Raw genomic sequence first — 57671 nt, 5'->3', positions numbered from 1 at the left:
TTTGCCAATAATCCCGTCTCTGATCTTTTCCCATAATTCTTCGTTGATATCATGATAAACAGAATGAAATTCTTCAAAGTCAATATGATACTTCGAATTGATTTCCTGTTTTTCAAAAAGGTCTTTGATGGTAAGATAGGCATTTTGCGATGATCCCAGAGCGTATTGTCCAGGTCAAAAAAAACGTGCTGCATTTTCATACAGCACAAAGTTAGTAATTTTAATTTTTCGAGACAGGGTAATTCTTGCTCTTGCTTTTGACAATTTCAAGGCTTTTAGAAAAGTTGAGCAAAAAATCGATTGTTTGTTTCTTAGGTTTCAAAGTTTTCACTTTTAAAGAATCATTTTTTTCATAGGCGAAGTATGTTTTTCTTTAAAACGTGAATTTATTTGAAATATTATTCTACCTGGTCAATATTATATTATTTTCATCCATGATTTTTCTCAGGTTTATCAAAGCATATCTTACTCTGCCTAAAGTTGTATTAATGCTCATCTCCGTATGGTCTGCAATTTCTTTGAAACTCAAACCATCAAAAAACCTCAGTTTGATTACCTCCTGCTGGTTTTGGGGCAGAAACTGTAACATCTTCAGAAGGTCCTCCTGAATCTGGTTGGTCACAAGCTGATCTTCAATATTCTCTGAAGGTTCTCTGATTAAATCAAAGATAGAATACTCATCTGTTTCAAAAGTAGTTTCTGAAACTTTGATATTCTTGGCTTTTGACCTGAAATGATCGATGATTAAATTGTGGGAAATTCTTTTCGCCCAAAGAATAAATTTACCTTCTTCGTTATAGCGCCCTTCTTTTAGCATCACAATAATCTTCATGAATGTATCCTGAAAGATATCGTTGGCTAAATCTTCATCATTAATTTTGTAAAAAATGAATGTAAACAGCTCTCTCTGATGTCGGTGAATGAGGGTTGATAATGCGCCCTCGTCTCCTTTTTGGTAAAGGGAAATTAGTAAACTATCCGATTTTGATTTCATAACTCTTCTCAATATAAATAATTCGCAGACAGGCATTCCTCCAGATATTTCATCTGGCCTTTGCTGTATCAACAAAACAGTTCTAGAGTAGAGTCTATTCTATAGGCGGTACAAATTATTATGATGTAAATATAATAATTTTTTAATAACTGTTAACCTATTATTAAATTTTATAGAGAAAAATCTAAAAAAAATCATTTAAACATGTCATGAATAAACACGGTAGGGATATTTAATGTAAAATTAATATTAAGCCCTTTCATCTCTTTCCCATTCAATCGGGTATCTCCGATAGGAAAAGCATATCCGCCTGTAAGGTCAAGCATCCCAAATAATGTAACTCCGATCTTGGGAGCAATGTATTTACTGGTTCCTTCAACTCCTGCTAAAAAGTAATATGAGTGATAGAAATCTACATTTTTTTCAAAATTAAGCAGGACATCAGCCTGCAGTTTCGGCATGATGGCAAATTTGGAATCCACAGATCCCATCAATGCAGAACCTCCCAATCTGTATATCACATCATCATTTTTAAGAAAAAGCAATTTACCTCCTACTTCACCAAAACTCTGATTCTGGTAGGTATATCCCACACTGATCATTTTATGCATGGTATATTGAGCTTTAACAGCCGTACTCAGTAAAAACAAAGACAGGATGGCAACTACAGTTCTAAAATTCATCATCTTTTTATATTATAAGGTGTAAAATTAAAAAAAACTGCCTTATCCAAAGATAAAGCAGTTCATTTATTATTGTTTAAAGAGAAATTAAATTCCAAAAGCGGCTTTAATCTCCTCTACTTTGTCAAGTTTCTCCCAGGTGAAGAATTCAAGATCTTTCAATGTAAGCTCGTTTTTATGTCCTTTATTGAACGTTTTATCTGCTACATAATGCTCTTTACCCATATGCCCGTAAGAAGCTGTTTCCTGATAAATAGGATTTCTTAATTTTAAGTTCTGCTCAATAGCATAAGGTCTTAAATCAAAAATAGCAGAAACTTTTTTCGCGATATCTCCATCATGCAGATCTACTTTTGCCGTTCCATAAGTATTGATGTATAAACCACAAGGTTCAGCTACTCCAATGGCATAAGAAACCTGTACCAAAACTTCGTCTGCAACTCCTGCTGCCACTAAGTTTTTAGCAATATGTCTTGTTGCATACGCAGCACTTCTGTCTACTTTAGAAGGGTCTTTTCCAGAGAAGGCACCACCACCGTGAGCTCCTTTACCTCCGTAAGTATCCACGATGATTTTTCTTCCGGTAAGACCGGTATCTCCGTGAGGTCCTCCGATTACAAATTTCCCTGTAGGATTGATATGATATTTGATCTGATCGTTAAATAAAGCTTTGATTTCTTCAGTTTGCTGTGCAACAACTCTTGGAACTAAAATATTTTTGATATCCTCACGGATCTTGTTCAGCATTTCTTCTTCAGTTCCAAAGTCATCATGCTGGGTAGAAACTACGATAGAATCAATTCTGATAGGTTTGTGGTCATCAGAATATTCAATAGTAACCTGGCTTTTCGCATCAGGACGAAGATAAGTGATCTCTTTATTTTCTCTTCTGATGGCAGAAAGTTCTTTCAGGATCGTGTGGGCAAGATCCAGTGCTAGAGGCATATAGTTTGCCGTTTCATTAGTTGCATATCCGAACATCATTCCCTGGTCTCCGGCACCCTGAGCATTTGCTTTAGCTTCGAAAGACTCATCATTTACAGCTCTGTCAACTCCTGGTTGATATCAGGCGACTGTTCATGGATGGCAGAGATCACTCCGCACGAATCTCCATTGAACATATATTCTCCTTTTGTATAACCGATTCCGTTGATTACTTCTCTGGCAATGGTCTGTACATCAAGGTAAGCATCTGATTTTACTTCTCCTGCCAATACCACCTGTCCGGTAGTTACAAGAGTTTCACATGCTACTTTTGAATCTTTATCATATGCTAAGAAATGGTCGATTAATGCATCGGAAATTTGATCGGCAATTTTATCCGGATGTCCTTCTGAAACTGATTCAGATGTAAATAAATAAGACATATAATTCTTTTGTTTTTAAAGATTTAAAATAGTGTTTGCGAAAAATATGAATGAAATTGCCCAGAAAAAAGAATACTGTTTTAGCATTTTTTTATAGAGGTTGCAATCAGGTCAAATTTTTCCTCGTAATAAACGTCAGCAAATTTAAGTACTATTTTCCTAATACTCAAAAATTTTGTTTATTAATTACACTTTTATTTAAATTGATGATTTCTATCACTTTAAGGCATTTCCTGTTACTGAGGCTTAATGCTTACAAATTCTTTCGGACTTTCGTGATAATTCAGTTTAAGTTCCAAAGAACTCTTGATAGAATGTGATAATTCATCAATGATTTTTTGCTTGAAAGTAGGCTTATAATAAATAATACTGATCTCGCGATATGGGAAAGGTTTTTTGAATCTGAAAACATTTTTCTTCTGCTCTTCGGAAAGCTGGCTTAGTGCAAGCTCCGGCAGAATACTGATCCCTCCTACTTTATCCACCATATGCACCAAAGTCTGAATATTGGAAGCTAAAAAGTCTAAATTCTTAGGCTTTAATGTATTTTCTTTCAGGTGGCAGATATTTTCAAACTGATTTCTCAGACAGTTTCCTTCCTCCAGCAGCCATACTTTTTCTACATTCAGATCTTCCGGAATGATGTATGAATTTTTCTTATTGGCTTCTGTGTTGGAACTGTAGATCATCAGCTCTTCGTTGAACAGGAAATCCTGATAAAACTCATCAGCAGTATCATAAGGAGTAGAGATAATTCCCGCATCCAGTTCTCCTGCTTTCAAAGCTTTAATAATATTATCAGTGGTCATTTCTTTTACATTCATCTGGATCTTTGGATTATCCTCCAGGAATTTGAAAATTTCCGTTGGCAGAATGAAAGAAGAAACAGTAGGGATGATCCCCAGATTAATGGTTCCTCCCAGAATATTATTCAAAAGGTTTGCTTTATTCTTCAGCTCATTCACAGACTCGATAATTACTTTTGCCTGATCGATAATCTGAAGGCCAACATCCGTAGTACGAATCGGATGAGTTGTCCTGTCGAAAACCTTCACATCCAGTTCATCCTCAAATTTCTGTATCATGGCACTTAACGTAGGTTGGGTAATAAAACACGCCTGAGCGGCTTTACCAAAATGTTTATACTTATCAACAGCGATAAGATACTCCAGTTGCTGAATGTTCATTTGATTAATATTATCTATTACAAAGATATAACGTTTTTGCTATTAGCAATTAAAAATTCAAGTAAATTTGATATTCACTACCTTTACACTTGGATTTAGAAAAAGAAAAACAATTATTCAAATCATCAATTATATGGATTCTAAAAAATTAACGTTAAGTAACGGAGCGCCTTATTATGAGCATCAGGATTCCCAGACGGTAGGACCAAGAGGCCCGGTATTGCTGCAGGACTTTATTCTCCAGGAAAATCTTGCACACTTCGTTAGGGAAAGAATTCCTGAAAGGATTGTGCATGCCAAAGGAAGCGGAGCTTATGGAACTTTCACTGTAACACACGATATCAGCCAGTATACAAAAGCAAAACTGTTTTCAAAAGTAGGAAACTCTTGCAGAATGTTTGCCAGATTTTCTACAGTAGGGGGCGAAAAAGGAAGTGCAGATACAGCAAGAGATCCAAGAGGTTTTGCTTTAAAATTTTACACTGAAGACGGAAACTGGGACCTTGTTGGAAACAACACGCCTGTTTTCTTTATTAAAGATGCTAAAAAATTCCCTGATTTTATTCATACCCAGAAAAGAGTTCCGAAAACCAATTTAAAAAGTGCCACCATGATGTGGGATTTCTGGAGTTTAAACCCTGAATCTCTTCACCAGGTCCTCATATTAATGTCAGACAGAGGAACTCCTTATGGATACAGGCATATGCATGGTTTCGGGTCTCATACCTTTTCTATGATCAATGACAAAAATGAGAGAGTATGGGTAAAATTCCATTTCAAAACAAAGCAGGGCGTAAAAAATTTCACAGATGAAGAAGCTGTAAAAATGGCCGGTGAAAACCCGGATTTTGCACAGGAAGATCTTTGCAATGCTATTGAAAACGGTAATTTCCCGAAATGGACGATGTACATTCAGGTGATGACAGAAGAACAGGCAAAAGATTTCAGATGGAATCCGTTTGATGTAACAAAAGTGTGGTTCCATGATGATTTTCCTCTGATTGAGGTAGGAGAAATGGAACTTAATGAAATTCCTGTCAATTATTTTGCCCATGTGGAACAATCTACTTTTTCACCAAGCAGCCTGATCAACGGAATCAGTTTTTCCCCGGACAAAATGCTGCAGGGAAGATTATTCTCTTATCCTGATGCGCACCGTTACAGAGTGGGCGTAAACGCTCACCAGCTGGAAGTAAACAGATGCCCTTTCGCTGTTAATAATTATCAGAGGGATGGTTATATGGCGGACTCAAGCCACTATCAGGACAAACCGAATTATCACCCGAACAGCTTTGATGATATTAAGCCTGACCCTTCTTATAAAAACTACGAATATGAGTTAGACAGTGCTCATGTTGCCAGCTACAACAGAAATGATAATGACAGTGACCACTATACCCAACCGGGACTTTTGTACTCAAAAGCAATGAATGCGGAGGACAGAGATCATCTGATCAAAAACATCGTGGGTAGTATGAACGGTATCAGCGGGCCTAAAAGAGACGAGATTATCAACCGTCAGCTATGTCACTTTTTCCGTGCCAACATTGAGCTTGGCATGAAAGTAGCTTCTCAGCTAAATGTCAATATAGATGCAAATATGATGAATCATTCCAAATAATCATATTGAATAATAAATTAAAAAAAGGAAAAAAATAATATTTTTTCCTTTTTTTTGTAAAAAATTCATAATTTGCAAAGGATGATATTTTAAAGTGGAAAAATGAGTTACGAGAATATATTATTAAAAAAGAAGATAAATTATCTATTATTACCATAAACAGACCTGAGAGTTTAAATGCTTTAAATGCAAAAACCATTCAGGAAATCAGTACCGCACTGGATGAGCTTAATGCTGATACTTCCTGCAGGGTAATTATCCTTACCGGAAGTGGAGAAAAATCTTTTGTAGCGGGAGCTGACATCAAGGAATTCAGCGAATTCGGACAGGAAAGAGCGGAAGAACTTGCAAGAAACGGACAAAATACATTGTTCAACAAAATTGAAAATATGTCCAAGCCTGTGATTGCTGCCGTTAACGGTTTTGCATTAGGAGGAGGTTTGGAGCTTGCCATGGCATGCCACATCAGATATGCATCTGAAAACGCCAGATTAGGGCTTCCTGAAGTAACTCTCGGTTTAATCCCGGGTTATGGAGGAACTCAAAGGCTTCCTAAGCTTGTAGGAAAAGGTATTGCCAACGAAATGATCTTCTCGGCCAAAATGATCCCTGCCCAAAAAGCAAAAGAGATCGGACTGGTGAATGAAGTATACCCTATTGGAGAATTATTAACCAAAACAAAAGAATTAGCAAACACTATTGCCTACAATTCACCAATGGCAATATCAAAGGCAATAAATGCCGTGAATCTGTCTGACACGGAGAAAGGTTTTGAAACTGAAATTAAATATTTCGGAGAACTTTTTGAAATGGAAGATAAGAAAGAAGGAGTTACTGCGTTTCTAGAGAAGAGAAAGCCGAACTTCTAATCTTTCTAAAAGACTTTAATCCAAATTATTTCGAAAAAAACAATGCTGCGGTATGAATAAGTTTGATAAAGCTTATCTAAAAATGGCTCAGGAATGGGCAAAACTCTCCTACTGTAAGAGAAAACAGGTGGGAGCTCTTATCGTAAAAGATAGGATGATTATTTCAGATGGTTACAACGGAACTCCTTCGGGATTCGAAAACTGCTGTGAAGATGAAGAAGGGAAGACACACTGGTATGTATTGCATGCTGAAGCCAACGCTATATTAAAGCTGGCCGCTTCTACTCAATCTGCAAAAGGGGCAACGTTATATCTGACGCTGTCTCCCTGTAAAGAATGCAGCAAGCTGATCTTACAGGCAGGAATTACAAGACTGGTGTATATTAATGAGTATTCGGATGACGATGGAATATCGTTCCTGAGAAACCATAACATTGAAATAGAACAAATATCGGACTGTGAACTAAAAAAATAAGCACAAATGACTTGGGATGAAAAGATCAAAGATTTTGAAATATTTCTTCGTTTCGAAAGAAATTTTTCAGAAAACACGCTCGACGCCTACGTTCGGGACATTAAAAAATTAAAAGATTACGCAGAAGAGGATCTGGAAAACGTCGGTCCGGACTCTATCGCCTACGAAAACCTGCAGGAATACATTTTCAATCTTTCCAAACAGAAATTCAGTGAGAGATCACAGGCAAGATGGATATCCTCTATCAAGGCCTTTTTCAAATTTCTGCTTGAGGATGAATACCGCGAAGATAACCCTGCGGCGCTGCTTGAAGGCCCTAAACTGGGATTATATCTGCCTGATACTTTAAGCCTTCCTGATATCAACAAAATTATTGCTGCTATTGAGGTCAATACAGATCTCGGAAAAAGAAACCAATGCATCATAGAGGTATTATATGGCTGCGGGCTTCGTGTTTCTGAACTGATTGATCTGAAGATCTCCAATATCAACTTCAAAGAGCAGTACATCAAGGTACACGGAAAGGGAAACAAAACCCGTTTTGTTCCTTTAGCCGACTATACTGCGGATCTGCTTGACAGTTATATCAAAGAAGTACGTTCTAAAGGTAAAATCAATAAGAAATATGAAGACACCCTGTTTTTAAACAGCCGTGGAACATCCATGTCCAGAGTGATTGTATTTCTTATTATTAAAGAACTTACAGATAAAGCAGGGGTTAACAAAAAAATATCTCCACATACTTTCAGACATTCATTTGCAACCCATTTATTACAGAATGGGGCAGATTTGCGTTATATCCAGGAAATGCTGGGACATTCCAGCATTACGACAACGGAGATCTATACGCATCTGAAAACTGAAGAATTGAGGGATGTTATTTTGAGTTATCACCCGAGAAACATTAATATTACTCAATGAAAATATTGAAATATTGCCCGAGCTGCGGCAAGGAGTCCTTACACTGGGATGGCGAAAAAAATGGAGCTGCCCGGAATGCGGTTTTACTTTGTACAATAATGTGGCAGGCGCTGTAGCCGTTGTCATCAGATGTGGAGACGAAATATACCTTACCCGAAGAAACAGGGATCCCAAAAAAGGAAAACTCGATCTTGCAGGAGGATTCGTAGACCCTAAAGAAAGTGCAGAGGAAACCTGTAAAAGGGAACTTTTTGAAGAACTTCAGCTTGATATCGATATTTCCAACCTGAAATACCTTACCAGCCTTCCTAATGTATATCAATACAAAGAAATTGATTATAATACGATTGATCTCTTTTATGAATACAATGTTTCGGAAAAGTTTGAGGTAAGCCTTGAACTCTCCGAGATCTCGGAAGCCATCTGGGTTCCTGTACAGGATCTTGATCTTGAAGATATCGCTTTTGATTCTCAGAAGAGATTTTTCAAGAGCTATTTAAAAATAATTTTTGTAAAAATCCTCCCGCAGATTTTACAGATCAGGCAGAATATAATATGCTTAGTTTGTAAAATCTGCGGGAGTTCTTTATTGCAGAGCCTAATAAGTTTTGATTTTCAGCATTTCTTCAAAATACTGAGTCAGTAATGCTCTTTCCGCTTCTGAAAGAACGGCTTCTTTATGATAGACTATGTAACCAGGCATTGGCATCGTCCTGTTGCGGATTGTCTGGATAGATTGGGTAAGCATATTCTCTTTCAAATCTTTGTTATATGTTCCCCAGACAGAAAAATTAAGATGTTCCCTGCCTTCATTCACGTGACTTTTCACAGACCATGAAACGGGAGCTATAAAAGCATATTTCGGATAAACCGTCTCATTGGAATGACAGTCATAACAGGCATTTTTAAGCAGTGTCCTGACCTTTTCCGGAGTTTTCCTTGCATCAACAAAGTTAACAGCAGCATCAACAGGTTTATTGGTCCTGTCAATAGGAAAAAACTGAATCAGTGCAAATGCAACCAATGTCCAGAATAGTATTTTCTTAGCGGTCTTCATTGCTTACTTAGCTGGAGTTAAAACGGCATTACCTGATTTAAATTCTTTTTCAATACGGGTTTGGCTGCCTTAGATTCAGCAGGTACCGTGGTTTCCGGCACGGAAGCTGGAGCAGGTGTTGGAGCTGGTGTTGCAGGCGTTGGTACTGATGTAGATGATTTCGGGCTATCAAGTGTTCTCGTATCTTTCAGATCCCAATCTTCTCTTGTTTCCCATAATCCTCTTACGATCACTTTTTTATAGAAGATATAAGCATCTTCAGCAAAAATGTCATTGGCGAAATCTGCTTCATCCCAATATTTATTTCCGTTATTATCTACAAGAATTCTTACGATATATTCTCCGGGTCTCAGAATATCAAACTTTATCCTATCTCCTTTTGTGTATTTCTGATAGGCTACCTTATCAGAAGAATCGATCAGTTGTATCCAATAGTTGGCTTCAGGAGCATTCGAAATGGAAAATTCAACACTTCCGAACTGGTCTACTTTGGCAACATCAAAATCGAAACGTTTTGACTGGGAATTTTTTGCAAAGAATGAAGATACAGTTTCTTTAGGGACAGTAAGCTCATAGCTTTTCCCCATTACAAAATCGGATTGAACTAAGATCTGGTAAGGATTTGTTTCTGAGATTTTAGCATTAAACGGTATTGTTGTCAAACTGTCTCCTTTAGCTCTTAAAGTCCATTTTGAAGGGTCAATTTTATCAATAATATAGTTAGATGCAATTTTTAAATCTGCCTTTGGAGCAATTGAAGTACCATCGTTATCACTGAAGACATCCATGGCGTTTTTCTTATTATATCTGTAAAACAAAGAAACGCTATAGGCACTGTCTTTTTCGGACCTTTGTTGTGGGTGAAAATCAGTTTTTCATTAGCATCCTGCCCTACATTATCTTTTACGGCATCAAACCATATTCTGACAGAATCGGATTTCGGATGATGTGTTATTTTGACATCTTTCAGTTTTTCGTTCAGTGACTGTACTTTCACTTCATCAGGATTACCTTCGAACGTCATTAAAACTCCTCCGGCAATTTCTTTCATTTCTACATATTTCACCGGTTTTCTGGAAGGATAAACTTTTAGATTTAACCCTGAAATTGATTTCTCAACATTGACAGGATCTTTCTGGAAGCCTACTTTTTCTTTGCCCGGATCATACATGGAATTACCGTTCTCATCTTCAAAGGCTATAATTTTATATTTCCCGGGAGTCAGATAGTTTAATTCATAATATCCGTCTTCATCTACCTTTGTAATATAGTAAGGCTTTTTCTTGTAATCCATTGTATCTTTTACCTGATACAATCCAACTACCAGTTTATTTTCAGTAGTTGTACCGGCTTTCTTTTTGGTATCCAACGCGTCTTTTACTTCACCACTGATGTAAAGATCATCCAGTTTATCCCCTGTAGAAAAGGCAAAATTGAAATATCTCAGAACATTAGACTCATTATTATCAACAATTGAGTTCCCGAAATTGAAATTGTAGGTAGTGTTGGCCTGGAGGGTATCCGTCCACTGAATCAGCACAAATTTGTTGGCTATATTCGAAGGAAGGATTCTCGTTATTCCCTTAATCGGGGGTGAAATAATCAGATTTTTATTGATATCCTTCAATGTCACATATTCGTCAAAATCCAGACGGAGTTCACGGATATCTCTTTTGACATTAATTCTTGTGGTATCAATGTTCGAGCTTAAAAACTTCGGTGCCAGAGTATCTTTAGGCCCACCAACAGGTGATCCTACTCTTGCACATGAGTGTACAAGAAAACAGATAACAAATAATAAAAGAAACCTTTTCATGAAAATGTTTAAGCAAAAGTAAACATTATTCTCCAAAAACTTCCTGTCCGGAATTCAAAGAATCTTTATTATCATTCATCACTGTATGAAGCTTATCTTTCTGCAAAGGGAAATCTTCGAATAATCCTGATAAAGCAAGGGCTGTATACACTTTGTTTGAATATTTGTTTCCAATGGCCACAATGGTCACTTTAGATTTTAAAAGATGGGCAAATACAGAGTTTGTACCGTGCCACCATCCATTGTGATAAGTCAGTTTTTCACCATTGTCAAATATTTTCATTCTGAATCCTAATCCATAGTTATTCATTCCTGCTTTTTCATTGCTGTAAGGGGTGAATACCATCTGCATCAGTTCCGGCTTCAGGAAGTTCTTTGAAAACATTGCTTTTGAGAAGTTGTACAAATCTCTTGGTGTTGTGTACACATTTTTATCTCCGTAGATAAGATCCAGCCTGTCTAAAGGATAAAGTTTATTTCCTCCGTAATAGAAAGACTGTGAAGCGGTAGGAATATCTTTTTCCTGGAAAATGTAAGTATTATTCATTTTCAATGGTGTGAAGACCATTTCTTTCATTGCCTGGGGAAAAGGAGTTTTGGTCACTTTTTCAATTAACAGGGCTAATAAAGCAAAGTTTGTATTACAGTACATAAATCCTGTATCCGTATCTCTTGCCAGATCAGGTTTGTATTTGATAATCATATTCAATACATCCTGATTGGTAATGAACGGTTTGGAAAGCTCTGCCGGGGCCGGCTGTATTTTGGTGATAAAGTACTCATATTTCGGAAGGCCGCTTCTTTGATCCAGTAAAGTTTGTACAGTAACATTCGGGTATGGAAATCCCGGGAAAAACCCGGTAAGGTGATCCGTAAGTTTTATCTTTCCGGCCTCTATCAGCTTCATCATCGCCATTGCTGTCAGGGTCTTTGAAACGGAAGCTACATGCAGAGGGGTATTTTTATCAATCGGCATCTGGTTTCCTTCTCTTCCGAATCCTCTGTAATTTTCATATAAAATTTCATCACCCTTGGCAACAAGAATTCCTCCACTCAGATCTGCTCCTTCCCATACTTTTTTGTAATACTGATCTATATAATTTACCGTGGCCTGTCTGTTCAGAAGCTGTCCGTCACCCTTCGTGAAAACATTTCCAAGATCTACATTTCCGTAATTAGGGAGATTGGTGGTATTTTCTGCTGAAACTTCTTTAGCTTCAGACTTTTTTTTACAGGAAAATAGAGATAATAAAACAGTTAAGATAAGTACTAAATTACGCGTCGTCATGAGATTCAAAAATGAGCGGCAATTTAATAAAACTCAAAATAAATAATAAACATGAGCCGGATATTATGAATTATTTAACATACATGAATGGAGAGTTGCAAAAATAAAAAAGACGAATTCACTCTTTTGCAAATTCGCCTTTTACCTTTTATTGCTTCACAATACTTGTCTAGCAATGCGAAGCTACAATTTTATCTACAATAAACTGAGCCAGTTTTTCTTTACTCTGGTGTGTCCAGCCGGCAATGTGCGGTGTTACAATGGCTTTTTCAGATTCGAGAAGATACTTTAAATCTTCATTTTCCGCTTCCAGATGTTCGAAAGAAGACTTTTCATATTCCAATACATCCAGACATGCACCTTTTACTTTTCCGCTTTTCAACGCTTCTACTAAATCTTTAGTTTTCACGTTTTTTCCTCTTGCTGTATTGACAAAGTAAAAGTCGTTTTTCATTTCTGCAATGAAGGTTTCATCAATAAGGTAATGCGTTTCCGAAGTCAGAGGAATATGTAAGCTTACAACTTCCGCAGACTGTTTCAGCTCATCCAGTGAAACCTGTGTTGCAAATTCATCTGAAAGTCCCGGAAGGATATCGTGGAAAATCACTTTACATCCGAATCCGGAAAGCCTTTTGGCAGTTGCTTTACCCATATTTCCATATCCGATCAGCCCGACTGTTTTTCCTAACAATTCATCACCTCTGTTTTCTTCACGCTTCCAGATCCCGCTTTTCACTTCCTGAGAGGCGATAAAAAGCCTGTTCATGATAACAAGCAACATCCCCACCACGTGTTCGGCTACCGAATCTCTGTTTCCTTCCGGAGAATTGATCAGTTGAATTCCCAGCCTTTCAGCGACAGGAATATCTATATTTTCCATTCCGGCTCCTACTCTGGCGATAAACTTCAGGTTCTTCCCTTTTTCCAGAAAGTTCTGGTCTAATGGAATACGGCTTCTGATGATAATTCCGTCATAGTTTTCAATTTTATTACAAACCTCATCGTAGGATGATGTAAAATCCTCTTCCAGTATGAAATTTTTAGCAAGCAGCTGTTCTGTGATAAGAGGATGGTTTTTATCTAAAAGAAGTATTTTCATTTTGTATAAATGATTTTAGAGATAGGAACAGATTCCTAAATGATTACAATTTTATTATACCGCTAAGTTCGAAATTTCTGAAAAAACAAATGCTTTTAAGCTCGCAAAGGCGTTAGCACTCAGCAAAGTTTAAAAGCATTTCTATTGATAAAGTATATAAGTTTTTACTTTTTATCTTTCTTAGACTCCTGCGGCTCTTGGAATAACTTTTTAAGTTCTACAGATTCCAAAGGTTTCATTCTTCCGGAAAGGATCAGTGAAAGTTCTTTTCTACGGAATGCAGCAGCAAATCTTTCTTTTTCCTCATCTGTTTCAGGAATCATTTCAGGAATAGGAATCGGACGGTTGAACTCATCCACCGCAACGAAAGTATAAATCCCTGCATTGGTGTGTACTTTCTTCTGATTGATCGGGTCATCCAACCATACATCCACATATACTTCCATCGAAGTAGAGAATGCTCTGGAAACTTTAGACTCCAAAACCACTACACCCCCTCCGGAATCGGATGATTAAAGGATACGTGATTTACGGAAGCTGTTACTACTCTTCGCTCACAGTGTCTTGCTGCAGAAATAGACGCACAACGGTCCATTTTTGCCAGAAGCTCACCACCGAAAAGGTTTCTTAAAGAATTGGTTTCGTTCGGAAGAACGATATTGGTCATAATAGTCAGGGATTCTGACGCTTTTTTTATTTTTGCCATCTAGTCTTAGTGTTGTTTTGGACAGCCGGAGCAGATTGTTTTACTTTTCCAGCGGGTTTTACTAATGAATCTTTTTTCAAAGAATCTGAAACGGGTGTTTCCGGGGTATGTGCCATCACTTTCACCGTATCTTTTACAATTCTGTGGGTAGAGGTCTGTACGGAAACATTATTGAAAGATTTTTTCCAAAAGAAGTTCCTGCTGGGTAAATGCCAGGTATAAAATTCCCAGAACCGGAATAATCAGAAGGAAAATCCAGAGAATTGTTTTTTGAATTTAAAATCTTTCTCGCGGTTAACTGTAGTATTTACTTTTTCCCCGTTATTGATATCTGAAAACCGGATCTCTTCCAGTCCGTAAAAATCCGGCCGGCCGGATTCTATTCTTTTCCTTTGAAATGAGTATGCCCTTCTTCAATGAAAACGGTTCCAAGGTTTTGAATTTCAAGAACCTGCTCAGCCTGAAGTTTTTTCTTCCAGAAATCAGTCTGGATTTTAAGATCACTCCTTGAAGCTTCCAGGGACATCTGTTTCTGTTCTGCGATAAAAGCAGTAAGATCTTCGGCCTGTAATTCATAGTCTATGGTAAATTCTATCTGACTGGCCGGAGGTAAGATGCTCCCGTTTTCGGAATTGATAATTGCCTTAGAATTTTTCAGTGAAAACACCCCAAAGCCTGGAACTGTGGCAGTTCCAAATTGTTTTAAGTATTCTAAAATGTATGCTGAAATATTCATTTGGCAGCAAATTTATAACTTTTTCATGACTTTTTGTAATATTTAACGGATATAAAAAAGACTGCCGAAACAGTCCTTTGATTATTCTGTATTAAAACAGATATACGGTTATTTAAACTTCTTTTTTTAAACTTAAAAAGGGTAAATCTGCTAAAAGACAAAAAGGCCGATTGTAAATTTAAATATCTTTATATCCGGTCTTTGCAATTTTACCAGTTACTGAATTTTCCAGCTCACCCCAAACATGAAATTCGTTCCTGCCTGTGAAAAATAATAAGGCTGTCCTTCATAAACTGATCCGTTGTTGACATATTTTTTGTTGAACAGGTTATTCACCAGAAGTTTTAAGGCAATTTCATTATTGGCAATTTTAAACTGGTACTGCGCATTGAAATCTGTCAGGAAATAATCTTTAAGCTGAAGATTTGAATCTTCCGTATTGTCAAGATATTGCTTTCCCACATACTGATTCATTAAGGCAAACTGGAAGTTCTTTGCAGGGCTGAATTTTAAGCCTAAATTGGCTATCACATTCGGTGAGAAAGAAATCTGGGTATTCCCGAGACTTTTAGGCACATCTCCATTCTGAATATTAAAATCCTGGTTTCTGTTCTGGCTCAATGTGACGTTACCGGAAACTTCCCATTGCCTGGATAGTTTTGCCAAAGCACCAACCTCAATACCTCTTCTGTAGCTCTTCCCTGAGTTTGTTCTGATAAATGCTCCTACATTATTCAATTCTCCATTCAAAACCAACTGATTAACATAATACATGTAATAGACATTCGCACTCAATGATACTATTCCGAACTGTTTTTCAAAACCGGCTTCAACATCGTGGAGCTTTTCTGCTTTCACATCATTATTGGCCATCAGATCATCTCTGTTCGGCTCACGGTGAGCATGAGCGTATGAAAGGAATATTTTACCGCCGTCAATTCTGTAATTCACTCCGGCTTTTGGATTAAAGAACAGCCAGTTTTTGCTTAAATCTGCTCCTTCATCATCACCTGCTGTCAGGATTTTGGTATTGTAGTTGATTTTCCTAAGCTGTAAATCACCAAAAAATTCGAAATTATCCAGTCTGAATAATGCCTTTGCAAAGCCTGAAACCTCATTTTTCACAGAACGGTTTCTGTAGTATTCACTTTCATCAATCTGAGGAAAGAAAACACCGGTAACATTTCCATAATGCCTTCCATAATATTGATTGGCTACAGCACCAAAGTTCAGGTCCAGATTTTCGAACTTCCCGTACAATGTGGAAACAATTCCGTAAAAATCGTTATTCAGCCATTTTTTTCTGATGAAATCTGAATATTTTACTGTTTCTCCCCTTCAGTAATGTCCGGCAGATTGTATCTTGAGAAAGGATCTCCCTGTTTGTAATTTTCGTAATATCCTTTTCCTTTTGTATAATGAAATGTGGTTTCAAGATTCCAACGGTCATTGAATTTCTGTTCCCAAAGTAACTGATAATGGTTTTGTCTGTAATTATCGGTTTCGTTGTCGTAGAAGCCTACAATATTTTCCCAGCTGGCATCATATATTGCTCCCGAAATATTGAATTTCGGATCGGTTTCCCACGTTTTACGGTCAATCCCGTTCCATGCCTGATAGGTTTTCTCTTTTCCTCCGAAGGCCATTAGGCGCAGTTTTGTATTTCCTTCTTCAAATAAAGCCGTAAAATTATAGGAATGTAAATTGGAAGAAGCCCTGTCAATATAGCCGTCAGAATGAATATGCGTATATCTTCCCATTACGGAAAGACGGTTTTTCCAGAATTTCCCGGAACCTATTTCTGCTGAATATTTGTAAGTATTAAATGAACCGTAGCTGTCATCTGTTTTAAAGTAAAACTTCTCTTCAGGGTCTTTAGAAAGCACATTAATACTAGCCCCGAAGGCAGAAACACCATTATTGGAAGTTCCGACCCCTCTCTGAATCACAATTTGTGAAGCAGAACTGGTTAAATCCGGAACGTTGACAAAAAAGGTTCCCTGGCTTTCTGAATCATTGTATGGAACACCATTCATCATTACATTGATTGCACTTCCCGAGACACCACGGATTCTGAACCCGGTATATCCTACTCCGTTCCCTGCATCTGAAGTAGAAATAATGGAAGTTTGATTTTTCAAAAGAATAGGGAGATCCTGTCCCAGGTTTTTCCCGTCCAGATCTTTCTGCACGTTGATGATTTCCTTCGCTACCGGCAGTCTTTTGGTAAAGTTGACCGCTTCAATTTCCCTTATTTTCAGGGAATCTTTATCCTGAGCCTGGATAAATGCTACAGAGCCTATACTAAGCCCTAAAAAAATAATCCTTTCATTCTATAAATCTTGACATTTAATGAATAAAAGGGGCGGATTAAATAATGCAGCAATTTTATTAATTTAACAGTCTAGCAATGAGAATGGGTACATTGTTATCCTGTTCATTGGTACATTTTCAAAATTCCTAAACAGCATTACCTGTTCCAGGTTCATTGGGTATAATCTCAGCCTGTTAAAGCACCCCTTTATTTCAGGTGCAAAATTACAAAAAATATATGAGATCGAGGTGCGCGGTGCGGGATATTGGGCTGCGGGATAAAAATACCATGAAAAAACAGGAATTATCAGATGTATCAATTATCATTTATATTTCCTAGTACGTTTTATTATTGGCATCAATATAATAGTAATTCTGTCCGTCTTTTGTCACTTCAAACATCTTGCCCAGTTTCCAGCTGAAATTTCTTTTAATATTGGCATATTCAAATGGAATGATGATTTTATTGTTAACATCAATAACCCCGAATTTATCATTATGGGAAGCTACAATCATAGGATTAGTAACATCATCTCCTTCCAGGATAAAGAGATACTGATATTGAGGATAGATCTGATATTGCCTGTAATCCGCTGCATTCACGAATTTTGATTTTTCTATAATTCCGTAAAAACCATTGAGAATATAGGCCTGGAATAACTGCTGCTTATATTCTTCGAATTTACATTTTCCAAAGTCTGCTTCTTTAAATTGATACACTCTCTTTCCTGACTGGTCTATCCTGTAAGAAACCATATCTTTTTCTACGGTTGCATAATTTTTTGTCCCGAATTTTCTCACTTTTTCGTTGGGTGAATTCAGAAGGTTGCAGTCTTCATAAAAAAATACAGCAATATGATATTCCGGCTGAATGATGAATTTTCCGTTTTGGTTTACATACCCAAACTGGTCGCCTTTCTTTTTAGGGATCAAAACCGGGAGATCCTTATTAATGATCACCAGATCGGGATTCGGTTTATTGGCTGCACCGGCTTTTTTAGCCGTAGTTTTTGTACTTTTTTCACACCCGTTTTCTTCACAGATTTTGTCTGCGAGAAAACGAAAAACGAAATAAAAACACACAAAACATTCAGGAAATTTTTCATATTCTCCATTTGTTAACAAAAATACGGCCAAAAATAGATATTATAAAATTCATATTTATAAAGAATCTAAATAATTTCACTCTTATAAAATACTAAAATTTCGTAATTTTGGGAACATTTTGAAATGTTTGATAATTTTAAAAAACTTTTAAAAAAAGTGTAGATTATGCTGACTTTATTCGGTTAATGTTGCGTCAAATGCGAGAACTCAAAATGTCATTAAACTGTATTTATACAGACCGGTAAAGAAAAGGCAGGCTACCTTTAATTTTGAAAGACCTTCTATTATGAGTATTTATAAGGATTACATCAAAGAAATTGAAGAAAGAAAAACCCAGGGGCTGCATCCAAAGCCTATTGATGGTGCTGAATTACTAAGCGAAATCATTACACAAATTAAAGACTCAGGTAATCCTGACCGACCGGATTCTCTTAAATTTTTTATTTATAACACACTACCCGGAACAACAAGTGCAGCGGGAGTAAAAGCTAAATTTTTAAAAGAAATTATTCTGGGGGAATCCGTAGTAGAAGAAATTTCTCCGGCATTTGCTTTTGAATTATTATCCCATATGAAAGGCGGGCCTTCTATTGAAGTGCTTCTGGACCTTGCTTTGGGTAATGATCCTGCTATTGCTAAAGAAGCAGCTAATGTTCTTAAAACACAGGTTTTCCTTTATGAAGCAGATACAAACCGTCTGAAAGAAGCCTTCAACAGCGGTAACGAAATTGCAAAAGAAATCATCGAAAGCTATGCAAAAGCTGAATTCTTCACTCAACTTCCTGAAGTTGCCGAAGAAATCAAAGTAGTAACCTATATCGCTGGTGAAGGAGATATCTCTACAGATTTACTTTCTCCGGGTAACCAGGCTCACTCAAGATCAGACCGTGAACTTCATGGTAAATGCATGATCACTCCTCAGGCTCAGGAGGAAATTAAAGCTTTACAGGCAAAACATCCTGATGCAAGCGTTATGCTTATTGCTGAAAAAGGCACAATGGGTGTAGGCTCATCAAGAATGTCAGGAGTAAATAACGTTGCTCTCTGGACAGGAAAACAAGCCAGCCCTTATGTACCTTTCGTAAACATCGCTCCAATCGTAGGAGGGACAAACGGTATTTCTCCAATCTTCCTTACCACAGTAGACGTTACCGGAGGTATTGGGATCGACCTTAAAAACTGGATAAAGAAAGTAGATGAGAACGGAAACCCTGTTCTTAACGAAAACGGTGAACCCATTCTTGAAGAAGCTTATTCTGTAGCAACAGGAACAGTTTTAACAATCAATACAAAAGAAAAAAATTATACAACGGAGATAAGGAACTTATCGACCTTACAAAGTCTTTCACTCCGCAGAAGATGGAATTCATCAGAGCGGGTGGTTCTTATGCCATTGTATTCGGTAAGAAACTACAGACATTTGCAGCTCAGCTTTTAGGAATTGAAGCGCCTGCTGTTTTTGCTCCATCAAAAGAAATTTCTCACGAAGGACAAGGGCTTACTGCTGTAGAAAAGATCTTCAACAGAAACGCTGTTGGAGTAACTCCAGGAAAAGTATTACACGCAGGTTCAGATGTTCGTGTAAAAGTGAATATCGTAGGCTCACAGGATACCACGGGTCTTATGACTGCTCAGGAACTTGAATCTATGGCCGCAACCGTAATCTCCCCTACTGTAGATGGTGCTTACCAGTCCGGATGCCACACGGCTTCTGTTTGGGACAAAAAAGCACAGGCAAATATTCCGAAGCTGATGAAATTCATGAACGAGTTCGGTCTGATTACAGCCCGTGACCCGAAAGGTGAATACCATGCCATGACTGACGTTATCCACAAAGTTCTTAACGATATCACTGTAGACGAGTGGGCTATCATTATTGGTGGTGACTCTCACACAAGAATGTCAAAAGGAGTCGCTTTCGGAGCTGACTCAGGAACTGTTGCCCTTGCATTAGCTACCGGTGAAGCATCTATGCCGATCCCTGAATCTGTAAAAGTAACCTTCAAAGGTACTATGAAAGAACACATGGATTTCCGTGATGTGGTTCATGCAACGCAGGCTCAGATGCTGAAGCAGTTTGGAGGAGAGAACGTATTCCAGGGAAGAATCATTGAGGTTCACATCGGGACACTTCCTGCTGACCAGGCATTTACATTTACAGACTGGACTGCTGAGATGAAGGCAAAAGCTTCTATCAACATTTCTGAAGATAATACATTAATCGAATCACTGGAAATCGCCAAAAACAGAATCCAGATCATGATCGATAAGGGTATGGATAACCACAATAAAGTTCTTCAGGGATTAATTGATAAAGCCAACAAGAGAATTGCAGAGATCAGATCAGGAGAAAAACCTGCCCTGACTCCGGATGCAAACGCTAAATATTATGCTGAAGTAGTTGTAGATCTTGATGCTATCGTTGAACCAATGATTGCTGACCCGGATGTAAACAATGAAGATGTTTCCAAAAGATATACCCACGATACCATCAGAGATCTTTCTTACTATGGAGGTGAGAAAAAGTAGACCTTGGCTTCGTTGGATCCTGCATGGTTCACAAAGGAGACCTTAAGATCGTTTCCCAAATGCTTAGAAACCTTGAAAAACAACAGGGAAAAGTAGAATTTAATGCTCCGCTTGTGGTGGCAGCTCCTACCTATAATATCATTGATGAATTAAAAGCAGAAGGAGACTGGGAATTATTAGAAAAATATTCCGGATTTGAATTTGACGACAATGCTCCAAAAGGAGAAGCGCGTACAGAATATAAAAATGTAATGTACCTTGAGCGCCCGGGATGTAACCTTTGTATGGGTAACCAGGAAAAAGCAGCTAAAGGAGATACCGTTTTAGCAACTTCTACCCGTCTTTTCCAGGGAAGAGTTGTTGAAGATTCTGAACGTAAGAAAGGAGAATCCCTGCTTGCATCTACTCCGGTTGTGGTATTATCTGCAATTATCGGTAGGATTCCTAGCATCGATGAGTATAAAGCAGCCGTTGAAGGCATTGATCTTACAACGTTTGTACCTTCTATTAAAGAACTGACAAGTACAAGCGCTCACTAAGAAAATTAACAAATAAGTCGCAAGACTTTTGAAAACTATACAATTGAAAGATTTTAGTCCTTTGGGATTTAAGATCTTTCAATTTTTTGTTTAGAATGTTTCTATTTTAAGTTAAATACGATTTTTTTTCAATACAACCTGAAAACGAAATCTATTTTTTCTTAAATTGAAAGTTATAAAATCTCTTGATTTTATAGTCAAAATCATTCCTATTAATGGACAATAGGAACGCTTTTTGATGTGTAAAGAAATAGTTTTTTCTTTTTCACCATCAGAGAAAGAAGCTTTAACAGACAAGAACAAAATTAAATACGATATGACTTTTGATATTGATATGATCAAAAAGGTGTATGAGCGTTATCCCGAAAGAATTGCAGCAGCAAGACAAATCGTGGGAAAACCTCTTACCCTTTCAGAAAAAATCCTTTACACCCACCTTTGGGAAGGAAATGCTACACAGGCACATGAAAGAGGTAACTCTTATGTAGACTTCGCGCCAGACAGAGTAGCGATGCAGGACGCCACAGCACAGATGGCACTTTTACAATTCATGCAGGCAGGAAAGGCTAAAGTAGCTGTTCCTTCTACTGCGCACGCAGATCACCTTATCCAGGCAAAAGTAGGTGCTGATAAAGACTTACAGGAAGGGATCAACAAAAACTCCGAGGTATTTAATTTCTTAAGCTCTGTATGTGATAAATACGGAATCGGGTTCTGGAAACCGGGTGCAGGGATCATTCACCAGGTAGTATTGGAAAATTATGCTTTCCCCGGAGGTATGATGATCGGTACAGACTCTCACACAGTAAATGCGGGAGGACTTGGAATGGTAGCCATTGGTGTAGGAGGTGCTGATGCTGTAGACGTAATGGCAGGAATGCCGTGGGAGCTTAAAATGCCTAAACTTATCGGAGTAAAATTGACCGGTAAAATGAACGGATGGACTTCTGCAAAAGATGTCATCTTAAAAGTAGCAGGGATCCTTACGGTAAAAGGAGGTACAGGATGTATCGTAGAATATTTCGGGGAAGGAGCAGAATCTCTTTCAGCAACCGGTAAAGGGACTATCTGTAATATGGGTGCTGAAATCGGGGCTACAACTTCTACTTTCGGGTATGATGATTCTATGAGAAGATATCTTGCCGCTACCGGAAGACAGGATGTAGTAGATGCAGCGGATAAAATTGCTGAACATTTAACAGGTGATGCTGAAGTATATGCTAACCCTGAACAATATTTCGATCAGTTAATAGAAATCAACCTTTCTGAACTGACTCCTCACTTAAACGGGCCTTTCACTCCGGACTTAGCGACTCCTGTTGCCGAATTCAGAGCTAAAGCCGAAGCTAACGGATGGCCTTTGGAAGTTGAATGGGCTCTTATCGGTTCTTGTACCAACTCTTCTTATGAAGACTTATCAAGAGCGGCTTCAATTGTTGAGGATGCTGTTTCAAAAGGAGTTAAACCTAAAGCTATCCTGGGAATCAACCCTGGTTCTGAGCAGGTGAAATTTACTGCAGAAAGAGATGGTTTCTTAGATTCTTTCAGAAAATTTGAAAACGCAAGAATCTTTACCAATGCTTGTGGGCCATGTATCGGACAGTGGGACAGAGAAGGCGCTGAAAAAGGTGAGAAAAACTCTATTATCCACTCTTTCAACAGAAACTTTGCCAAAAGAGCTGACGGTAACCCGAATACCCATGCCTTTGTAGCTTCTCCGGAAATGGTTGCTGCAGTTGCGATATCAGGCAGACTTGACTTTAACCCAATTACAGATACTTTAACTAACGAAGCTGGTGAGCAGGTAAAGCTTGATGAGCCTAAAGGTTATGAGCTTCCTTCAAAAGGATTTGCAGTAGATGACAACGGATATCAGGCTCCATCAGAAGACGGATCTAAAGTTGTTGTTAATGTAAGCCCAACTTCAGACAGACTTCAGTTATTGGAAGAGTTCCCGGCCTGGGACGGTAAAAACATTACAGGGGCAAGAGTACTGATCAAAGCTTTCGGAAAATGTACTACCGACCACATTTCTATGGCTGGACCATGGCTGAAATACAGAGGTCACTTAGATAATATCTCAAACAACATGTTGATTGGAGCTGTGAATGCTTACAACATGGAAACCAATAAAGTTAAAAATGAATTAACCGGTGAATACGGTGAAGTTCCGGCTGTACAAAGAGCTTATAAAGCTGCCGGGATCCCAACAATCGTTGTAGGAGACCAGAACTATGGTGAAGGTTCTTCAAGAGAACATGCTGCGATGGAACCGAGACACCTTGGCGTGAAAGCGGTACTGGTAAAATCATTTGCGAGAATCCACGAAACCAACCTTAAGAAACAAGGGATGCTTGGAATCACTTTCGCAAACGAAGCAGATTACGACAAAATCCAGGAAGACGATATCGTTAATTTCTTAGATCTTGATCAGTTTGCTCCGGGAAAACAGCTGACTTTAGAATTTATCCATACAGACGGAACTAAAGACATTATCATGGCTAACCATACTTACAACGATCAGCAAATTGATTGGTTTAAGGCCGGTTCTGCCCTGAACCTGATCAAACAACAGGAAAAATAAGATTAATTGTTAGATTAATTAATATAAAGGCGGCTTCAATTGAAGTCGTCTTTTTTATTTAATTTTAAATTTCCTTTGCTGAACTTTAGTAAATATTCCAAAACCTTACAGGTTTAGAAACCTGTAAAGTTGAGCTCTCATATGAACATTATGATATTCTATCCAGAAGACCCGCCCTGTAGCTTTCTCCGATAGGAATTTCATAATCAGGAAGAATAATTTTTTGCCCCGATGCTTTTGATTTTATCCAGATTGATAATAAAAGATTTATGTACCCGTACAAATTTTTCAGAAAGCTGGCTTTCCATAGATTTAAGCGTATCCAGAACAATATATTCATCATTTTCCGTACGGATATTGACATAGTCTTTGATGCTTTCGATATACAGGATTTCATTGAAACCTATGCGATGTCTCTGCCCTGAGGACTTTACAAAAAAATGGGTATTTTCTTCCTGTGGAAAAGAAAACCGTTCCCGGGCTTTTAATACACTTTTCTGAAACCTGTCGAAAGAAATAGGTTTCAGAAGATAATCAACAACATTATGCTCATATCCTTCCAGTGCATACTCCGAATAAGCTGTTGTTACAATATATTTTTGATCTGCCCCTACAATCTTCATAAAATTGATCCCTGTAAGTTCCGGCATCTGGATATCCAGAAAGATAAGATCAGAATCATTTTTCTGCAGATATTCCAAAGCCTGAATCGGATTCTCTGTAGAGAAAACCAGTTCCAGGAAAGGAATTTTTTCTGCATAATGTTCCAGAAGGGAAATTGCCAGGGGCTCATCATCAACGATAATGCACTTTATCTTATTCATTCTTTAAATCAATTTTTAAATCTACAACAAATTCCGTTTCCGAATCTTTAATCTCAAGCTGATGTTTGGGGTACAATATTTCCAGTCTTTTTTCACATTCTGAATTCCGATTCCGGAAACAACATCTTTCATTTTCCGGGTTTTATAATTAAAAAGATAAAAATGCAAGACCTCATCAGGATCTGAGATTTTCATTTCAAAACCTTTATCCCGGAAATCACCATGCTTGAAAGCATTTTCCACAAAAGGAACCAGCAGCATCGGAGAAATCTTCAGGTGAGGATGCTGAATATTTTTCTCTATGATCAGCAGTTCCGGGTTTCTGATCCTTAGCTTCTCCAGCGCTATCAGACTGTCAATATATCCAATTTCCTTATCCAGAGAAATGGTATCTTTTTCAAGATCTTTTGTGCTGTATCTCAGCAGCTGCCCAAGCTCTTCAATAGCGGGAAGCGCCTTATCCGATTTCTGATAGACAAGTGAATAGATATTATTTAATGAATTAAAAATAAAATGAGGGTTGATCTGGGTTTTCAATGCCTGAAGTTCTGCCTGTTTCTTGTCTATCAGGAGCTGCTTTTTATCATTTTCAGCCACTCCATATTTTTCCAATATCCACAAAATCCCTGCTATGAAAGTAGGGAGCGAGCTATTGTAAATATTATCAAAAAAATAAAAGAAAAGTTCTGTACCTTCACCATAATTCCTGAATCCTAATGTTTCCGGAAGCATAATTTCCTCAATGATATAACGCAATCCGGCAAAGAACAGAAAAGCCAGTATAAAAACAAAAACGGCGGAATACAGTTTGTCTATTTTAAAAACTTTAGGAAAAACAATGAAATAGGCAAAGTAAAAAGTAAGAATCTTCACAAGGAAGAATGTAATTCTGAGAACATGCATATTAAATTTATTAGTCTCCGGAAAAAATAATTCGGAGTGATCACTGTTCCTATAAAATTAAAGCTCCAATAGATAATCTGAAGCCAAATAATTTGCTTTCTTTTCATATTCAAATATACCTTGTGCAGTTTTATTTTTGCATTATTTTTCGACAAAAACCTATTTTTTTCCGACGAAATTTATTTGATACACAGAATTCTGCACTTCATCTAAAAACTGTTTTGCCAATAGTCTTCATCCTATATTTTTGCCAGAGAAATGTAATATAATCATCATTTAATATGTCATTTATAATATGAAAAAACATATTTTACTTATTGCTACCCTGATGTGTTCTTTTTCAGCAGCTCAAACCAAAGACACCGCCAATGTCAACAAAATAGAGGCGGTTACCGTGAATGGTAAAAAGGTTCTGGTAGAACGTAAAGTGGACCGTCTTGTTTACAATATCCAGAATTCCATGCTTTCACAGGGAAGCTCGGGAACTGAAGTTTTGGCCGGTACCCCTTTATTACAGGTGGATGAAAATAAAGGACTGCTTTCCATTGCCGGAAAAAACGGCGTTTCTGTGATGGTCAATGACCGGATGCTGAATCTTTCCGGATCTGAGCTGATGAACTACCTCCGAAACCTTCGTTCGGAAAACATATTGAAAATTGAAGTAATCACGACTCCTCCCGCCAAATATGAAGCTCAGGGAAACAGCGGAATTATCAATATTATTCTTAAAAAAATCAGAATCTTGGATGGAATGGTTACCTGAATACCAGTTATACACAAAAAACATATGCGGCGTTCAATAGTGCAGCAGGCGTAAATTATCAGAATGAAAAAGTGAAAGCCTCAATAAAACTTCAGGGATATGACGGAGACAAAAGATCGGTAGAAAATTATAAGATAATCGGCCAAAGTTCTTCCGTCAGCAGGGATGAAAGACGGGATATGAATGACGGATTGGGATTGAATGTTAATGTTGATTATTCTCTTTCCAAAAATTCCAATATCGGATTGGTATATGATATTTTGAAGGGACATTCCAATATGGATATCAACTCGAAGCAAAACTATTTTACTGACAATATCCTCACTTTACAAACAGATACGGATTCCAGGCATCGTTCTTCTTTTACTTCACAAATGCTGAATTTATATTTTGATCAGAAATTCGGGGAACATAAGCTAAGCCTGGGAGCCAATTATTATGGAAATCTTCCGGATACAGAGGTAAATTTTATCACAAAAAATGTTACCAGCAATTCAGCACAGGTGGTAAGAAACCTTTCATCAGTGGATTATAAAATATATTCAGGGCAGGCAGATTTAACTTTAAACTTCAAAAAATACAGCTGGAAACCGGAGCAAAATACAGCCAGTTTTCTAATAATTCGGACATCGGATATTTTAATTTCATCAATGGTGATTACATTATAGATCCTTCGAAAAGCAATCTTTTTGATTATAATGAAAAAAATTATGCAGCCTATCTGAGTGCCAGTAAAAGCCTTGGAGAAAAATGGTCTGTAAAGGCAGGTCTCCGTTATGAATATACACAAACCAACGGATTTTCCCCTGCTACACAATCTCAGTCCGAAAATAATTATGGCAAGTTCTTCCCAACAGCCTATCTTTCTTATAAAGCCAATCAGGATAATCAGTTTAGTATTAATTATTCCAGAAGAATCAACCGTCCTTATTTCCGGGCTCTGGATCCCTTCCGCTGGTATTCCAATCCGAACACTTATTATTCAGGAAACCCAAGCCTGCAGCCTTCTTTCAATCATAATATAGAGCTCAACTATATGTTTAAAAATAAATTTTCTGCCAATCTTTATTATCAGAGAACAACAAATAATTTTGATCAGATCACATTCCTGACCGGGATTAACCGCGTTAGTACATTTGAGAATTACTATAATCAGGATAATTATGGTATCAATCTGAATTACACGGATACTTTCTTCAAAATATGGGAAAGTAATATTTCAACTTCTTTCAGTTATAATGAGACTCAGATTACAAGGTTCAATCTGGTTCCTAAAAACGGACAATCTTTTTATTATTCTTTCAATAATACATTCCAGCTGAATAAGGCCAAAACGTTCATGTTATTTCTGAACTACTGGCATAATCTTCCTTCCCGTGACGGATACACTGCTGTAAGGAACAGAGCCAGCCTTGATGCAGGAATAAAGATGAGTTTTGTGGAAAAAGCACTCCAGATAAATCTTTCGGTGAGTGATATTTTTAAACAGTCCGGATATAAGGGAGATCTGTATTTTACAGATAATACACAGTCATTCAACAACTATTGGGATGCCAGAAGAATGATACTCAGCATCACTTATAATTTTGGAAACCAGAAAATTGAATCGAATAACAGAGCGGTGAATTTCGAAGAGAAAAACCGCGCACAATAATAATTTAACAGTAACTTTAAAAAAATAAACTCATGAAAACTTTTATTTATATCCTTTTTATATGCCTTTCTACATCAGTATTCGCTCAAAAAAAACCGTCAGATTTTTTTACAAATTCAAAGACGAAAGTTTTGGTAGTCGGATCATTTCATTTTGACTACCCTAATCTGGATGCTCATAAAATCAATAAAGAAGATCAGATAGATGTACTTTCTCCTAAAACAGCAAAAGAAGTTACTGAACTTGTAGAATATATCAAAAGATTTAAGCCGACCAAGATTGCAATTGAGGCCTGGCCAAGCTGGAATGCCAATCAAAAGCTGGGAGAATACAATGAAGGTAAACACCGTGACAAAAGAGATGAGCGTTATCAGCTTGCTATGCGACTAGCCAGTGAGCTTAAAATAAACGAATTGTTCAGCATTGATGCAGAATCTGTTCTGGATGATCTTGAAAAACACTTCGGTAAAACTGATTCTGCATTTTTAAAAATCTCAGTAAAGATTATGATTTCAGGAGTGATGACCCTATCTCCCAACAGTTTATTGCTTTCTACAAGAGTTCTGAGCCTAAAAATTTTAAATCTCTTCTGGACACTTTTACTTATATGAATTCCAAAGAAAGCCATCAATACGGATACGGAGCCTATCTGAGCGGCGACTTTAAACTGAGAGAACATGACGGTGCGGATATGCTTGCGCTTTACTGGTACAGCAGAAACCTGAGAATGTTCCGTAATATTCAAAACATTCCTCACAACAGTGAAGACAGAATTCTTGTGATTGCCGGAAATGGCCATGCCGCCGTATTAAGACAGCTTTTTACCTCATCCGCAGAATATGATTTCATTGAATTTTCTTCACTGAAATAAATAAAAAGACAGAGATTCGGTCTCTGTCTTTTTTTCAAAACTTCTGAACGCTCTATATCAGAAATTGAATTCAATTCTTGCAAATAAGAACCTCCCGCCTATACCATACTGGGAAACCTGTCTGGAATACACAAACTGGTTATCTGCTGTTAATGAACTTATGGCAGGGCTTTTAGAAGGTAATATATTTAAGATATTATTGCTTCCTACTGTTGCTGAAATATTTTTATTAAAGCTATAACCTACAGATAAATCTGTTACCAAACGGCTGTTAAGGACGAAATGCTCGGTACTTCCCGTTATTCCGTCAAAGTTGGCATCTACCACATCTGCATCGGTCACTTTACCAAAGAAAGAATTACGCAGTACGAAAGTAAAGCCGGAAACTCTTACTGTGTTACCCAATGTGGCTTTTACACGGGGTACAGCTTCTTCAAAATAGATTCTGTTGGGTTCCGAGAAATAATTATTAATCTGGCTTACCAGTTTAGGAGACGCATGGATGTCCCCGATTCTTTTGGTTTGATTAAAGTTGATTCCCAGGTTATTCTCCAAACTAACCGCTGATGAGATTTTTGAGTTCTGGGAAATGGTAATATCCAGACCTTTCGTCTGAGAATCCACTGCATTGGCAAAGAAATTGGCAGCGCTTGCCCTTGCCAGATCAAAAGCATCCTGTAGAACGGCCTGATCTGAACCAGGAGAGAAACTACCATCAGGGCGGTAGAAAAGATCGGTCAGTACTACCCTGTCTTTAATCCTGATTAAATAAGCATCTGCTGTGAAAGTCAGGTTTAAGGCCGGAACCTTCCATGTAATTCCTGTGCTGTAGGATTGTGAGGTTTCCTGTTTTAATTTTGGAATCCCTAATGCCTGTGCAGCCTCAGAATTATTTCTGAAAGTACCCACCTGGGTTGTTTTTCCCTGCTGAATCAACGTAGAAGTAGAGCTGTAATAAATTTGTGCCAGTGAAGGCGCTCTGAACCCCGTAGAAACAGCACCTCTCCAATTGAGATTGGAAGCCAGCTTTACATTGGTTGCCACCTTATAATTGAATGTAGATCCGAAGTCTGAATAATTTTCATACCGTACAGCTCCTTCCAACAGCCATCGGTCTGTAATTTCCAGTTCTGTATCAAAATAAGCCGCAATACTGTTTCTGTTCCCGGAAACTGCATTTTCAGGACTGAATCCCGGAAAAACCTGAGCTCCGGCAGGTCTTACATGTCCAAAAAAATCGGTTACTTTTTCATTTTCAGGGGTTTTCGCTGTCACTACCCGGCCATAGATATCATAAGAAGCATAAGAGTTTTCTTTTCCGGCATTTACTTTATAATTCTCGTGTCGGTATTCACCTCCAAAGGCAATGTTCAATCCTTTCAGGACATCATATTTTTTAGAGAAATCCAGGTTGACTGTGTTTTGTGAAAATTCAGAACCTCCGGCATCAAAAGTCCTTGGAGAACCGTCTGTAAGCGAAGCATTAAAAGTATTGACAACGCCAAAGCCAAAAACGTTTTTCCCAAATGTATTACTGAAATCGATATTCCAGCCATCCCATTTTCCTTTGATTCCGGCAGCAAGGGAATAATCGTTCACAGTGGCTTCAATCTGCGGAAGATACCCGTTGGGTGTAACAGCATTGATGTTTCTTTCATTGTTCGGAAGCCTGTAAAATCCTCCGGCATTCCCAAGACGATAGCTGTAACCTCCAAATGAATAAACTTTCCATTCTTCATTAACAGGAATTTCAGAGTTGAAAAAAAGCTGCCCTGACTGCAGTTTGGATTGCCCGGCTCTCAGGCTGAAATCCTTTCTCTCCAGCCCTCTGTAATTAAGTTCCTGAGAGGTAAAATCTTTGCCCAGTATATTCTGAAGATCAGAAATACTGTTTGCCCCTGAGATCTGAGTTTGAAAATCATTCCCAAAATAATCTACCTTAGTCGCATATTGCTTAATGGTATTGATAATCTGCTGAGTATTGGAAGTATTGGTAATATTTTTATATAACCCATCAATATTAACGCCATCCTGTAATGCTCTGTAATTAATTGCGTTATAGGCATTGAAGATATCACCTTCCCGCACTCCGGCTCTGGAATAAGGATCACGGTATTGGGCAGAACCTGTCACATTAAAAAATCCGGTTTTCCCTATTTTAGCTCCGTAATTAAGATCTACGGAAATAGTCTGCCCATCTGCTCCGCCGGAGAAATTATTGGTAACGGGAGAAGCATATCCTCCTAAAAATACCTGCCCTGAAAGTCCCAATCTTTTTCAGCCCAAGGTTTATTACTCCTGCAATTGCATCAGAACCATACTGGGCAGCAGCTCCGTCCCTTAAAACCTCTATTTTTTCCAATGCAAAGGCAGGAATAGCATTAAGGTCGGTTCCCACAGAACCTCTTCCCGGCGTAAGGGTAACATTTATCAGTGAAGACTGGTATCTTCTTTTTCCGTTTACCAGAACCAAAACCTGATCCGGACCAAGTCCTCTCAGGAGCGCAGGATCTACAAAATCGGTTCCGTCATTAACGGTGTGAGAGGTGGATGAGAATGAGGGTACAATATAATTTAAGGCCTGACTGATACTGTTAGACGGGCTTTGTTTTAAAATTTTTGAGATATTAATGATATCTACCGGAACGGGGGTCTCCGTCAATGATCTTCCGGAACCCCGTGATCCAAGGATGACCACATCATCTATTTTCTTAGATTGTAAGGTATCCGTCTGTGCATAGTAAAATGTGGAGATAAGTGCGACAGAAGGAACAAAGAATCTTTTTTTGAAATTATGCATGTTTGTTGTGTACTTTTTGTTGATAAAATTGTTTTTTAAGCAATACAAATCCTGTAACCCTAAATTGTAAGGTTACCACAGAATCCGAAATGTTTGTATTATTTTTTAGAAAAAGAAAAGGCTAGAAACAACAACACATGCGCATGTAGAAATGGCATGAGAACATATCAGAATAATGAAGGTTCACTTCATGATCTGAAGAATAAAAAATTACTGATGTTGGGTGATTTCCCTTGTCTTTAAACATTTGATTTTAACTTTAAAACAAAAATTCAAGATGGGAGTAATGATAGAATGATAAACATTTTTTCCGGAAGATCCGGCTTATCGATTGCAGCACCTTGCTTGTTTTTGCAGGTTGCTATCCCATCTAGAGATTCTTGATAATTACCTGGCAAAGATATAATTATTTCGGAAATAAAAAAATATTTAGTCTAAATTTTCGGTTTTCAAACATTTACCGTAACAAATGATCTTTTTCTGCGTCTAACCGGATAACAGTAAAACCATTATGAAAAAAACAATTTTCGCTTTATCCTTACTAGGCTCTGTTTTTGTTTTTTCGCAGGAAAAAAATAATAAACCTCAGGAAAAGCAAATTGAAGGCGTAGTCATTACCAAAACTAAAAAGGCCGTTGAACAAAAAGCAGACCGAACTATTTTCGATTTTTCTGAGCAGCCTCAGCTGAATAACGGAAACGTTCTGGAAGGAATAAAAAAACTTCCGGGGCTTGTATCTACCGATATCGCAGGAATGATGTATCAGGGGAAAATGCTGGAAGTGTACCTTAACGGAAGACCTCTGAACATTACCTCAAATGAATTGAATTCTTTTCTGGAAGGTATGCCCGCCAACTCTGTAGAAAGAATTGAAGTGATCACCCAGCCAGGTGCCGAATTTCCAGCTACTTCCGGAGGTGCGATCATGAATATCATCACCAATAAAAATGCAAATAAATATTTAACGGCTACTTATTCAGGGAATTATTCTTTCACGAATTATGACCAATACAGAAGCAGAACTACGAATTCCGTTAATTTAAATGCAAGAAATAAATATTTCGGATGGCAGCTTAATGTTGGGCAGAATTACCGTGAAAGTATGCTGAACGGCCAGCAGGATGAGCTTTTAAACAGCCATACCGACAGATACGGGCGCGGATATTTTGCAAAATCCGGGTTAACTTTTGATCTGGGGCAGGACAGATTATTATTAAACTACGATATTTATCACAACAATAACGACAACTACACTTTAAGCAACGGCCACGGAGATTTGCCTTTCAGGAGAAATCCGGAGGATTTAAAAGAGGCTTTTTATACTTCTTCAGATGTTGCCCATACCAATACCCTGAGACAGGAGGCCGTTGTAACCTATCAGAAGCGTTTTGCTGACAAATCTCAAAAACTGGACTTCCAGTTTGGCTATACAAGATCAGACAGCAAGTTTTCCCAGGATAATTACTTCCAGGATGGGACATTTGTAGCTTATCCCACGGAGCCTCTTGATAGCCCTACCAATGGATTAAAAGATATTCTGAATAATAAATCTGTGATGAATATTGCCAACTTTAAGGTAGATTACGCCCAGCCTATCAAGCTTCTTGATGGTGGAAAGGTAAGCTTTGGAGGATTGTATGAAAAGCAGGATTATGACACGGAAAGCTTTGGCTTAACCAACCTTGAATACCAGAGACAGACAGCTTCTACCTATCTGGAATTCCAGGCTAAGCTGAAAAAGTTTGATTTCACATTGGGCTCCCGTGCTGAAAACTATGATATTTCCGGGATAACAAGATATATTGATAAGAATAAAAAACTGGTTGAAGCCGATCTGATTCCTTTCAATAAATTTAAGTTTTTCCCGAACGCGAGCGTACAGTATAACATGATGAACCAGGTGTATATTGCTGCGAATTACAACAGGAAAATCAGTCTGCCAAGCATTTCTGCCCTGAATCCGAATAACGTAACGTTCTCCGGACCAAGTACGGAGGTAAACGGTAATCCGAACCTTCAGCCTACTATTTTTGATAATTATGAAATAAAAGTATCTGCTTTCGATTATGCATTTATTGGGTATAGCGTAAGCTCGGCAAGCAATCAGGTGGCACAGATCATCCGAAAAGACGGAAGAAAACTCTTCAATGAGCAGGTGAATATTTCAAATATGAGAATTCATAACTTTAATGTAGGGTTACCGGTTCCTTTTATGATTTTCAGTAAGCCGATGAGTGAGATTATGAAATTTAATTTTAATCCGGATAAAATTAACTTCATGTACCTGTATGCCGGTTATCAGAAACATGAAATTGACAATCTGAACAATAAAGGGTTCTGGATCTTCAATATCATGACACAGATTATTTTGCCGAAAGATATTAAACTGACAGCCAACTACAGCTATCTGACCCCAAAGGCGGGATATTTCTACTTCACGGCAGAGAAACCATTCAACAACTCGTTTGATCTTACGCTGACGAAGAAGTTTATGAATAACCGTCTGACACTTTCTGTTTTTGCGAATGATATTTTCAACGGACAGGTAATGCAGGTGCGTTCTAATCCGCCGTCAGGAAATCCGGTGATGATCAGCAGCAAATATGATACGAGAAACTTCGGACTTTCCATCAATTATAAAATTCCGACGAGAAATAAACTGGCGAAAGAGGATCCGAATATCTTAAATCAAACCAAAAAGAAGATACCGGAGGTGTAATGCAGCAGGCACAATAATTCTTTTACAATAGAAATAAAACAGGTGGTAATCATTTTTACCGCCTGTTTTTTTATAGGGTTTTGGCTAAAGCCAGTGGAAGAATATTAAAAAGTAAACGGGCTAAAGCCCGTTCCTATCGATATATAACTTTGTATAATTGCTTTACTCTGTTTCTATTGCCCGTAAAAAAGTGTTATTTGTGAAAACATCAGTGATATTAGTGTTTCTTTGAATCAAAAACCTACCGTCTGAAATCTCCAGTTCAGCGTATCTACCAATGTCAGCTGATTAACACATACCGGAAGATCTGTGATAATTTTCAAGGTCTGAAGAGCCATCATGCTGCCTATTATCCCAGGAAGAGCGCCCAAAACGCCAAGGCTGTCACAATCCGGTACATCATCATCGAAAGGCGGTTCCGGGAAAATATCTCTGAGATCTTTACTTCCGTTATGATTAAATACAGCTACCTGTCCGGAAAATCCCAGAATACTTCCGTAGACCAAAGTTTTTTTCAATTTTACGCAGGTATCATTTACCAGATATCTTGTTGAAAAATTGTCTGAGCCGTCAATAATAACATCGTACTGCGAAATAATATCCTCAGCATTCCCATCATTGATTTTCTCTTCAATTCCTTTGAATGTAACCTGATGATTGAGTTCTTTTACATAGACTTCTGCACTCCTCACTTTGGATAATCCTACTCTGTTTTCGGTATGGATAACCTGCCGGTTCAGATTATGAAGTTCAACCTCATCAAAATCTGCAACTCCTAAATTTCCTATTCCTGCGGCAGTCAGATATTGTATAACCGGACTTCCCAGACCCCTCCTCCAATAACAAGGACTTTGGCAGCCATTATTTTCTTTTGTCCTTCCAGTCCTATTTCTTCAATAAATATCTGCCGGCTGTACCGTGAAAAACGATCTTCTTTTTTCATACTTTATAATAGTTGAACCATTAAGATTCTTTAAATTTTAAGAAGAGTTAAGCTGAGCTTTGATTTAAAGGATGCTATCTTAAAAATCTCCAGTTTTTCTTAATTAAACTTCACTTCTTCAAAGTCCTTACTGGTTTAAAAGTTTTAATATCCACTGTACACAGAATCCCAGTCTTTCATCACAGGATCGTAGCCTGCTTTTCTGATCATGGTTTTGATCTCTTCCATACTCCGTTCATCACTGGTTTCAAACTGTTCCAGAGATTCTTTATCTACGGCATAGCCTCCCGGATTGGTCTTTGAGCCTGCACTCATCGCAGTTGCTCCCAGAGACACAATATTATTTCTGAACACTTCATTTTCTCTGGTAGATATGGAAATTTCAAGGTCTTCATTCCAGATTCTGTAGGCACAAATCAACTGAAGAAGATCTCTGTCTTCCATGATAAAATTGGGTTCAATGATGCCTTCAGCAGGTCTGAGCCTTGGAAAGGAAACCGAAAATTTGCTTTTCCAGTATTGTTTCTGAAGATAATCAATGTGCAAAGCATTGAAAAAACTGTCCACCCTCCAATCTTCCAGTCCAAGCAGGACTCCCAGTCCTATCTTATGAATTCCTGCTCTCCCGATCCGATCCGGTGTTTCCAGACGAAAATGGAAGTTTGATTTTTTACCTTTCGGATGGTATTCCCTGTAGACATCCTGATGATAGGTTTCCTGATAGACTAATACGGAATATACTCCTTCTTCATGAAGCAGTTTATATTCATCTTCCATGAGCGGCTGAACTTCGATGGAAATATTGGAAAAATGAGGTTTTAGCTTACGGACAGCATTTTGAAAATAAGGTACACCTACTATTTTATTGGCTTCACCGCTTACCAGCAGTACATGATTCACACCCATTGATTTCAGGACTGATGCTTCAATCATCAGCTCCGTATCGGAAAGTGTTTTTCTTTTCAGATGATTGTCAAGGCTGAAACCGCAATAGGTACAGATATTCTGGCATTCATTACTGAGATACAGCGGTGCATAGAGCTGAATGGTTTTACCAAACCGTTTCTGGGTAAGTGCCCGTGTCATCACTGCCATCACCTCCAGTTCCTGAGAAGCTGCTGGTGAAAGGAAATTAAGAAAATCCTCAATTGTTTTGTTTTTCTTCTGAAGACTGTATCTTACATCAGCCAGACTTACCTTTTCAAGCTTAGATTTTATTTCATCCCATCGGTAGTTTTCAAAAACCTCTTTAAAGCTTTTCATAATCCTGATTTATTCAAACAAAAACGAAGTAAGCGGACTTGAAGCTTCGGCATGACTGGAAATGGCTCCCAAACCTGATTCAAAAGCCCTTCTCCCGGCAATAACTCCTTCTTTAAAAGCGACAGCCATATTCAATGGATTTCTCGCAACAGCGATTGCAGTATTCACCAAAACGGCATCAGCCCCCATTTCCATGGCTTTTGCAGCATCTGATGGTGCCCCGATTCCCGCATCCACCACCACAGGGACATTGCTCTGACTGATGATTATTTCCAGAAAATCCTGTGTTTTTAATCCTTTATTCGTTCCAATAGGTGCCCCCAAAGGCATTACTACAGCTGTTCCGGCGTCTTCAAGCCGTTTGCACAAAACAGGATCAGCATGAATGTAAGGCATGACCACGAATCCTAATTTAGCGAGTTCTTCAGTAGCATATAAAGTTTCAATGGGATCCGGCAGTAAATATTTCGGATCCGGGTGGATTTCCAGCTTTACCCAGTTGGTTTCCAGCGCTTCTCTGGCTAGTTGCGCTGCCAATACAGCTTCTTTAGCAGTTCTGGCTCCGGATGTATTTGGAAGAAGATGAACATGGGTTTCCTTCAGGGAATCAAGCAGATCATCTTCATGGGATTGCGCATCGATTCTCTTTAACGCCATTGTTACCATATCGGTTTCTGATGCGATAACAGATTGGACCATATCTCTCATGCTTCCGAACTTTCCTGTTCCCAAAAACAGCCTTGATTCAAAAGTTCTTCCTGCTATTTCTAATTTCTGATGGTTCATATCATTACTTTTTTAGTTCATTAATTATCGCAGGCTGCTTTGTAATGAGGCCTGAAACGGCAACACCGTAAATTCCAATTTCCTGCAAGGGTAGGATATCTTCAAAAGCAACACTTCCGATTGCAAATATTTTAGGAACAGCAAAGGATTGTTCTCTTACTCCATCTACGATTTTCTGATATCCTTCAAACCCAAGAACAGGGCTTAGTTTTTCTTTGGTCGTGGTAAATCTCAATGGTCCCAAACCAATGTAATCACAAGCTTCACTGATTCTCCGGATGACATCAGAAAGAGTATTGGCTGTTCCTCCAATAATTTTATTTTCACCTAAAATCAGCCTTGCATCTTCAACAGCAGTGTCATTTAATCCTACATGCACACCATCTGCATCAATTTCTTTAGCCAGATGTACATGATCATTGATGATACAAACCGACTGATATTCTAAGCAAAGTTGTTTTGAAATTTCACAAAGACTGATTAATTCATTTTCAGGAGCATTTTTCCATCTCACCTGCACCCATTTGATTCCGTTATCCAGAGCTTTACGGATATGAAGTTCCTGTTCCTGCCTGGTATTTCCCTGTGATATGTATTGTAATTTTTCCATATTTTCTATGAATGTGTTCCCAGTAAAGAGGGATTGCTTTTAAAAATTTTCCGATATATAATTTCCCGTTCCGGCAGGCCGTTTCCATATTTTCCCCTTTCGCAAGTTCTGCTGTAATGACTGACGATAATACACAGCCCGAGCCATGTTTAGGAAAATATATTGTATTGTTTCCGGCTGGAACTAATAGAATTTCTGTTTCCTTTTCAACTAAAATATCTGTTCCTAAATGATCTTCCCTATGCCCTCCTTTGATTAATAATGAACATTGATGTGTATCCGGCAAAAGATTATTTTCCTTTAAAACACTGTATTCATTATAATTGGGAGTTATTAAACTGAGCTTATTAATGATATTTTTTAATTGAGGAAGTGTCTCAAGATCAAAAAAAGTGAATTCGGAGGTACTTTTCAGGACAGGATCCCAAACGATTTTAACTTCAGAATTATTCTTTTGAACCGTTTCTACAATTTTGCTTAAAAAATCTGCATCTTTCACAATTCCGATTTTCACTGCTGATACGGGATAGTTTTCCATCAGGACCTGTATGGTTCCAGTCACTTCCTCCACAGGACGCCATTCAAGGCTCATACATTGGGAAGCTGTTTGCAGTGTTAATGCGGTACATACCCCCAAGCCCATCACTTTGGATTGCTCAAAGGTTTTAATGTCTGATAATAAGCCCGCTCCACCACTGGGATCAAAGCCCGCAATGCTTATGACATAAGGACGTTCCTGCATTTTTTGAATACTTTTAAAGGTTCTTCACTTTCCCAAACTGCTCCTAACAGAGCTGCTCCGTCTGCACCCGATCCGAAAACTTCATGAATATTATCCTGATCAATTCCTCCAAGGGCAATTAATTTCACATCCGGATTGTTCCGAGATTGTATTTCTTCTTTAATAGTAGAATCTGCTCCATACCCTTTTTTGGATATACTTGGAAAGAACGGGCTTATAAAAGCATATTCCCATTCTTTATCCAAAGTATTGTATGTTCTGATATCATGTACTGAAGTTGAAATAATATTTTCCGGCAAAAAGGGTTTGCATTTTCCTTGCTCACGGTCAGTCTCCCTGAAATGAAATCTTGAAATATGATATTCTTTCCCAAGGTCATAATGTCTATGAAGCACCAGCTGCGAACGAAAAGATTCGTCAATTTGGGTGATGAATTCAATCATTTCATTACGGCTGATCCACGGTTTGCGGATATGGAGCAGATCAAGACCTTCATAAAACATCTGATTAATACTATCAGGTTCGTTCGGAACAATCAATTCAGGAGTGATAACCAGGATCATATATAGATTTCTTTTCCTTTTTCGATAAATTCCTGTGACTTATCCAGCATTCCTTTTTCTGCAGATTCCCGAATTTCCTGAGTGATTTTCATGGAGCAGAACTTCGGTCCGCACATAGAACAGAAATGGGCAATTTTTGCGCCCTCTGCAGGAAGGGTTTCATCGTGATACGCTCTTGCCGTTTCAGGATCTAACGAAAGGTTAAACTGATCTTCCCATCTGAATTCAAATCTCGCTTTACTTAAGGCATTGTCTCTGTATTGCGCGCCAGGATGTCCTTTTGCCAGATCTGCCGCATGGGCTGCCAGTTTATAGGTGATTACCCCAACTTTCACATCTTCTTTATTCGGAAGTCCTAAATGTTCCTTAGGTGTTACATAGCAAAGCATGGCACAACCAAACCAACCGATCATGGCTGCTCCGATTCCGGAAGTGATATGATCATAACCCGGTGCAATATCCGTGGTTAAAGGGCCTAAGGTATAAAACGGAGCTTCATGGCATTCCTTCAGCTGTTTATCCATATTTTCTTTGATCATATGCATCGGAACGTGTCCCGGACCTTCAATCATTACCTGTACATTATGCTTCCAGGCAATTTTGGTCAGTTCACCTAAAGTTTCCAGTTCTGCAAACTGAGCTGCATCATTGGCATCTGCAATAGATCCCGGACGAAGCCCATCTCCCAAAGAGAAAGCCACGTCATATTTCTTCATGATTTCGCAAATCTCTTCAAAATGGGTATAGAGAAAGCTTTCTTTATGATGGAACAGACACCATTTTGCCATAATTGATCCACCTCGGGAAACAATTCCGGTTACTCTGTTCGCTGTTAAATGGATATATCTCAGTAAGACTCCTGCGTGGATGGTAAAATAGGAAACTCCCTGTTCTGCTTGTTCAATCAGGGTATCTCTGAAGATTTCCCATGTCAGGTCTTCAGGAACACCTTTTACTTTTTCCAGTGCCTGATAGATTGGAACGGTACCAATCGGAACCGGACTGTTCCTGATGATCCATTCTCTGGTTTCGTGAATATTTTTCCCTGTAGAAAGATCCATAATGGTATCTGCTCCCCATCGGCAGGCCCATACCGCTTTTTCCACTTCTTCTTCAATACTGGATGAAACAGCACTGTTTCCAATATTGGCATTGATTTTCACCAGGAAATTTCTCCCGATGATCATCGGTTCACTCTCCGGATGGTTGATATTATTGGGAATAATCGCTCTTCCGGCAGCAATTTCGTCTCTTACAAACTCCGGAGTGATCTTACCTTTCGGAGTATTCGCTCCAAAGCTGTGTCCGGCATGCTGAAAAGCCATTTCTTTCGATACGGAATCAAGCTGCTCTATTTTTTGGTTTTCCCTGATGGCCACATATTCCATTTCCGGGGTGATGATACCCTGTTTTGCATAATAAAGCTGGGTAAGTTCTTTTCCTTCTTTGGCAACTTTAGGTTTATGATCGTAGGAAAACCTCAGTTCATCAAGGCGGGGATCTGCCAAACGTGCTTTTCCGTATTCAGACGTAATTCCGTCCAGGATATTCACATCATTCCTGTCCAGAATCCATTGTTCTCTGATTCTCGGAAGTCCTTTCTGAATATCAATAACGGCATTTTCATCGGTGTAAGGTCCTGAAGTATCATAAATCGTGACCGGGGCATTATGTTCAAAGCCACCATTGGTCAATTTGGTTGGGCTAAGCTGTATTTCACGCATGGCTACATTGATAGGATGTAGTTTTCCTTCAACATAGATTTTCTTTGAGTTCGGAAATGGCGAACATGTAATGGAGTGAGCCATAAGTATTGGTTTTTAATATGAAAATTAACCGCCCTGAGTGGCAGTAATGATTAAAATTGAATCGTTATTGTTGAGGATGGTTTCCGCCCAGACGGACAGCGGAATAATGCGATTATTGAGGGCTACTGCAATGCCTTTCTTTTTTCCGGGCAGCTCCATAGCCAGTAATGCTTCCAGATTTTCAGGAAGTACATCGAATGTTTTTCGGGTGTGGTTGATTATAAGTTCCATTCCTAAATAATTTAAATCACTTCAGGAATGGCCATTATTGTACAATAGAATGTACAGCAAAAGTCATCTACTTTTCCCTACGCTGGTATGATCCAGATCAGGTTCAAAGGGTAAAGTCTCAGTCTGTTGATAACAGACACCCCTAAAGTCTGGGACGAAGTTAGTTATTTTTTCAGAATGGGCAAAATCTGATTTTTTTGAGCATAAAAAAGGCCGGAGACTATTACATCTCCGGCCCTTACTGATTGAATTACAATAAATTATTATTTTTTAATCACTTTTTTATGTTCCAGAGAACCATCTTTCATCTCCAGAACCAGCATATACATTCCCTGCGAAAGATCGCTAAATCTCAGTACAGAGTCCGGGTTATCAATCGTTCTGATCAGTTTTCCGGTAACATGTGTTACTTTTATTGATTTTACAAGTTCCGGTCTGCTGATGTTAATATAATCAGAGAAAGGATTCGGATGTACTTTTATTGTTTCTTTCGTTTGAGCTTCTGAAGTACTTAAACAGTTTACCGTAGCTGTTACCATTGTCCTGTCTGATTCACAAATTCCACTTACTTTCCAATTGTACAGGTAATAATAATAATTCGAACTGGGATTTGAACCGAATCTCGCCGCTTTTATACTGCATACTCCCGATAATATATACGGATAAGAAAAACCTGATAAAATTTCTCTGCGCAAGTTGGATATTCCTGATGCTCCATCTACAACAAGCCTATAATCACTTCCGGCTGCCGGCACATTAAAGTCAAGTGCAACCGTATTCAGTACACCCGCTGTAGTTACATTCACATTCATTGTTTTAGTAGCCAGAATAGTACCGCCTGAGTTTTTCAGATTAATGGTAACGGTTCCTGTTGTACCGTTTCCCATAGGATATATATCAACTTCTTTTATTACCATTGGAGAGTAAGCATCAAATACCAACCCATAATCAGCAAATCCAGAATTCCCGCCGGTAGAAGTTGGAGAGTCTTTACCTACATATGAATCAGCTCCTATAGTTGCCGCTGAAACCCAATAATTGGTGGTTGAAGCAAGCGGAGGCGTAATATATGACGTCCCTGTACCTACATTATTTCCATTCGTACCGGCATCATACCATAGAAGCACAGACCCACTACCCGTTGTTGCTGATAATGTTGCACTCTGCCCGGGACATACCATAGCTCCGGAAGATGTAATGACTGAAGGAGGCTGACATTGCGTTCCAATTTGTAAAGGCTGAAGAGACCATATACTTGTATTGCCTGAACCACAGTTCGATCTTATCCAAATATTATAAACGGTGGAAGGAGTTAAAGAATTCAAAGTAGCTGACAAACCTGATACCGGAGGTACACTTGGTGGTGTAGAAGCGGTAGGAGCTGTGTTGCTTGTACTATAATAAATATCATATGCTCCGGGAACAGAAGGTGAAGCACTCCATGATAACGCAGCAGTATTAGCAGTTGTTGCTCCGGCTGATATTCCTGCCGGAGCGTAGCAAGATGGTGGCGTCCAGGTATAAGTAAATCCGGGAGGCGGCATTCCGGGAACCGAATTTACTGTATTGAAGGCCTGGGTACTGCTACTAGCCATTCCCGACGTAGAGTTCACGAATTCTGATGTGGCGGCATTCAGCCGGGTATTAAAATCGGCAGCGGTATTCCCTCTCAAACCAATCTGAGCAGTTCCGGAAACACCGGTTGTTCCGGCTAGATACGTTCCGTTATTATAAACCATCCGGATCACATTAGAAGTTTCCTTTAAGCGGATCTGAAAGGAAAAGGCATACACAGCGGTTGTGGAAGTACTGCTGTTTGGTCTGAAATTTTTCCATTGAATGACCACTTCCCGGTTAGGAGCTGCGCCTGTAGTTTCCCAACTGATATCTCCGGTTACACCATTAATATCAAAAATACTGCTCAGGTCTCTTCCAAACACAGAGATCGCCCCTTCATAAGCCGTTATTCCGGATATGGGTGCCGTATATATTGTAGAAGGGGCTGTAGCTCCGAATGTAACGAAACCGTTAGTTGATACATTTAATGAATTATATGATACTCCATTAAATACAAAACCAAAAGGCAATGTCAAAGGATAAACATTACTGTTAAGATTAGTAGATGTGGTATTTCCTGTAGCAGCCTCCAGTACGGTTCCTGTAATTGGAGTATAAGTTCCTGTGGTCTGCCCAAAGCTATAAGCGCTTACCTGGGCCATAACGGCAGAAGATGCTGTAAGCAATGCAAGCGCTAGCGTTCTTTTCAGATGCTTTTTATTCTTTTCGTAATTAAAGAATACTTTATAAAATTGTTTCATATAAAAATAGATTAGATGTTGGCTAATTTACAATTGTTTTAACAATAATTAAATAAAACTCAATTTTTATTACAAAACAAATAATACAATCATTAAAATGTAATGAATTTAATATAATAACAAGGAAATAAAAGAGAAATTAGAAAAATATTAATACAAACCACTTATCAATGTGATTTTTTATTCTTCACAGGCTCGAAATCATAAGACAAAGAAAAAGACTACCTCAAAAAAGATAGTCTTTCATTTTAACCGGAAATATTTTTAATAAAATAGTTTATTCTTCACAAGCTCTCCAGATCGCATCATTCTGTGGAACAGGCGCTGTAATTTCAATTTTTTCTTTGGTCACCGGATGAATAAACTCCAGCTTTCTCGCATGAAGATTGATTCCTCCATCCGCATTGGAGCGTGGAGCACCATATTTAAGGTCTCCTTTGATCGGAATTCCGGTTTTTGATAACTGGGCACGGATCTGATGATGTCTTCCTGTTTCAAGATCAATTTCAAGAAGCAGGTAATTATCCAAAGTTTTGATCACATTATAGGTGAGAATAGCTTCTTTTGCCCCTTCGGTTGCCTTCGGAAAAACGATGGCTTTGTTATTTTTTTCGTTTTTCTTCAGATAATGAACCAGTCTCTGGCTCTGCGGGATCATTTCTTTACCAACAACTGCCCAATATGTTTTTTTCACCTCACGGTTTTTTACCATCTGTGTAAGACGGGAAAGCGCTTTGGAAGTTTTGGCATAGATCACCAGCCCGGAAGTAGGCCTGTCTATACGATGCACCAGGCCGAGAAAAACATTTCCCGGCTTAGCATCTCTTATTTTTATAAAGTTTTTGATGGATTCCAATAGTGATTCATCACCGGTCTTATCACCCTGAACAAGCTGCCCAACCTTTTTATTAATCACCAGAAGATGATTGTCCTCATATATAATCTGCTCCTTCATACCTTTTTAAGTCTATCTTCTTCTATTGGATAGCGACAGGATAATTCCTGCAAGAAGCCCAACCGTTTTAATGACTGAAAGTTTTGAGTCTTCCGGAATGAATGCTCCGAATACACAGATAGCTGCAGCAGCGTACATTGCATAGACAAAGTTCTTATTGGTAAGTAACGGAGCCTGAATAAAGAAACTCACTCCTATCAGAATATAAAAAACTTTTCTTGAAAGCAAATGATTAATTTCCGGAGAGAATAGATTAAACCATCCCACAGCAAGACAAATCAATGCTGCGATAGATAATATTCCCTGGACAGATTGTTGATTTTGCATGGATTAATAGCTTTCGTTTTCGTTTGGAAACTCTACACTTTTCACATCTTTTACATACTGGGAAACCGCTCCTGTAATTTCTGTGTAAAGGTCAAGGTATCTCCTTAAGAATTTCGGACTGAAACCTTTGTTCATTCCTACCATATCGTGGTATACCAAAACCTGTCCGTCGCAATGTGATCCTGCCCCGATTCCGATGGTTGGAATAGAAATACTCTCTGTCACTTTCTTTGCCAGATCTGCAGGAATTTTTTCCAACACAATCGAGAAACAGCCCAGCTCTTCCAGAAGCTGCGCATCAGCAATCAGCTTTTCAGCTTCTGCCTCCTCTTTAGCTCTTACTTTATACGTCCCGAATTTATAGATCGACTGTGGTGTTAATCCCAAATGCCCCATTACCGGAATTCCGGCATTGATGATTTTCTTAATTGATTTCGAAATTTCTTTCCCTCCTTCGATTTTAACAGCATGTGCACCGCCTTCCTTCATCATTCTTACCGCAGACTCCAATGCTTTTTCAGGATTACTCTGGTACGTTCCGAAAGGTAAATCTGCTACCACTAAAGCCCTGTCGGTTCCTCTTACCACACTTTGGGCATGATAGATCATCTGATCCAGCGTAATCGGCAGTGTAGTTTCAAAACCAGCCATTACATTCGCTGCAGAGTCTCCAATCAAAATAGCATCTACTCCGCCGGCATCTACCATCTTTGCGGTAGTGAAATCATAGGCAGTAAGCATTGTTATTTTTTCCTTGTCGAATTTCATTTTACGCAAGGTTTCAGTCGTAACTTTTTTAATTTCAGAATGAACAGACATAATTTATCTATTTTTAAAAGTTAAAAAGTCGGCCCTGAGCCGACTTAAGTTTTGTATGATTTTTATAAAACTACGTGACCGAGTTTCATGAGTTTATCGTGATTTAGGATCTTGATATTTCTTCCGTCCACTTCAATCAGGCTGTCCTGTTTGAATTCCGAGATGAGACGGATGGCACTTTCTGTAGCAGTACCGATAATGTTCGCAATTTCTTCTCTCGTCAATGAGATCTTGATGAATCCCTCAGGATCTACTCCCAGTTTCTGTTCCAGAAGCAAAAGAATTTCTGCCAGTCTTTCTCTTACTGTTTTCTGAGCAAGGAAAGTAATGGTATTGGATGATTCTCCCAACTCGTAAGAAATTTTCTGGAGCATAACAAAAGAAAGCTGTGGATCTACTTCCAGAAGATACATAAAAATATCGGCAGGTAAAAAGACACATTCAATATCTGTCATGGCTTCTGCTTTAGCCTGAAAGTTTTCCCCGCAAAGCAAAGAACGATAGCCGATGATATCTCCTTCTTTGATAAATCTTAAAATCTGATCTTTCCCGAATGCTCCAGATTTTGAAAGTTTGGCAGCACCTTTTTCCAGGACATACACTCCTTTTGGAGTCTCCCCATCCTCGAAAATGGTTTCATGTTTCTGAAAACTCAGTTTCTTTTTGCCATTGATATATTTTTCAAAATCTGCGCTAGAAAGTCTTTCCTTAAATGATTTATCATTAAAAACTCTGGCGAACCTCTCTTCAATTGCTATCTGTTGTTCCTGCGGCATTTTATATGATATTTATCACAAAAATAGAACTTTTTAACGCGATAAACAAAAAAAATTGTTATAATTTTGTAGTTCAATATTTTATGGTGGTGAGCGAGAACTGTTTTCATTGTGGTCAAGGTATAGAAAAAGAGAGAATTTTATTTGACGAAAAGACTTTCTGTTGCAATGGCTGCAAGTCTGTTTATGAAATTCTAAATACGAACAACCTAAGCAATTTTTATCAGCTTAACAAAGGGGCAGGAATTCGTCCAAGTGATGAAAATTCTTCCCAGTTTGACTATTTGGACACGCCGGAGATTTTTGAAAAAGTAACTGATTTCTCTGAAGGAAACACCAGTCTTGTCACATTCAAAATCCCTGTAATTCACTGTTCTTCCTGTATCTGGCTGTTGGAAAGCCTCCATACTTTAAATCAGCACATCAAATATTCCCAGGTTAACTTTACAAGGAAGACCTTACAGATCTCATTCAATCATAACGATATGAAATTAAGCGAACTAGCTAATTTCTTAACCAATCTGGGATACAAACCTGTTATCAGTCTTGAAACTGCTGAGAAAAACGTTGACCATCTTGATAAATCACTTCTTGTAAAATTTGCGATCGCCGGTTTTGCATTTGGAAACGGAATGTTCCTGGCATTTCCGGAATATGTAGGAGGGGAAGATTACTGGATGGAACATTATAAAGGTCTTTTCAGAACCCTGATGTTCCTGCTGGCCTGCCCGGTTGTATTTTACTCAGCTTCCGACTATTACAAATCCGCGTGGTATGGATTAAAAAATAAAATTGTCAACATTGATGTTCCTATCGTACTGGGAATTTTTGTTCTCTTCGGCAGAAGTATCTATGAAGTGGTAACGGATTACGGCCCGGGATATTTTGATACGCTTTGCGGACTGCTTTTCTTCATGCTGATGGGGAAAATTTTCCAGAAAAGAACGTACAGTGCTCTTTCTTACGACAGAGATTACAAATCATTCTACCCTATTGCAGTAACCAAAGTAGATTTTGAAGGCAAACAGGAGAATATCCTTCTTTCTGAAGTAAAAGTAGGAGACAGAATTTTAGTTAGAAATCAGGAAATCATCCCGGTAGACGCCATACTGATCAACGGAGAGGGAAACATCGACAACAGCTTTATCACTGGAGAAAGCGAAAGCATCAGCAAGAAGCCTGGTGATAAGATTTTTGCCGGAGGTAAGCAGATCGGATCGTCACTGGAACTGGAAGTGATCAAAGATGTGGATCAGAGTTATCTTACCCAGCTTTGGAATAAGGAAGCGTTCAAAAAACATGAAACCGGACTCGACACCTTAACCAACAGCATCAGTAAATACTTTACATTCATTATTTTAGGTATTGCTCTGGTTTCCGGAATTTATTGGTCATTTATTGATTTAGAAAAAATGTTCCAGGTTATTTCAGCCATCCTGATCATTGCATGTCCGTGTGCGCTTGCATTGTCTGCACCGTTCACTTTCGGGCACATTATGAGGATTTTAGGACGAAATAAGTTTTATGTAAAAGATACGTTAACGATTGAAAAAATCGCGAAGCTGGATACGATTGTTTTCGATAAAACAGGAACAATTACGCACAGAAAAAATCAAACATCAAATATGAAGGAGGTGAGATTAATGAATTTGATTCCCTGAATATCAAAACATTATTAAAAAACTCCAACCATCCGCTTTCAAAGTCACTGTATGAGTTCATTGATGTAAACGATGATTATTTCCCTGTAGAGAACTTCGCTGAAATCTCAGGAAAAGGATACGAAGCCAGTGTAAGGGGAAATCTTTATAAAATTGGTTCTGCCCGTTATAATAATCAGGAGCCTAAGAATCTTGAGACCGCAGTTTATATCAGTAAAAATGGTGAATATCTTGGTAAATTCATCTTTAAAAATGAGTACCGCCCGAAACTGAGAGAGCTTTTCACAAAATTAACCCACTACAAAATATTTATTCTGAGCGGCGACAATTCCTCAGAGGAAAACCAGCTTAAAGAGCTTATTCCCAACTACAAAGGAATGGCCTTTAATCAGAGCCCGGAGGATAAATTGAATTATATTAAAAACCTTCAGGATCAGCACATGAAAGTAGCGATGCTTGGAGACGGACTGAATGATGCAGGAGCTTTAAAACAAAGTAATGTAGGAATTGCTATTGCTGATGATACAAACAGTTTTACTCCTTCTTCAGATGTTATTATGAATGGTGAAAAAGTGGTTACACTTGACCACTACCTGAATGTCTGTAAGGGCTCTATCACTATTGTGAAAATGACATTTATAATCAGTTTCCTATACAATATTGTGGGTTTAAGTTACGCTGTTACAGGACATATGCATCCGCTGTTTGCTGCAATCATTATGCCAATCAGCTCGATCACAGTGGTTACCTTTACAACACTTTCAACCTGGATTTTAGGTCGGAAATATTTCAAAAACAGGCGTAAAAGCCCTTATTTAGACTGATTTTAAATTAGCTGAAATCGGCATTTCGTGATGAATGTCATTATTTTTCACTAAATTTGAACCCCGAAAATAGGTTAATTTTGTTGTCCAATGGATATTCTATATTTAATGATCCTCTGCAGTGTTTCTTTAGCTGCGATTTTCTTGGTCGTATTTATAGTGTATGCCCGAAAAGGACAGTTTGAAGATGATGAATCTCCTGCTGTCAGAATCCTTTTTGATGATGAAAAAGTCAAAGAAAATGATGAAACCGGCGACAAAAGTAAAGACGAAAAAGAAATAGGAGAAAATAATAAAAATTGAGAAAAATAGTGAATAGTTGATATGGAAACACAAAAGTTTAGTTATGACAACAGTATTGTCCGTGCGTTCCTATATGCGACCATTGTCTTTGGTCTTATAGGGTTCACATTCGGGCTTACGGCGGCATTAATGCTTTTCTACCCAGAGTTACCTGAATTCTTTTTCGGGACAGATGATACGACCATTAAAAGTTTGGCATCGGGTAATATTCAAGGGTTAATAAACACACATGGTGCATTTGGTTTTGGTAGAATCAGAATGCTGCACACCAATACCGTAATCTTTGCATTCGTTTGTAACATTGTTTACACGGGTATTTATTACTCATTACAAAGATTATTAAAAACAAGAATGTACAGTGATACATTGTCATGGCTACATTTCTGGACTTGGCAGTTTATGATCGTTGCTACGTTCATTACATTCTTTATGGGAATCAATACCTCTAAAGAATATGCTGAACACGAGTGGCCGATCGACATATTGATCGCATTCTCATGGATCATTTTCGGTATCAATATGTTCCTGACTATTTCGAAGAGAAGAGTGAGACACCTTTATGTAGCCATATGGTTCTACATTGGTACCTGGATTGCAGTAGCAATGCTTCATATCTTCAACAATCTTGAAGTACCTTTATCTTTCACAGGCTGGAAATCTTATTCAGCGTATGCAGGGGTAAAAGATGCTATTGTACAATGGTGGTATGGACATAATGCGGTTGCATTCGTACTGACAACTCCGGTTTTAGGTTTAATGTATTACTTCCTTCCGAAGGCTGCAGACAGACCGGTATTCTCTTATAAACTGTCTATTATTCACTTCTGGTCATTAATTTTCGTATATATCTGGGCTGGTCCTCACCACCTTCAGTATACAGCTCTTCCGGCTTGGGCTCAGGCGGTAGGAACAGGGTTCTCTATCATGCTTATTGCACCATCATGGGGAGGTATGTTAAATGGTCTTCTTACGTTAAGAGGAGCTTGGGACAAGGTAAGAGAAAATCCTATCCTTAAGTTCTTTGTAGTAGCTGTTACCTGCTATGGTATGGCAACATTTGAAGGACCGCTTTTGGCAACTAAAAACATCAACAAAATTGGTCACTTTACAGACTGGGTTATCGGTCACGTACACTTGGGAGCTCTTGGATGGAATGGCTTCATGGCATTCGGGGTTATCTATTACCTGGTACCAATTATGTGGAGAACAAAACTTTGGTCTGTAAAATTAGCTAACTGGCATTTCTGGTTAGGTACTTTAGGAATCATCTTCTATGCAGTACCAATGTATATTTCAGGATTTACACAAGGTTTAATGTGGAAACAATTCAATCCGGACGGAACCCTATTATGGAAAAACTGGCTGGATACTGTAACTGCAATTATCCCTTATTTCAAAATGAGATTCTTAGAGGTGTATTCTATATTTCAGGAGCCATCTTAATGATCGTAAACGTAATCGCTACGGTAAGAAAAGGATCATTCCAGAAAGATGTTCCTGCTGAAGCTCCTGCACTGGCAAACATCAGTAAGAACAGAAAAGAAGGAGAGGGTACTCACCTTTGGTTAGAAAGAACACCTGTATTATTAGGAATTCTGTCTTTCATCACAATATCTATCGGTAGTTCAATTGAAATTATCCCTACACTATCCCTTAAGAAAAGTGTTCCTACCATTTCTGCAGTGAAACCTTATTCACCGCTTGAACTTGAAGGTAGAGACATCTATATCCGTGAAGGATGTAACGCTTGCCACTCTCAGATGGTAAGACCGTTCAGAGATGAGATCGTTAGGTTTAACGGTAAAAACGGACAATACTCCAAAGCCGGAGAATTCGTATATGACAGACCATTCCTATGGGGTTCTAAGAGAACAGGACCGGATTTACATAGAGAAGGAGGTAAAAACCCAAGTTCTTGGCATTATAAACACATGTATAACCCAAGATCTACTTCTGCAGGTTCCATTATGCCTCGTTACCCTTGGTTAATTGCTACTGATTTAGACAGAACCAAGATGGTAGACAAAATGAAGCTGATGAAGAATGTATTCGATGTACCTTATACCAAGGCTGAAATCGACTCTGCAGACAAATGGGCTAACAACCAATCAGCAAAAATTGTAAAAGATATCTTCTCTGAAGCAAATGACCTTAAACAGGCTTATGCTAAGAGACCTCAGGGAGAACTAGAGAAAAAAGAAATTGTAGCTCTTATTTCTTATCTTCAGAGATTAGGTACAGATATCAAAACAACTGAAATCAAAACAGCAAGTAATAACTAACATTAAAAGGTTCATATGATTCCTCAGAACTTTAAAGATATATTATCCAATACAGAAAATGCTGGCTTTTACCAGACACTGGCTCTGATTTTCTTTATGCTGTTCTTCATAGCTTTAGTAATCTATGTTTTTAGCAGGCCTAAAAAATATTACAAAGAAGAAGAAGAGGCACCTCTTGGGGATGATGAAGATGACGATTTTAATTTAAAAAATTAAACTATTTTTTATGAAACAAAGAACACCTGTTGTTATAAACATCTTAATAATAATCGGACTTTTAATAGTTTTTTATTATTTATTTGTACAGAGCTACGCGTTCCTTTCTTCACCTTACTTCTGGGGAACTGTTGTGATCGCTGGTATCCTTGCTTACATTCATGGAGCTATCGGAGACCTGATTGAAAACAACAAATTCAAGAAATTGTCTCCTGAAGAGAAAGCGGCTTATTTAGCTGAAAAGAAAGTACCTTACTTCAAAAGATTATATCAAAGCGCATTCAAAAAGCAATCTGCTTCCGAAGAAAAAGATATCCTTATCGACCACGGGTTCGATGGAATCATGGAGCTGGATAACCAATTACCAAAATGGTGGGTAGGTTTATTCTATTTTGGGACCGCTTTTTGTATTGTATATATTGCAGCATACTCTTTCACAGACTTCGCTCACCCGTTAAGCGAGTATGAAAAAGAATATAAGGAGCAGTTGGCAAGTATTGAAGAATACCAGAAATCACAGCCTCCTGTAACGATTGAAACAGCTAAATATTCAGCAGATAATATCGCAGAAGGTAAAGAATTATTTAAAACAAACTGTGCATCTTGTCACAAGGAAGACGGTAGTGGAGGTATTGGTCCAAACCTTACTGATAACTACTGGATCAACCAGCCTGAGAAGACACTATTCAAAAACGTATTCCATATGGACTGGAATGGTTCTCCTACTAACCCTGCGATGAGACCTTTCGGTAAAAACGGAGAAGTTTCAGGTGCAGAGATTGAAAAGATTGCTGCCTATGTATATCACATCAATCAGGAACAACCACCAGTGACTCCGGCTCAGGGAGGAGCAGCTCCTCAAGGAACTGAAGCACATTGGGAAAAAGAATAATTTAAAAATTAGAAACATATGAAAAAACATAATTTGTTATTAGATTAAAATAGTAACGAATTATGTTTTTTCTTTTTAAAACCTATTACATATGTCAGACATAGAAGAAATAGAAGTACGAGGCGGACAGGGACAGGTTCTGGACCCTGAAACTTACAGAGATTCTATAGGGACAATGGAGCAATCCGGAAAAAGGAAATGGGTATTTCCAAGAAAACCTAAAGGAAAATATACCAACTATAGAAATATTGTAAGCTATTTACTGTTAATTATTTATTTTACATTACCGTTCATCAAAATCAATGGTAACCCATTATTGATGTTCAATGTTATAGACAGGGAGTTTTTCATCTTTGGACAGCCTTTCTATCCACAGGACTTTTTTATCCTTACTTTAGGTGCTATCGCATCTTTAATCTTTATTATTGTTTTTACGATTGCATTCGGAAGAATTTTCTGCGGGTGGATTTGCCCTCAGACAATTTTTATGGAATCTATCTTCCGTAAAATAGAATACCTGATTGAAGGTGACAGAAATAAGCAGATGAAGCTGGACAGACAGGAGTGGAACAGTGAGAAAATCTGGAAAAGAAGTTTAAAATGGACGGTTTATATCATCATATCACTGATCATCACCCACTTTATGTTCATGTACATTGTTGGATATGAAGAGGTATTTAAGATTGTTGGAGAAGGGCCATTTGCCCATCCTACCAATTTCATTGTGATGATCCTTCTTACTGCGGCATTCTATTTTGTATTTGCGTGGTTCAGAGAGCAGGTTTGTACACTGGTATGTCCTTATGGAAGACTTCAGGGAGTATTGATTGACAAAGACACCATCAACGTTTTTTATGATTTCAAAAGAGGTGAAAACAGAGCGAAATGGAGAAAAGGGGAAGACCGGAAAGCAGCAGGAAAGGGTGATTGTATTGATTGCCATCAGTGTGTAGTGGTATGCCCTACCGGAATTGACATCAGAGACGGGCAGCAGCTGGAATGTATCAACTGTACAGCTTGTATTGACGCCTGTGATGAAGTCATGGAGAAAGTAGGCCTTCCGAAAGGATTGATCAGATATGCTTCTGAGAACGAAATTGAAAAAGAAACTCAGTTTAGGTTTACAGGAAGGATGAAAGGTTTCTCTATATTCTTATTCCTTCTTGTAGGGTTCTTAGGATATCTTCTGTACAGCCGTGGCGAAATGGAAGCTAAATTCATAAAACCGGCGGGAAGCACATTCTTTGTAAGAGACGGTAAAATTACCAATACCTATAATTATACTTTCCTTAATAAAACGAATGATAAGAAAATTGTTACCATCAAAGTAATAGATCCGGCGCATGGTGAAATTACTTACAGTGCATCCAGTAAGATTCAGGTTGACAGAGATAAAATTTCCAAGGGAACAATCAATATCAGCTTCCCGGAAGATGAAATGAAGCTCTCTAAACAAAATATCACCATTGGTGTATACGATATGAAAGGTAAACTTATTGATTCTTATCAGACTTATTTTGAAGGACCATTCAAACTGCAATTTTAATTAGAAAAAATGAAGAACTTTAGTTGGGGACACGGTGTTGTAATTGCATTATTTGCATTCATAGTTTTTATATTATCCATGATGTTCCTGTTTCCGAACGGACAGAAGAACTCTGAAATGGTAACCGATAATTATTATGAAGAGGAATTAAAATACCAGGATGTAATTGATGCGAAGAAAAAGCTGATGAATTACAGGAAAAACCTGTTTACAGCCAGGATACCAAAGGAATTAAAATTACTTTCCCAAAAGATTATAACAACTCAAATACTACGGTAAAATTTGTTTTAAACAGAACCGACGACCAGAATTTAGATATCAAAAAATCTGTACAGCTTGACGCCGGGCAGTCTTTCACAATTCCTGCACAAGTATTGAAAGTGGGAAATTATACATTAAGGCTGAGCTGGACGAAAGATAAAACAGACTACAGAATGGATTATGATGTGATATGGAAATAGGACTTATTGTGTCGGCTATTGCATTAGGCTTTGCTTCCGGCTTTCATTGCATCGGAATGTGCGGACCTATTGCCTTGTCGATGGGATTAACCAAAAAACAGGCTGCCAATTTCTATCTTCAGAACCTTACCTATCAGTTCGGAAGAATTTTTACCTATTCTTTATTAGGTGCGCTTCTGGGAATCATCGGACAAGGATTTGAAATGGCAGGCTTCCAGAAATACCTGACCATTACTGCCGGAATTCTTCTCATTATTATGGCTGTATTTTCATTCGGAGGAAAAGATTTTGCTTCAAAAATTCCTTTTCTTTCTAAATTCCTGTACAGCGTAAAAATGAATCTGGGAAGACTGCTTCAGAAGGCAGATTACCGTTCAAGATTTACCACAGGGCTTCTTAATGGCTTCTTACCATGCGGAATGGTCTATATGGCCCTTACTGCCAGCCTCGCAGGAGGAGGAATATGGCAGGGAGCGTTATATATGGCACTATTCGGGCTTGGCACCCTTCCGTTTATGTTTGCCATTGTTTTGGCTGGAAATCTCATGAATCAGGCTTTCAGGATAAAAGTTTTGAAAGCTGTTCCGGTAATTATGATTATTCTGGGAGGATTATTCATTCTGAGAGGTCTTGAACTGGGAATTCCTTACGTTTCTCCGAAAGCAGAAGCTATGACAATTGTTAAAGATCCCAACGGAGCTGTTAACTGCCATTAAATTTGTATTTACATAAACCATGAAGAAAACTATTGTCTTATTTTTAATAAGCCTTTTTATGCTGCAATCCTGCAGTGTGAATTCTGAAATTGTCTATCACAAGGATGCCGCTTCTACTTCTGTTACCGATATCGATACAAGAGAGTTTATGGCAGAAATGATGGCTATGACGCCGGACTCACTGAAACAAAAAGAATTTGGAGAAGTGGATAAGCTTCCAACAACCTGGACAAGCATGTATGACCTTGCCAAAAAGGAAGGAAAATTAAAAACTGAAAATCCGGATTCAGTCAGGATCATGAAAAAGATTTTCATGAAGTCTGCGAAAGAAGACAATAAACTGGCTGGTTTTTCTTTTAAAATGGAACACTTTGCACCGGACGATTATAAAGCATTGAAAAACTTTACAAAAACCGAAAAAATTCCTCTGGATCAGAATATTTATAGCAGCTGGGACGGAAAGACCCTCACCATTGATACTGAGAATTTAAATCTAAAAAGTATTGAAGAAGCGATCAAAACCAAAAGCTCAAAGGAAGAATCTGAAAAATAGCCGGTATGATGGTTATGTTTTTCAAAGAGATCGGGACTACATTAAAATTTGAGAATCCTATAAAATCAATTTCAGGAAAACATGATTGGGTGAAGCAGATTGATGGTCATTCCATAAGAATAGAATATGATCTGAAAGCCATTTATGATAAGGATACAAAACTTAAAAATGCTGATAAAAAGATTATTATCGTTACAGAATAAAGTAAAAACCACCAGAAACCGGTGGTTTTTTATTATATACTCAATCAAAGATTCTTTTAGTTAATCACATCAAACCTTGCATATTCTGCAATCTTCTTGGGAAGTTTAATTCCATCCGCTGTCTGATTGTTTTCCAGCAATGCTGCCATAATTCTTGGTAATGCCATTGCCGAACCATTCAGGGTGTGAACCAATTGAGATTTACCATCAGCTTTGTAACGGCACTTCAGCCTGTTAGCCTGGAATGTCTCGAAGTTAGACACAGAGCTTACTTCCAGCCACATTTCCTGAGCAGCACTCCACACTTCAAAATCATACGTCATTGCAGATGCAAAACCTGTATCACCACCACAAAGTCTTAAAACTCTGAACGGAAGCTCCAGATCTGTAAGGATTTCTTTGATGTGTTCTACCATTTCTTCCAGCACAGCATAAGAATTTTCCGGTTTCTCAATTCTTACGATTTCTACCTTTTCGAACTGGTGAAGACGGTTCAGCCCTCTTACGTGGGCTCCATAACTTCCCGCTTCTCTTCTGTAGCATTGAGAGAATGCTGTATTTTTAACCGGAAGATCTTTTTCATCAAACAGAACATCACGGTAAAGGTTGGTCACAGGAACTTCAGCCGTAGGAATAAGGTATAATTTATCTTCATTGATATAATACATCTGTCCTTCTTTATCCGGCAGCTGTCCGGTTCCAAAACCTGAAGCCTCATTCACAACGTGAGGAGGATTCACTTCTGTATATCCTTTTTCTACATTTTTATCTAAGAAATACTGAACCAAAGCTCTCTGTAATCTTGCGCCTTTTCCTAAATAAACAGGAAACCCGGCTCCGGCAATCTTTACCCCCAGTTCAAAATCGATAAGGTTATATTTTTTTGCCAGTTCCCAGTGAGGAATTGCTCCTTCACCAAGCCCTTCTACAGGATGAGACTGGAAAATAATTTCGTTGTCATCAGCTGAAGCACCGCTTTTTACCAGTTCATTTGGAATGTTCGGAAGCTGGTACAGGATATTCAGTAAGTCGTTTTCCTTAACTTCCAGTTGAGATTTCAATTCTGAGCTCGACTCTTGTATTGTGCTGTTTTAGATTTTGCTGATTCCGCTTCTTCTTTTTCCCTTCTTTCATCAAAAGTCCGATTTCTTTCGAAATTTTGTTGATTTCGGAAAGCTGGGAATCTAGTTCAAACTGGATTCTTTTTCTTTCGTCGTCGGCAGCGATAGCCTCGTCTACCAACTCAAGATTTTTGAATTGTCTTTTCTTAAGACCTTCTAAAACGCGTTCCTTATTGTCGCGCAAAAAATTGACTTGTAACATTTTATTTAGATGTTAAATATTAGATGGTTAGCTTACAATCAGCTAACAATTGTACAAATTTAAAAATTATTTTGTGATCGTAACGGTATTTATCGAAGTAGGAGCATCTGCATCTTTTGAAAATA

At 38.3% G+C, this 57671-nt stretch carries 50 protein-coding genes, 9 pseudogenes and 2 riboswitches (2 of these 61 cut by a window edge); of the genes and pseudogenes, 25 read left to right on the top strand and 34 right to left on the bottom strand.

Annotation, left to right across the window (positions count from 1 at the left end):
• From OWR28_RS25295 to OWR28_RS25275, 5 genes and pseudogenes are all read right to left on the bottom strand, one after another.
• Positions 1 to 200, bottom strand: a pseudogene (locus OWR28_RS25295) (YjjG family noncanonical pyrimidine nucleotidase) (it extends 495 nt beyond the left edge of the window).
• Positions 201 to 403: 203 nt separating this feature from the next.
• A complete protein-coding gene (locus OWR28_RS25290; protein WP_002983793.1) occupies positions 404 to 994 on the bottom strand; it encodes an RNA polymerase sigma factor in 591 nt (196 codons plus the stop codon).
• A gap of 194 nt (positions 995 to 1188) precedes the next feature.
• Positions 1189 to 1680, bottom strand: coding sequence for a hypothetical protein (locus tag OWR28_RS25285; RefSeq protein ID WP_332388987.1), 492 nt, complete (start codon positions 1678 to 1680; stop codon positions 1189 to 1191).
• Between the two features lie 84 nt (positions 1681 to 1764).
• Positions 1765 to 3044: pseudogene (metK, locus tag OWR28_RS25280) on the bottom strand (methionine adenosyltransferase).
• Positions 3045 to 3280: 236 nt separating this feature from the next.
• Entirely contained in the window at positions 3281 to 4231 is a 951-nt protein-coding gene (locus tag OWR28_RS25275) for a LysR substrate-binding domain-containing protein (protein WP_193546727.1), read from the bottom strand.
• Positions 4232 to 4364: 133 nt separating this feature from the next.
• Between OWR28_RS25275 and OWR28_RS25270 the strand changes: the two genes are divergently transcribed.
• The 5 genes from OWR28_RS25270 (at position 4365) to OWR28_RS25250 (ending at position 8763) form a co-directional block, all read left to right on the top strand.
• Positions 4365 to 5852 carry a catalase gene (locus OWR28_RS25270; protein ID WP_332388986.1) on the top strand — a complete coding sequence of 496 codons (1488 nt, stop codon included), beginning with the start codon at positions 4365 to 4367 and terminating at the stop codon, positions 5850 to 5852.
• Positions 5853 to 5971: 119 nt separating this feature from the next.
• Positions 5972 to 6721 (top strand): enoyl-CoA hydratase/isomerase family protein, encoded by a 750-nt coding sequence (locus OWR28_RS25265; RefSeq protein WP_494168536.1) that lies wholly within the window; start codon positions 5972 to 5974, stop codon positions 6719 to 6721.
• Between the two features lie 52 nt (positions 6722 to 6773).
• Positions 6774 to 7196 carry a deoxycytidylate deaminase gene (locus OWR28_RS25260; RefSeq protein ID WP_002983800.1) on the top strand — a complete coding sequence of 141 codons (423 nt, stop codon included), beginning with the start codon at positions 6774 to 6776 and terminating at the stop codon, positions 7194 to 7196.
• A gap of 6 nt (positions 7197 to 7202) precedes the next feature.
• Entirely contained in the window at positions 7203 to 8117 is a 915-nt protein-coding gene (xerD, locus tag OWR28_RS25255; RefSeq protein ID WP_002983801.1) for a site-specific tyrosine recombinase XerD, read from the top strand.
• A gap of 13 nt (positions 8118 to 8130) precedes the next feature.
• Positions 8131 to 8763, top strand: a complete 633-nt coding sequence (locus OWR28_RS25250) for an NUDIX hydrolase (RefSeq protein ID WP_494168529.1) — start codon at positions 8131 to 8133, stop codon at positions 8761 to 8763.
• Here the strand turns inward: OWR28_RS25250 and OWR28_RS25245 are convergent.
• From OWR28_RS25245 to OWR28_RS25205, 10 genes and pseudogenes are all read right to left on the bottom strand, one after another.
• Positions 8716 to 9174: a heme-binding domain-containing protein gene (locus OWR28_RS25245; protein ID WP_332388985.1), complete on the bottom strand. Its 459-nt coding sequence runs from the start codon at positions 9172 to 9174 to the stop codon at positions 8716 to 8718. The genes OWR28_RS25250 and OWR28_RS25245 overlap by 48 nt on opposite strands.
• Positions 9175 to 9191: 17 nt before the next feature.
• On the bottom strand, positions 9192 to 9962 hold the full coding sequence (locus OWR28_RS25240; RefSeq protein ID WP_332388984.1) for a hypothetical protein: 771 nt from the start codon (positions 9960 to 9962) through the stop codon (positions 9192 to 9194).
• Entirely contained in the window at positions 9908 to 10990 is a 1083-nt protein-coding gene (locus tag OWR28_RS25235) for an Ig-like domain-containing protein (RefSeq protein ID WP_332388983.1), read from the bottom strand. The genes OWR28_RS25240 and OWR28_RS25235 overlap by 55 nt, the downstream gene beginning before the upstream one ends.
• A gap of 25 nt (positions 10991 to 11015) precedes the next feature.
• The gene (locus OWR28_RS25230; RefSeq protein ID WP_332388982.1) at positions 11016 to 12278 is read right to left on the bottom strand and encodes a serine hydrolase domain-containing protein; all 1263 of its coding nucleotides are present in this window, start codon (positions 12276 to 12278) and stop codon (positions 11016 to 11018) included.
• A gap of 169 nt (positions 12279 to 12447) precedes the next feature.
• The gene (locus OWR28_RS25225; protein ID WP_332388981.1) at positions 12448 to 13377 is read right to left on the bottom strand and encodes a 2-hydroxyacid dehydrogenase; all 930 of its coding nucleotides are present in this window, start codon (positions 13375 to 13377) and stop codon (positions 12448 to 12450) included.
• Positions 13378 to 13541: 164 nt separating this feature from the next.
• Positions 13542 to 14083, bottom strand: a pseudogene (locus tag OWR28_RS25220) (acyl-CoA thioesterase).
• Between the two features lie 379 nt (positions 14084 to 14462).
• The gene (locus OWR28_RS25215) at positions 14463 to 14819 is read right to left on the bottom strand and encodes an HU domain-containing protein (protein ID WP_332388980.1); all 357 of its coding nucleotides are present in this window, start codon (positions 14817 to 14819) and stop codon (positions 14463 to 14465) included.
• A gap of 216 nt (positions 14820 to 15035) precedes the next feature.
• Positions 15036 to 16079 carry a TonB-dependent receptor gene (locus OWR28_RS27425; RefSeq protein WP_494168528.1) on the bottom strand — a complete coding sequence of 348 codons (1044 nt, stop codon included), beginning with the start codon at positions 16077 to 16079 and terminating at the stop codon, positions 15036 to 15038.
• A 62-nt stretch (positions 16080 to 16141) separates the two neighbouring features.
• Positions 16142 to 17011, bottom strand: coding sequence for a TonB-dependent receptor plug domain-containing protein (locus OWR28_RS27420; RefSeq protein WP_494168527.1), 870 nt, complete (start codon positions 17009 to 17011; stop codon positions 16142 to 16144).
• A gap of 457 nt (positions 17012 to 17468) precedes the next feature.
• Positions 17469 to 18215, bottom strand: a complete 747-nt coding sequence (locus OWR28_RS25205) for a WG repeat-containing protein (protein WP_332388979.1) — start codon at positions 18213 to 18215, stop codon at positions 17469 to 17471.
• Between the two features lie 310 nt (positions 18216 to 18525).
• Here OWR28_RS25205 and OWR28_RS27415 point away from each other — a divergent pair.
• The 4 genes and pseudogenes from OWR28_RS27415 to OWR28_RS25195 form a co-directional block, all read left to right on the top strand.
• A pseudogene (locus tag OWR28_RS27415) lies at positions 18526 to 19679 on the top strand (3-isopropylmalate dehydratase large subunit); the annotation flags it as partial.
• Positions 19680 to 20768 (top strand): aconitase family protein, encoded by a 1089-nt coding sequence (locus OWR28_RS27410; protein WP_494168535.1) that lies wholly within the window; start codon positions 19680 to 19682, stop codon positions 20766 to 20768.
• A 23-nt stretch (positions 20769 to 20791) separates the two neighbouring features.
• A complete protein-coding gene (locus OWR28_RS27405) occupies positions 20792 to 21307 on the top strand; it encodes an aconitase family protein (RefSeq protein ID WP_494168526.1) in 516 nt (171 codons plus the stop codon).
• Positions 21308 to 21623: 316 nt separating this feature from the next.
• Entirely contained in the window at positions 21624 to 23891 is a 2268-nt protein-coding gene (locus tag OWR28_RS25195) for an aconitate hydratase (protein WP_002983822.1), read from the top strand.
• Between the two features lie 206 nt (positions 23892 to 24097).
• Here OWR28_RS25195 and OWR28_RS25190 read toward each other — a convergent pair whose 3' ends face one another.
• Both OWR28_RS25190 and OWR28_RS25185 read right to left on the bottom strand, forming a co-directional pair.
• Positions 24098 to 24715 (bottom strand): LytTR family DNA-binding domain-containing protein, encoded by a 618-nt coding sequence (locus tag OWR28_RS25190; protein WP_332388978.1) that lies wholly within the window; start codon positions 24713 to 24715, stop codon positions 24098 to 24100.
• A gap of 21 nt (positions 24716 to 24736) precedes the next feature.
• Positions 24737 to 25618 carry a histidine kinase gene (locus OWR28_RS25185; RefSeq protein ID WP_332388977.1) on the bottom strand — a complete coding sequence of 294 codons (882 nt, stop codon included), beginning with the start codon at positions 25616 to 25618 and terminating at the stop codon, positions 24737 to 24739.
• 295 nt (positions 25619 to 25913) lie between these two features.
• Here OWR28_RS25185 and OWR28_RS25180 point away from each other — a divergent pair, with 295 nt between their 5' ends.
• The 5 genes from OWR28_RS25180 (at position 25914) to OWR28_RS25160 (ending at position 28906) form a co-directional block, all read left to right on the top strand.
• Complete coding sequence (locus OWR28_RS25180; protein ID WP_332388976.1) at positions 25914 to 26381, top strand: hypothetical protein; 468 nt, start codon at positions 25914 to 25916, stop codon at positions 26379 to 26381.
• Positions 26382 to 26452: 71 nt separating this feature from the next.
• Positions 26453 to 27049: a hypothetical protein gene (locus OWR28_RS25175; RefSeq protein ID WP_332388975.1), complete on the top strand. Its 597-nt coding sequence runs from the start codon at positions 26453 to 26455 to the stop codon at positions 27047 to 27049.
• Positions 26959 to 28035: an outer membrane beta-barrel family protein gene (locus OWR28_RS25170; protein ID WP_332389012.1), complete on the top strand. Its 1077-nt coding sequence runs from the start codon at positions 26959 to 26961 to the stop codon at positions 28033 to 28035. The genes OWR28_RS25175 and OWR28_RS25170 overlap by 91 nt, the downstream gene beginning before the upstream one ends.
• Positions 28036 to 28067: 32 nt before the next feature.
• Positions 28068 to 28646: a DUF5694 domain-containing protein gene (locus OWR28_RS25165; RefSeq protein ID WP_332388974.1), complete on the top strand. Its 579-nt coding sequence runs from the start codon at positions 28068 to 28070 to the stop codon at positions 28644 to 28646.
• Entirely contained in the window at positions 28565 to 28906 is a 342-nt protein-coding gene (locus OWR28_RS25160; protein WP_332389011.1) for a DUF5694 domain-containing protein, read from the top strand. Before OWR28_RS25165 ends, OWR28_RS25160 begins: the two co-directional genes overlap by 82 nt.
• A gap of 57 nt (positions 28907 to 28963) precedes the next feature.
• Here the strand turns inward: OWR28_RS25160 and OWR28_RS25155 are convergent, their stop codons facing one another.
• The gene (locus OWR28_RS25155) at positions 28964 to 31177 is read right to left on the bottom strand and encodes a TonB-dependent receptor domain-containing protein (RefSeq protein ID WP_332388973.1); all 2214 of its coding nucleotides are present in this window, start codon (positions 31175 to 31177) and stop codon (positions 28964 to 28966) included.
• The gene (locus OWR28_RS25150) at positions 31122 to 31706 is read right to left on the bottom strand and encodes a TonB-dependent receptor plug domain-containing protein (RefSeq protein ID WP_332388972.1); all 585 of its coding nucleotides are present in this window, start codon (positions 31704 to 31706) and stop codon (positions 31122 to 31124) included. Before OWR28_RS25150 ends, OWR28_RS25155 begins: the two co-directional genes overlap by 56 nt.
• Before the next feature lie 294 nt (positions 31707 to 32000).
• Positions 32001 to 32098, bottom strand: a riboswitch (SAM-I-IV-variant riboswitch).
• Between the two features lie 119 nt (positions 32099 to 32217).
• Between OWR28_RS25150 and OWR28_RS25145 the strand changes: the two genes are divergently transcribed.
• Positions 32218 to 34425: an outer membrane beta-barrel family protein gene (locus OWR28_RS25145; RefSeq protein WP_332388971.1), complete on the top strand. Its 2208-nt coding sequence runs from the start codon at positions 32218 to 32220 to the stop codon at positions 34423 to 34425.
• A 233-nt stretch (positions 34426 to 34658) separates the two neighbouring features.
• On the opposite strand, the pseudogene OWR28_RS25140 reads toward OWR28_RS25145, so the two are convergent.
• From OWR28_RS25140 to OWR28_RS25080, 13 genes and pseudogenes are all read right to left on the bottom strand, one after another.
• Positions 34659 to 35368: pseudogene (locus tag OWR28_RS25140) on the bottom strand (HesA/MoeB/ThiF family protein).
• Positions 35369 to 35512: 144 nt separating this feature from the next.
• Positions 35513 to 36631, bottom strand: coding sequence for a 2-iminoacetate synthase ThiH (thiH, locus tag OWR28_RS25135; RefSeq protein WP_332388970.1), 1119 nt, complete (start codon positions 36629 to 36631; stop codon positions 35513 to 35515).
• Positions 36632 to 36640: 9 nt separating this feature from the next.
• Positions 36641 to 37417 (bottom strand): thiazole synthase, encoded by a 777-nt coding sequence (locus OWR28_RS25130; protein WP_332388969.1) that lies wholly within the window; start codon positions 37415 to 37417, stop codon positions 36641 to 36643.
• A 4-nt stretch (positions 37418 to 37421) separates the two neighbouring features.
• Positions 37422 to 38027 (bottom strand): thiamine phosphate synthase, encoded by a 606-nt coding sequence (locus tag OWR28_RS25125; protein ID WP_332388968.1) that lies wholly within the window; start codon positions 38025 to 38027, stop codon positions 37422 to 37424.
• The gene (locus tag OWR28_RS25120; protein ID WP_332388967.1) at positions 37963 to 38769 is read right to left on the bottom strand and encodes a hydroxymethylpyrimidine/phosphomethylpyrimidine kinase; all 807 of its coding nucleotides are present in this window, start codon (positions 38767 to 38769) and stop codon (positions 37963 to 37965) included. Before OWR28_RS25120 ends, OWR28_RS25125 begins: the two co-directional genes overlap by 65 nt.
• The gene (locus OWR28_RS25115) at positions 38745 to 39332 is read right to left on the bottom strand and encodes a thiamine phosphate synthase (protein WP_332388966.1); all 588 of its coding nucleotides are present in this window, start codon (positions 39330 to 39332) and stop codon (positions 38745 to 38747) included. Before OWR28_RS25115 ends, OWR28_RS25120 begins: the two co-directional genes overlap by 25 nt.
• Positions 39329 to 41140, bottom strand: coding sequence for a phosphomethylpyrimidine synthase ThiC (thiC, locus tag OWR28_RS25110; protein ID WP_332388965.1), 1812 nt, complete (start codon positions 41138 to 41140; stop codon positions 39329 to 39331). Before thiC ends, OWR28_RS25115 begins: the two co-directional genes overlap by 4 nt.
• Positions 41141 to 41164: 24 nt before the next feature.
• Entirely contained in the window at positions 41165 to 41371 is a 207-nt protein-coding gene (thiS, locus tag OWR28_RS25105; RefSeq protein ID WP_332388964.1) for a sulfur carrier protein ThiS, read from the bottom strand.
• Positions 41372 to 41428: 57 nt separating this feature from the next.
• A riboswitch (TPP riboswitch) is annotated at positions 41429 to 41525 on the bottom strand.
• Positions 41526 to 41634: 109 nt separating this feature from the next.
• A complete protein-coding gene (locus tag OWR28_RS25100) occupies positions 41635 to 43689 on the bottom strand; it encodes an Ig-like domain-containing protein (protein ID WP_332388963.1) in 2055 nt (684 codons plus the stop codon).
• Between the two features lie 277 nt (positions 43690 to 43966).
• Positions 43967 to 44644 carry an RluA family pseudouridine synthase gene (locus tag OWR28_RS25095; protein WP_332388962.1) on the bottom strand — a complete coding sequence of 226 codons (678 nt, stop codon included), beginning with the start codon at positions 44642 to 44644 and terminating at the stop codon, positions 43967 to 43969.
• Positions 44645 to 44656: 12 nt separating this feature from the next.
• Entirely contained in the window at positions 44657 to 44971 is a 315-nt protein-coding gene (locus tag OWR28_RS25090) for a hypothetical protein (protein WP_332388961.1), read from the bottom strand.
• A 3-nt stretch (positions 44972 to 44974) separates the two neighbouring features.
• Positions 44975 to 45790, bottom strand: coding sequence for a 3-methyl-2-oxobutanoate hydroxymethyltransferase (gene panB / locus OWR28_RS25085; protein WP_332388960.1), 816 nt, complete (start codon positions 45788 to 45790; stop codon positions 44975 to 44977).
• Positions 45791 to 45852: 62 nt separating this feature from the next.
• Positions 45853 to 46566 (bottom strand): Crp/Fnr family transcriptional regulator, encoded by a 714-nt coding sequence (locus tag OWR28_RS25080; protein ID WP_332388959.1) that lies wholly within the window; start codon positions 46564 to 46566, stop codon positions 45853 to 45855.
• Positions 46567 to 46655: 89 nt separating this feature from the next.
• Here OWR28_RS25080 and OWR28_RS25075 point away from each other — a divergent pair.
• From OWR28_RS25075 to OWR28_RS25030, 10 genes and pseudogenes are all read left to right on the top strand, one after another.
• Positions 46656 to 49051: pseudogene (locus OWR28_RS25075) on the top strand (heavy metal translocating P-type ATPase).
• 90 nt (positions 49052 to 49141) lie between these two features.
• Positions 49142 to 49354 (top strand): cbb3-type cytochrome oxidase assembly protein CcoS, encoded by a 213-nt coding sequence (gene ccoS, locus OWR28_RS25070; protein WP_002983864.1) that lies wholly within the window; start codon positions 49142 to 49144, stop codon positions 49352 to 49354.
• A 21-nt stretch (positions 49355 to 49375) separates the two neighbouring features.
• Positions 49376 to 51636 (top strand): annotated as a pseudogene (gene ccoN, locus OWR28_RS25065) (cytochrome-c oxidase, cbb3-type subunit I).
• A gap of 15 nt (positions 51637 to 51651) precedes the next feature.
• Positions 51652 to 51852, top strand: a complete 201-nt coding sequence (locus OWR28_RS25060) for a cbb3-type cytochrome oxidase subunit 3 (protein ID WP_002983870.1) — start codon at positions 51652 to 51654, stop codon at positions 51850 to 51852.
• A gap of 10 nt (positions 51853 to 51862) precedes the next feature.
• Positions 51863 to 52744, top strand: coding sequence for a cbb3-type cytochrome c oxidase N-terminal domain-containing protein (locus tag OWR28_RS25055; protein ID WP_002983871.1), 882 nt, complete (start codon positions 51863 to 51865; stop codon positions 52742 to 52744).
• A 91-nt stretch (positions 52745 to 52835) separates the two neighbouring features.
• On the top strand, positions 52836 to 54290 hold the full coding sequence (gene ccoG / locus OWR28_RS25050; protein ID WP_332388958.1) for a cytochrome c oxidase accessory protein CcoG: 1455 nt from the start codon (positions 52836 to 52838) through the stop codon (positions 54288 to 54290).
• A 9-nt stretch (positions 54291 to 54299) separates the two neighbouring features.
• Positions 54300 to 54751 (top strand): annotated as a pseudogene (locus OWR28_RS25045) (FixH family protein).
• Entirely contained in the window at positions 54742 to 55467 is a 726-nt protein-coding gene (locus tag OWR28_RS25040; protein ID WP_332388957.1) for a sulfite exporter TauE/SafE family protein, read from the top strand. Before OWR28_RS25045 ends, OWR28_RS25040 begins: the two are co-directional and overlap by 10 nt.
• Before the next feature lie 19 nt (positions 55468 to 55486).
• The gene (locus OWR28_RS25035; RefSeq protein WP_332388956.1) at positions 55487 to 56020 is read left to right on the top strand and encodes a hypothetical protein; all 534 of its coding nucleotides are present in this window, start codon (positions 55487 to 55489) and stop codon (positions 56018 to 56020) included.
• A gap of 5 nt (positions 56021 to 56025) precedes the next feature.
• Positions 56026 to 56223 carry a hypothetical protein gene (locus OWR28_RS25030; RefSeq protein ID WP_332388955.1) on the top strand — a complete coding sequence of 66 codons (198 nt, stop codon included), beginning with the start codon at positions 56026 to 56028 and terminating at the stop codon, positions 56221 to 56223.
• 56 nt (positions 56224 to 56279) lie between these two features.
• Here OWR28_RS25030 and serS read toward each other — a convergent pair.
• Positions 56280 to 57546, bottom strand: a pseudogene (gene serS / locus OWR28_RS25025) (serine--tRNA ligase).
• A 66-nt stretch (positions 57547 to 57612) separates the two neighbouring features.
• Positions 57613 to 57671, bottom strand: partial view of a hypothetical protein gene (locus OWR28_RS25020; protein ID WP_332388954.1) — the end only. 79 nt of this gene lie beyond the right edge of the window; only the last 59 of its 138 coding nucleotides appear in the window; the start codon falls outside the window, past its right edge — the gene reads right to left on this strand; the stop codon is at positions 57613 to 57615.

Origin of the sequence: Chryseobacterium sp. 1B4 (assembly GCF_036631475.1) — a bacterium.
GTDB lineage: Bacteria > Bacteroidota > Bacteroidia > Flavobacteriales > Weeksellaceae > Chryseobacterium.
This window is presented reverse-complemented; position numbering and strand designations above follow the sequence as displayed.

Bases quoted from the DNA above. Each gene is read 5' to 3' on its own strand.
- OWR28_RS25290 (WP_002983793.1), bottom strand. From the start codon at position 994: ATGAAATCAAAATCGGATAGTTTACTAATTTCCCTTTACCAAAAAGGA.
- OWR28_RS25285 (WP_332388987.1), bottom strand. From the start codon at position 1,680: ATGATGAATTTTAGAACTGTAGTTGCCATCCTGTCTTTGTTTTTACTG.
- OWR28_RS25275 (WP_193546727.1), bottom strand. From the start codon at position 4,231: ATGAACATTCAGCAACTGGAGTATCTTATCGCTGTTGATAAGTATAAA.
- OWR28_RS25270 (WP_332388986.1), top strand. From the start codon at position 4,365: ATGGATTCTAAAAAATTAACGTTAAGTAACGGAGCGCCTTATTATGAG.
- OWR28_RS25260 (WP_002983800.1), top strand. From the start codon at position 6,774: ATGAATAAGTTTGATAAAGCTTATCTAAAAATGGCTCAGGAATGGGCA.
- xerD (WP_002983801.1), top strand. From the start codon at position 7,203: ATGACTTGGGATGAAAAGATCAAAGATTTTGAAATATTTCTTCGTTTC.
- OWR28_RS25245 (WP_332388985.1), bottom strand. From the start codon at position 9,174: ATGAAGACCGCTAAGAAAATACTATTCTGGACATTGGTTGCATTTGCA.
- OWR28_RS25240 (WP_332388984.1), bottom strand. From the start codon at position 9,962: ATGGATGTCTTCAGTGATAACGATGGTACTTCAATTGCTCCAAAGGCA.
- OWR28_RS25235 (WP_332388983.1), bottom strand. From the start codon at position 10,990: ATGAAAAGGTTTCTTTTATTATTTGTTATCTGTTTTCTTGTACACTCA.
- OWR28_RS25230 (WP_332388982.1), bottom strand. From the start codon at position 12,278: ATGACGACGCGTAATTTAGTACTTATCTTAACTGTTTTATTATCTCTA.
- OWR28_RS25225 (WP_332388981.1), bottom strand. From the start codon at position 13,377: ATGAAAATACTTCTTTTAGATAAAAACCATCCTCTTATCACAGAACAG.
- OWR28_RS25215 (WP_332388980.1), bottom strand. From the start codon at position 14,819: ATGAATATTTCAGCATACATTTTAGAATACTTAAAACAATTTGGAACT.
- OWR28_RS27405 (WP_494168526.1), top strand. From the start codon at position 20,792: ATGGTTCACAAAGGAGACCTTAAGATCGTTTCCCAAATGCTTAGAAAC.
- OWR28_RS25195 (WP_002983822.1), top strand. From the start codon at position 21,624: ATGACTTTTGATATTGATATGATCAAAAAGGTGTATGAGCGTTATCCC.
- OWR28_RS25190 (WP_332388978.1), bottom strand. From the start codon at position 24,715: ATGAATAAGATAAAGTGCATTATCGTTGATGATGAGCCCCTGGCAATT.
- OWR28_RS25185 (WP_332388977.1), bottom strand. From the start codon at position 25,618: ATGCATGTTCTCAGAATTACATTCTTCCTTGTGAAGATTCTTACTTTT.
- OWR28_RS25180 (WP_332388976.1), top strand. From the start codon at position 25,914: ATGAAAAAACATATTTTACTTATTGCTACCCTGATGTGTTCTTTTTCA.
- OWR28_RS25165 (WP_332388974.1), top strand. From the start codon at position 28,068: ATGAAAACTTTTATTTATATCCTTTTTATATGCCTTTCTACATCAGTA.
- OWR28_RS25150 (WP_332388972.1), bottom strand. From the start codon at position 31,706: ATGCATAATTTCAAAAAAAGATTCTTTGTTCCTTCTGTCGCACTTATC.
- OWR28_RS25145 (WP_332388971.1), top strand. From the start codon at position 32,218: ATGAAAAAAACAATTTTCGCTTTATCCTTACTAGGCTCTGTTTTTGTT.
- thiH (WP_332388970.1), bottom strand. From the start codon at position 36,631: ATGAAAAGCTTTAAAGAGGTTTTTGAAAACTACCGATGGGATGAAATA.
- OWR28_RS25130 (WP_332388969.1), bottom strand. From the start codon at position 37,417: ATGAACCATCAGAAATTAGAAATAGCAGGAAGAACTTTTGAATCAAGG.
- OWR28_RS25125 (WP_332388968.1), bottom strand. From the start codon at position 38,027: ATGGAAAAATTACAATACATATCACAGGGAAATACCAGGCAGGAACAG.
- OWR28_RS25120 (WP_332388967.1), bottom strand. From the start codon at position 38,769: ATGCAGGAACGTCCTTATGTCATAAGCATTGCGGGCTTTGATCCCAGT.
- OWR28_RS25115 (WP_332388966.1), bottom strand. From the start codon at position 39,332: ATGATCCTGGTTATCACTCCTGAATTGATTGTTCCGAACGAACCTGAT.
- thiC (WP_332388965.1), bottom strand. From the start codon at position 41,140: ATGGCTCACTCCATTACATGTTCGCCATTTCCGAACTCAAAGAAAATC.
- thiS (WP_332388964.1), bottom strand. From the start codon at position 41,371: ATGGAACTTATAATCAACCACACCCGAAAAACATTCGATGTACTTCCT.
- OWR28_RS25100 (WP_332388963.1), bottom strand. From the start codon at position 43,689: ATGAAACAATTTTATAAAGTATTCTTTAATTACGAAAAGAATAAAAAG.
- OWR28_RS25095 (WP_332388962.1), bottom strand. From the start codon at position 44,644: ATGAAGGAGCAGATTATATATGAGGACAATCATCTTCTGGTGATTAAT.
- OWR28_RS25090 (WP_332388961.1), bottom strand. From the start codon at position 44,971: ATGCAAAATCAACAATCTGTCCAGGGAATATTATCTATCGCAGCATTG.
- panB (WP_332388960.1), bottom strand. From the start codon at position 45,790: ATGTCTGTTCATTCTGAAATTAAAAAAGTTACGACTGAAACCTTGCGT.
- OWR28_RS25080 (WP_332388959.1), bottom strand. From the start codon at position 46,566: ATGCCGCAGGAACAACAGATAGCAATTGAAGAGAGGTTCGCCAGAGTT.
- ccoS (WP_002983864.1), top strand. From the start codon at position 49,142: ATGGATATTCTATATTTAATGATCCTCTGCAGTGTTTCTTTAGCTGCG.
- OWR28_RS25060 (WP_002983870.1), top strand. From the start codon at position 51,652: ATGATTCCTCAGAACTTTAAAGATATATTATCCAATACAGAAAATGCT.
- OWR28_RS25055 (WP_002983871.1), top strand. From the start codon at position 51,863: ATGAAACAAAGAACACCTGTTGTTATAAACATCTTAATAATAATCGGA.
- ccoG (WP_332388958.1), top strand. From the start codon at position 52,836: ATGTCAGACATAGAAGAAATAGAAGTACGAGGCGGACAGGGACAGGTT.
- OWR28_RS25040 (WP_332388957.1), top strand. From the start codon at position 54,742: ATGGAAATAGGACTTATTGTGTCGGCTATTGCATTAGGCTTTGCTTCC.
- OWR28_RS25035 (WP_332388956.1), top strand. From the start codon at position 55,487: ATGAAGAAAACTATTGTCTTATTTTTAATAAGCCTTTTTATGCTGCAA.
- OWR28_RS25030 (WP_332388955.1), top strand. From the start codon at position 56,026: ATGATGGTTATGTTTTTCAAAGAGATCGGGACTACATTAAAATTTGAG.